Raw genomic sequence first — 57,671 nt, forward strand, 5'->3', positions numbered from 1 at the left:
CCTCCGGTGAGCCGGCGCCCCCGGCGACTTCATCGGCGACCTTCCCGTCAAAGCCGACATCCACCCGGCAGGCCTGCCCATCAGCACCTCCACGATCGAGGTGTTGCGACGACCCATTGAATCCACCTTGCGTTCCGCGGTCAGCGTGAAAGATGACTCCGCGCGGTGGCCGGCGACGGCGCAAGGCCATGTCCAGGGCCTCGGTCACGAGGCTGGTCCTCATGTGATCAGCGATGGCGTAGCCGACGACGGCGCGTGAGTACAGGTCGATGACCGTGGCCACGTAGGCCCAGCCGGCGCCGGTGCGCACGTAGGTGATATCGCCGCACCAGCGCCGGTTCGGTGCTGTCGCTGTGAAGTCCCGGCCGATCCGGTCCGGGGCGTTCACCGGCTTCTCGCCGTGGATCGTGGTCCGCTTCCAGGCCCGGGGATGTCGTCCCCGCAGGCCAGCGGCCCGCATGAGCCGCCAGACCCGCTTGTGCGAGACCCGGTGACCGGCCGCCGCCAGCATCGCGCGCATCCGCCGCACACCCGGATTGCCGCGGGCCAGGACGTGCAGGCGGCGCATCACCGACAGCAGGCTCAGCTCCTGCCGGGCGCGATCGGAGGTTCCTGCCGTGCGCCAGGCGTAATATCCCGACCGGGACACCCCGAACTCCCGGCACATGAAAGCGACCGAATAGTCGCCTGAATCAGCCCAGCCCGCGATCGCAGCAAAGATTACTGCTGGTCTTTCGCGAACCAGGTCGCAACTTTTTTTGCGAACTCGACCTGCATCTGAAGCTCGCTGATCTTGGCCTTGTCATCCTTGGCCTGCTGCCGCAGACGGATCAGCTCCAGCCGCTCGTCATCGTCCAGCGCCTCAGCAGCTGCTGGCTGTGACTCCCGTTCCTGCCGTTCCATCCTCACCCACTTGCCGAGCGTGATCTCATGCACGCCGATGTTCCGCGCGACCTCCGCGATCGAGCGTCCCTCGTCGATCACGTACGACGTCGATTGTGCCTTGTACTCGGCGGTGTAGGAACGCCTCGTTGAACCCATCCCGAAAACTCCCGACAGATCGGGCAGTCACACCGGGTGTCCACTCAAACGGGAACGGTCCAACCGCCCCAGCTGCCCGGTCGGCACGCGCAGGGCCACGGTGTACGACTCGGGGCAGTGGATTAGACGGTTGCTCCGGCTCAAGTCCAGCAGCGCGTTCTTCCATGCCTGAACCCGCGCCGGGGTTCTGGTGCCCGAAGATCCAATTGAGGACGAGGGTGCGCTGCGTTCTCGGGGCATCGGCGCCGAGGAGTGCTTCTGGGGTTCGTAGACGATCACCTGGACCTGACCGTCGTCGCGCACCTGGACCTGACCGTCGTCGCGACGCACCCTGGGAGGGCAGCGCGAGGATCCCTCCGCGGCGTGCGGCCCAGACGTCGGTCACCCCGTAGACCCTGGAATGGTCACCCTTCAGGTACTTCTCGTACGGGCCTTGCGAGCTGCGCTCGAAGGCCCTCCTGCCCGCGCAGGAACGCCGGAACCTGATCGCTGTCCGGTGGGGCATCGCGGTCATTCTCGATGCTGTTCTCGTCGTTCCCCGCCCGGCCGTCGGCCACCTGACCACCGCAAACCCCGAATCCTCCGCGGCACGGCAAGGCCACCTTTGCCATCCACGACAGTCCTGCCCGGGCCAAGCAAGCATGCCCAGTCACGAGCGTCCTGGAGGTCGGCCTGCACGAGGCCCTGAAGGCCCCCGAGCTCACCGGGTGCTCGAGACCCTCGACCAGCGCCTGGCCCAGGCCCGCACTGCGCGTCTGGCCCACACCCAATTCCTGCAACTGCTATGCGACGAAGAACTAGTCCGCCGCCTGACCTGGGCCCGGTTCGAGGCCGGCCAGGCCCCCTGGAAGCCTTCGACTTTGCCACCAACGCCAAACTTCTCACCGCCGCGATCCAGGACCTGGGCGCCCTGCGATGGCTGGACGCCGGAGAATCCGTCATTCTCTACCGGCCGGTCGGAGTCAAAAGGAGCCCTTCGCACAAGCACTGGGCCACAACGTTATTCGCCGCAGAAAGGACGCCAGGTTCGCCAGGACCGGACGCGTCCTGGCCGACCTCGCCAGCGGCCACGCCGACCGCACCTGGGCCAAACGCCTACGCGGGTACTCCCGCCCCGCCATGCTCATCCTCGATGACTTTGCCATGCGCGCCTTCACCGGACCACAAGCCGGCGACCTCGACGAACTCACCAGCTAACGCTCCGCCACCGGAAATCTTTTGATTACCATCAGCAACCGCGCACCCACCGAATGGTATCCGCTCTTCCCCAACCCCGTCGTCGCCCAATCACTCCTGGACCAGCTGATCAACACCAGCCATCAATTCCTGGTCGACGGACCCAGCTACCGGCCCCGCAAGCGACCCGGTTCCACCAAGCCTGTCGCCTCAACACTCGAACCCGACAACCAGTAGAACCAGTAGAACCAGCACCATAGACCACCTGAGGAATTACCTGAGCGACGACACTGCCCGGGCCATCGCCGCCGAGCTGGCCCGCGAGGGCGTCAGCATCAGCGTGAGCAGGGTCGGGCGGTGGCTGGTCCGCCTGGGCATCAGCCGCCGTCGGAGCATGGACCCGGCCGGCGCCTCGAACCGTCAGGCCGCGCGCAAGATCATTGCTCGCTATTCCGGGCATGAGATCCACGTCGCTGTGAAGAAGGTCAGGCGCATCTCGAACGGCGGTGGCTGGCGGGCTCATGGCAAGGCAGCAGCCCAGGCCGCGCCACCCGCCGCACCCACACCGCCTCGGCCAACGCGGGCGTCCGCACCGGTTACGTGTTCCTGTACTCAGCCGTGGACGGCTTCTCCCGGCTGGCCTACACCGAGCACCTGCCGGACGAGAAAGCCGTCCTTCGCCATCGCCCTATTCGCTTTCGTCGGCGGCGGCGTCGGCATCTGTCGGATAGACCATCCGCATGCGCCGCGACTGGTACAAGTACTGGCCGATGAGCCTGATAAATTCATCGGCCCGCTCATTCTCGCCGGTCAGCGCGCCGGTTAGCTTGCCGAACGCTCCCTCGTTGAGCACAGCGGCATCAGTCAGCGTCTCGCGCAGTTCAGGTGAAGCCACGAACTGGTCGACGGCGTTGTGGTCGATCTGAGCGGCGATGCGCTGGTCCTCCTCGGCCATTCCCGCTGCAGCGATCACAAAGCCCTCGATCTGCGGGTCGGCGAACTCCGCGCCAAAAAGCGAATTGATCCGGGCGACGACCTCGGAGAGCAGCTCCTGCTGCGGGTCGGGGCGGGAGGCGCCGGATCCGACGCCGGTGATGCCGGACAGGCCGGGCGTGTCCTGATCCCCAGAGAGGCCGATGCTGGCCTTGCCCTGGTCGATCTGGCGGACGCGGCGCAACTCGAGCCCGGAGACGTCCACGTCCGCGCCACGGTCGTCGGACGGGAGCAGCCGCGCGAGCTGCCTAAGGAATTCGGCCAGTTTCTCCAGATCGCTGGTGCCGTAGTCGACGACCTGCGACATGAAGTCGTGCAGCCTAACGTACGAGCCACAGTCCTTGCGGAAGGTCCGCAGCTCGTCGAGGGCGTGACTGTCCTGGGCTTCCGTGGCCTTGGCCCACCTACTCACGAATTCGTCGCGCGCCGGGGTCACCGCAGCAGCCAGTGCGGCGTGGGACTGCGCCGGCGTCCACCACGCCTTTGCGTAGCGCTCGACATCCTCGGACGTGTATATCCGCGGCTGGGCCAGCTTGGTAGCGAGCCGGTGGACCAGGTTCGGGTCGGTCTCGGTCTCGACGTGGGCCTCGAGGTAGTAGGTAAGGAACGCCTCACGGATCTCCGCCGGATCGTTGACGAAGTCGAGGACGAACGTGCGGTCCTTGAACTCGCCCGACGGAGCCCGGTACGTGCGGTTCAGCCGCGACAGCGTCTGCACCGCGTGCACGTCCGGAAGCTTCTTGTCCACGTACATCGCGCACAGTAGAGGCTGGTCGAAGCCGGTCTGGAACTTGTCGGCGACGAGCATCAACCGGTACTCGGACCGACGGAACTCCCGTGCGAGGTCAGAGCCAAGTCCGGGGTTCATCGACGCCTCGGTGATGTCAGACAGGCCGTACTCGTCGTCGCTGATCTTGCCAGAGAACGCGACGATCGACTGGTACCCGTAGCCCTTCTGCGCCAGATACCTATCTACCTCGACCTTGTACCGGACCGCGGCCTGCCGGGAGTTCGTAACGACCATCGCCTTGGCGTGGCCATCGAGGAGATGGGCGACGTTTGCGCGGAAGTGCTCGACGATAATCTCGACCTTTTGGCCGATATTCGTCGCGTGGAGGTTCGCGAACCGCATGATCCTACGGGTCGCGACCTTCGGGTCCACCAGCCTGTCACCGTCGTCGACTATGCCGGTGACCACGCCATCCTTGCCGCGCTGCTCGATCTCGAACGCAGTCTTATACGTCTGGTAGCCGCGCAGTACGTCGAGGATGAAGCCCTCCTCGATCGCCTGCCGCATCGGGTAGACGTCGAACGAGACCGGCTTCCCGTCGTCGGCCTCACGGCCGAACAGCAACTTCGTCTTAGTCTTCGGGGTTGCCGTAAACGCCAGCAGCGAAACGTTCCGAGCGCCAGCGCGGGCCGCCGTCTCGGCGGCGATCTGAGCCTCGCGCGCGTCGTAAGCCTCGACAATCTCATTTACGACGTCCTGGGAGTCGATCTCCTCGTCGGTGGCGATCTCGCCGCCCTCGGTGAGGACCTTCTTCAGATCCGCGGCGGTCTTGCCGGACTGGGACGTGTGCGCCTCGTCGACGATCACCGCGAAGTTCTTGTGGCCGAGCGTCGTCTCCAGCAGCCCCTTGACGTAGGGGAACGTTTGAATTGTCACGACGATGATCAGCGCTGGGCCGGTCAGCGCGTCCAGCAGCGCGCGGGACTTCGAGCCGCCGGAGCGGCGCACGGCCGCCGAGTCGATCACGGCGACGGTGCCGACGGTGTCGTCGACCTGCTCGACGGCCTGCTGCAACTGGGCGTCAAGGACGCGGCGGTCGGAAACGATCAGGACCTTGTCGAAGACCTTCTCGTTCGCCTCGTCGTGGAGCCGTGCGAGCCGGTGTGCCGTCCATGCGATCGTGTTGGTCTTGCCCGACCCTGCGGAGTGCTCTATCAGGTAGCGCTTCCCCGGCTTCTCCTCGGCAATCGTCTCGACGAGTTTTTTCACCGCGCGCCACTGGTGGTAACGCGGGAACACCAGCGTCGTCGACCGCTTGAGCCTGCCGGTGGCAGGGTCGTCGTCCACCTCGGTCTTCAGGAAGATCTGCGAGCCAAGGATGGCTAGCCAGTTGTCGCGCCGCAGGACCTCCTCCCACAGGTAGGACGTGGCGGCCCCATCCGGGTTCTGCGGGTTGCCAGCAGCACCGCTGTCATCGTGGCCCCGGTTGAACGGCAAGAAGTAGGTCTTCTCCCCCGCGAGCCTTGTGGTCATGTGGACCTGGTCGTCGTCGACGGCGAAGTGCACCAATGCGCGGGTGCCGAAGCCGAGCAGCGGCTGCCCCGCCGGGTGCCGATCGTTCCGGTACTGGCTGACAGCCGTGCGCCATTCCTGCTTAAAGAACGACTTGAGCTCGATCGTCGCCACCGGCAGGCCATTGACGAAGAGCACCAGATCGATCGAGCGAGAATCACCGCGCTTCGGAGAGAAGTGCACCTGCCGGACGACGCGAAGGCGGACCTTGCGGTAGTTCTCAGTGACGTCCTTATTGAGCGTGGTCGCCGGCCTGAACTGGCACATCCGCAGGTGCGCGGTCGCACCGCGGGTGTGCGAGAACCTCCGACGGAGCACATTCAGCGTGCCGCCCCCCGAGCTCATCGGCATGTCCAGCCGTGACACCAGCGATGCCAACAGCGCCTCGCGGTCGGCCTGCTCAGCGCCTGTGCCGACGCGCACAACCTTTGCGTACTCGTCGGGCTGCGTCTCGCTCAGCCACCAGTGCACGTCCTCGGGCCAGATCGCCCGTCCGGTGTCGTAGCCATCGTCCGTCTCGCTGTACTTCCAGCCGTACATGGCGAGGTATTTGGCAATCTCAATCTCGAACGCCGCCTCGTGGGTACCGTCGGGTGCCGCCATGATCAGCTCGCCTTCCGTGCTGTGCGTACGTTGACCTGTCCTGTCACCGCCGCCGTAATCAGCGCCGAGCGCCGCTCTTTGGCGAGGGCGATGTGCTCTTCGGCCTTCGCGATCAAGGCATCAATTCGCGAGGTCTGTACGTCGATGTGCTCGACGATCGCGCGCTGCTCGTCGATCGGCGGGATGGGAAGGGGCAGGTTGTCGAGGTCGTTCTGCTTGATCCGACGGTCAAACGTGGTATTGGAACGCGTATACAACCTGTACTGGTCAAAGTATGGTGCGGAACGGAGAACTGCGTGTAGGTACCAAGGGTCCAAGGCTCCGATGACCTCGAACACGCGATAATCGGGGCTGACGGCTCCTCGCTTGTCGGACACCCCAATCGCGCCGCCGATCAGCCACATCGGGTTGACGACGAGGTCGCCCGAACGCGCCACGAAATACCGAGGGATAGACGCGCCTGAGGCGTTCTGCTGGATCGCCATAGTCAAACGGTCAACCAGATGTCCCTTCACCGTCAGCGACAGCATCAGCTCGGTTCCCGCGACGTTGCGCTCCTCCCGGGCCAGGCAGACGGTCTTGAACCGCTCCATGCCCCAGGACCGCGGTGCTTTCGCGAGCCACGGTTCGACCGCGAGAGAGCTCCCCCACCGCGAGACGTCGTGTTCGCCCGCTTCTTGGCCCTCGAGGCCCGTCAGCGCGGTGTTCGTTATGACCGCGAGGCGGCGCTCCTCGAGATGACTGATCAGTTCCTCCTGCTTGGCCACGAGCGCGTCGATCTGGGCTGTCTCGTGGTCTAGGTAGTCGACTATGGCGCGCTGCTCGTCGGGAGGCGGTATAGGACAAATAATCGCGCCTAGGACGTCTCGTGAGAGCGATGGAAGAGTGGCGGTGCGATTGTTGGCCTCAATGTAGCCGCTCGCAAGGCAGGCTTTGAGGGTGTAGGCAAGGAATCCCGGGATGACGGAACCACTCCTCTGCCGGACGCGTGCGACGTGGTTCTGGAAACCCCACCCCATGAGGTCATCCTTGAGAAGGTGGCTTCTTCCGTACCCCGCACCACCTTCGACAACGACGATGTCATCCCGCTTCATCGCATACTTCCGCAGCTCGCCCGATGAGAAGTCCATGCGCTTTGAGTCATCGAGCACCAGACGGTCAGGCTGGATTGAACCAGCGGCCAGGTACGGTGCTGAGATTGCGTCAGCGACCTCATTCCTAGCGTTGATCATTTTGCCCAGCATGACCTCGAAGTGATAGCTCAGCGGCGCGTTCGACCACCCTTCGGGGAGACCACCAAACCACCTGCGGGCGTCTTCGCTCACGCTTCCACCTCGCGAAGCAGAGTCATGATCTCGCCGACGACCCTCTCGAGGTCGGCATCAATCTCGTCGAGCTGTCGGGGCGGCTTATAGACGTAGAAGTGCCGGGTGAACGGGATTTCGTAGCCCGTCTTGGTCTTCGACCAGTCGATCCAGGCGTTGTCGATGTGCGGCTTCACCTCGGCATCAAAGTAGGCCTGCACGGTCTCCTTTAGGGCTTCATGCGCTTTCGGGTACCCACCCCAACCGAACGGCACGTTCTCCGTGCCGCGTAGCGCCGCGTCCGGCTCGTGCTCGCCCTTGTTCGCACCCGAGACGACGACGCATATATCGGCGGCCTCGTCGTGCACGCCGATGGTCTGCCACAGCGTCTTGCGCTGCGCGGCGGTCAGGCGCAGGCCCAGGTTGCCAAGGTGCTTGCCGAGCGCTTTGTTGAACTTCTCGCGGTTTAGATATGAGTCGTCGCCGAACGCTTCGAGCGCCTCGGTTAGCCCAGCGATCTTGCCGAGCGTCTTGTGTTCGGCGACGGCGCTGATCGTCTCGGGAGTGCATTCGAAGCGCAACTGCAGCGGGCGCTCAACGGTGACAGACCAATAGGCGAAGTCCTGGTTGGCGAACACCTTCACCGGAACGTGAACGTCGCCGTGGTCGCTCTGCGTGCCGGTGAACGCTCGCACAACCGCCTCGCGGTTCTTCTTCGCAATCTCGACGCGTTTGGAGCCGATTGACTTTCGCAGCTTCGAGCCCAGCCCCGTGGCGTCGATCAGCTGTACGGTGCCCGCGCGATTGGGCGGCTTCGCATTCGACAATATCCACAGGTAGGTCGCAATGCCGGTATTATAAAACATGTCGTTCGGCAGGGCGACGATTGCCTCGACCAAGTCGTTCTCTAGCATGTGCCCCCGAATGTCCGACGGCCCGGAGCCCGCGCCGCCATTGAACAGCGGGGAGCCGTTGAGGACAATGCCGGCCTTACCGCCGCGACCGGTCTCGTCAACATCCCGCATCTTCGAGGCGACGTGCAGGAGGAACAACATTGCCGCGTCGCCGACCGCGGGTAGCCCTGGGGCGAACCGCCCCTGGCCACCGCGATCATGCTCGCTCTTCACATCCGACTCGACGGCCTTCCAGTCCGTCCCGAACGGCGGATTGGAGAGCACGTAGTCGAACCGCCGGTCCGCGAACCGGTCGACCACGAGAGTGTCGCCTTGCCGGACGTTCGAGGGGTCCTGACCTTTGATCAGCAGATCCGCTTTGCAGATGGCGTAGGTGCGCGGGTTGATCTCTTGCCCGAACAACGCTGTGGATGCATCCGGGTTAAGCCCGTGCAGGTGCTCGTCGGCGACGGTGAGCATGCCGCCTGTGCCAACAGTGGGGTCATAGATGGACCGCACTGTGCCGCGGCCGCGCAGTGCTTCAGTGTCATCAGCATACACGAGGTCGACCAAGAGCCGCACGACGTCACGGGGCGTGTAGAACTGACCCGCACCGTCGTTGGCGGACTCGGCGAATCGGTAAATGAGGTTCTCGAACAGGTCGCCCATGTCGGCGTTGGAGACATCGTCGGGAGACAGCGGAATCTTCGCGAAGTGGCGGGTCACCTGGGCAAGCCGGTCGCGCTCCGCCAGCGTGCGGATCACGTTCTCAAAGCCGAAGGACTTGAACACATCCAGGTTGGCGGAGAAGCCGCCGACGTAGTCGATGAGGTTCTCCGCCAGGTTGTCCGGGTCCTGCAACGCCTTCACCAGCGTGTAGGCGCTGGTCGTCCAGAAAGAAAGCCCTGGGCTGTCCTCGCTGCGGGTGGCAATCTTCAGATGCGTGCGCCGCTGCTGCTCGCCGGGGTACCTCTTGACGATCTCGACCATTGCCTCACGGTGCGGGTCCATCACACACTCGAGGCGACGCAGCACCGTGAACGGGAGGATCACCGAACCGTACTCGGCCTCGGCGTAGGGACCGCGCAGCGTGTCGGCGACGCTCCACACGAAACTTGAAAGGACTGACACCGCTAGTGATCCTCCGGATCTGGTTGGCGCTGAACGGGCCGGCGAGACCGGCGGCTTCTGCTCGTCCTCAGACTACCCACGGTGGCGCCGTCGAAGTTGGCGAGGGCGCGTGACTGGATCCACCAGACCAGAGTCAACAGCCGAAATCCGCTATCGAAGTTACATTTGGGCGAGCGTCGGAGTTGTAATCATTGTCAAATCCTCACGGCGCAGTCGGGTAAGGCGGAGCTTGCAATTGCAGTGCGGTCTCGGCGGCGTCTTGGACGGCCCAAACGGATCCGGTAGCCAGTAAAAAGCCGGTTCCCGGCGGCCCGACCCCCGGTAAGGGCACTGGAAGCGGCACAAATCAAGTCTGCGTGCGTAGAACGAGGCTGAGACCTACGGAGCTAAAATCGTGGCGTGGTCAACGCACAGCCGACAGCTTCCCAAGGCGCCCAACTCACGAAAGCACTATGCGATGAGCCCTTGTCAGTAGCGTCCAAGCTATCGACAAGGGCTCCCTGGTCGCTCGGCAACCCCTCTGGACCCCGAAACCGCTGTGCTGATGATCCTGAGTCTAAGGCCCTGTCCAAGGCCGACGAAGTTGATCCGCTACCCGCTCCTACGCACCGGCGCCCGCCTGCCCCGCACCGGCCGACGCACCTTCCCGCGCCCGGCCTAGGGCTCATCGTCCTGGCCAGGGCCTTCGCCACACTTCGCCAGTACCGCTGTCAGTCTGAGAAGCCGCAGCTTACAGGATTAGTCCGCGACCTCGCGAACAGCCCGCAACCGACCGCCCAGTAGACCTCGGGGCCCTCAGCCCAGCCCCTAAGCAAGCACTCACAGCCAAAGAACCCCGAACCCGAGTTGATCTTCGATCGGCCCGGTCACGTTCGTTGCAAGTGCGAGGCTACGTTGCCACAACCAACCGAATCTGATCGCGATAGTAACCTGCCCAGTCAGCAGAAAAATCCAGTGTAGTTAAAAGAATAGCCGAAAGGCCTGACTTTACCGATTTCGTACTGATTGGATCATTGGCAAATCGCATCTTAAGTTCATACAAGAGAAAGCCGCTGACTAGCTTCCCTTTGACTAGTCGCCCCAGCTCCCCACGAGAAGATAAATTATTTATCCTAGCTTCCATGCGTTTTAGTTTCAATTCCTCGCCAGTCTGACATTTACTGCGCAGTAATTGTTCGGCGGCCCGGGAAGCGTTGGGGTCAAGCTGACCGTATTTGTCACCGTTAATAGGAGAAGGATCGCTAGGCTTAAAGCCTGTTCTGATACCCAAAAGGTGGGAGGACTGTGAGATCTTTATCCATTCTTCCCAACGGGCACTTAGGCTGTTAAGCGCATCCGTCACATCCCTCGGAAGGGCCGCAGCCTCGGCCTTACTTAGGGAGCAAGCAATCCGAACCGCTTCAGCGATGTTGCCGTGACCAAACAGTTCCGATTCAACGTCGGCGTGGCAAGTGTAGATGACATGAGGTGACCGAAGCCGTTTATTAGCCACAAAATCGCCATCATCGTCGAGCATGAAGATGATAGATTTAATATTTCCCGAGCCAGTTACTTTTAACCTACCTTGCTGCTTCAGAAGTCTGAATAGCTCTATTGCGGCCGGCTTCCCACCAGCTTGGCTATTGGGCAACGCAATTTGCTCTCTGAGCCAAATTTGAAACCCACGTTTGGGTTCGCCCATGCTCTCAATTATGCCTTCGTAGAAGGGTACATCATGGTCCCGTCCTTCAACAATGACGAACAACTCATCTGTACTCATCTGCACCCGCCGCACGAACGCACCTGCCGAGTACGCAAGCCGCCTCATAGTTCGAAAATGGTGCTGTCGGAGACCTCAGCCATTACTTCCGGTGAATGCGTAGCCAGAATTAGTTGACAGTCCGCATTTACGGTAATCATTGAGTTCACAAGGCGTCGTTGCCAATCCACGTGCATTGAGAGCTCCGGTTCATCCACAATTACCGTTCCTTCACCGCTAGCGAGCGCTTCCAAAAGAATCTGCAGAAGTTGCCGCTCTCCGGATGACAGCGACTCCAGCGCGATCCTTTCGTCACCGGACTTAACATAGATCCCCGCGGCGCTCAGCGAGATACTCTTATCGCCCGAGTAGAGTTCACTGATGAGGGCCTGAAAATTCCTTTGCGGTAACATGGCTCTATCAACTTCGCTCATGACTTGGCGAATTCGCGCGACGACGTCTTGCATGTCTTGCTGACGCTTGTAACGACTTTCGAACGATTTCTCATCGAAGCGAATTTTCAGTCCTTGTCGTCGCAAGAAGGTAGTCACCAAGCCGTATGCATCGGCCACGTCTTCCGGTTCCGCAGACGCTGTGCCCCGCTTCGAGCTTCCGCTGAACAGTACGGACAGAATCTCAGCAAGGCCCTGCTGCTGAACTTCCTGAATTACCCCTAGGGCTTCGGTGTTATATGCGGTCCATCTTCTCTTGACTTGATCGGCAAACACCGCATCAAAGAGCGAGTCACTAATTCCTTCCCGAGTAGAGGTGCGTTGAAAGTCGCGGACTGACGGCCTCCATCTCGCGTCCCCACGCTCTGCGACTCTGGAAATTGGCAGATAGCTATGCGGAAAATATTCGGGCAGCCCTCTGCTTTTCACTGAAGTTCGGGCCGCCTCCGAAGAACGTTGCGCTAATCGAGTGCGCCAGACCCTCCGTGCAGACTTCGATGGAATGCGTATTTCATATCGTGAAGGATCTTCATCATCAAAGCTAAATATGGCCTCTTCTGGATACTCATCATCCGCCCGCGTCATGTCAATAGTTCGAATGAAAGTAGCCCCGTACCGTTCGTCGTAAATTGTGACGGTGGCCTTTTCGAAGGGCACTTTTGCAATCGTCTGACTATCGTTCTGCAGGGCACTGTGGAGTATCCGGAGCAAGGAAGTCTTGCCCGATCCATTCAGGCCCCAAAAAATGTTCACGTCTCGGTTTAGTCGGAAGTGAAGCTGACCTCTGCGGCCCGCTAGTCCATCGACCGTGAATTGCGTTATATACGACAAATTTTCCCCCCAGGTGAGCGCTAGGTACTTCCTGACGTGAGGGGGTCAGACTACGACGTGACGTGCCGCGCGCGATACATTTTCTGCGAATTGTTATGTAGATGCGGAAGAGGACTGCCCCAAGCCAGCTGACATACGGGCTGGGTAATCAGGCAGCAAGAGTATGCGCGGTGACGGCCTCACAGCGCACCCGAGACCAAAAGCGCTTCTGAGCAACCAAGTGGTCAGCAACGTTCCCGCCTCAGGCCTGCGCCGCTAGGACCGATGCCCGGACCTGAATTATTGCAGGACGGCTCCTGGAGCAGACCATGAACCCGGAAGTACAGCTGATCAGCGACGATGACGGCCTGGCGGTCATCGGACCGCAGCTGTCGAACATTCCTCGCCTCGCAGGGCCTGCCCTCGAAAGACCTTGGCCTGGCGCGCGTGAAGTCCGTACTGCAAAAAAGTTCGGTGGTCTCTGAGGCCGGGGCCCTCCCCGCCGTCAGTAGCGGACGCTGGGTCGAGCTCACCGCCGACTCCACCGAGCGGGCGGAAGGATGGGGGTTGCGCAACAGCGCCCAAGGTTTGGCCACCGGCGTCCTGAGAGGAGAGGGTGGCCAGATCAGCGGCTTCGTTGAGTTCGCCAACGGCCCCATCTCCTGCCCGCCAAACCAGCCGTCCTTACCAGGCCAGGGCGTGGACGGACGTGGCCACCGACGTGATATACCGGGCCTTCGATGCAGGCGCCCAGGGCGTCAACGCTGCCAAGAACCTCGGCAGTCAGGCCTTCACCATGGCCAGCTCAGTGACGGGCCTGATTCCCTGGAAGAGCCGCCGGGACGGCGATCAGGGCGAGTAGAACTCAGCTCCCCAGAAGCCGGTCGAACTCCCCGTCCTTCGCAGCGCTCAGCCACGCAGCAAAGCCTGCAGAACCAAGTTTGAGGACGCCGGTGCTCGCGTTTTTGGAGTCCCTCACCAGAACCGTGTGGTGGAGTCCGCACATCTCCACACAGTTACCGGTGGCGTCACTCTTCGAGGCCTTGATCCACACCGCTTTGTCGCCGTTCATCGTGCACACTCCCCGATCGGTATCGACATGCCCAGGATGATGTCGAGACGTTCCCTGAAGTCCTCGACAACGTCCGGGTCCTCACTGCACTCCGCTCCGCTGTAGCCCTCAGCGTACGAGAAGGCCGGCTCGTCCTCGTGGGCCGGAAAGGTCAGCACGGTGAACTCCCCTCGCCCGCCGGGATGCGCCCCGGCAGTGAACGGCAGCACGAAGATGTTCACGTCCGCCCGGGCATCCAGTTCGCTCAGGTACGCAACCTGCTCCCGCATCGTCGCTGGGCCACCGGCCTGACGGGTCAGCACCTCCTCACCGAGCACCACCCGGAACTGCGCTCCGTGCCCGATCACGCGTTCCTGGCGCTGCTTGCGGATGTCGGCCAGACGCTGGGCCGCCGACATGGTCAGGCCGGGCGCGGCGTCGAAGATCGCCCGCTGGTAGCCAGGTGACTGCAACAGCCCAGGGACCAGCAGCGGGCTGAAGATGTCGATGTGCGAGGCAATCTCCTCCAGCTCCAGCAGCGTGGTGAAGCCGGGCGTGGTCGGCAACGCCCGCCCCTGCTGCTCGTACCAGGTCGGTCTGCTGCTGACCCCCGCCAGCTCGACCATGCGCTCGCGCAGCTCGTCGTCGGCCCCGAGCTGCCGGCACACCCAGTCGACCGTGGCCTGGCTCGGCAGAGACTGCCGGTTCTTCCAGCGATTCCACGACGAGCGCCGGGGCAGACCCAGCCCCGTCAGCTGATCGTAAGTGAGCCCCGAATCGTCCTTCAGCTTCATCAGATGTCGCACCAGTGCGCGTCGCGCACTGCCCGTCCGTCCCATCGTGGCAGTCCCCGTCATGCCCCCTGATCGTAGAACGAACCAGGACATCCACCGCCGAAAGCGGTCTCACCAGTGTCCCGCGCCGACCAGGTTGCGACGGGACAGTGACCACGGCACGCAAGCCCCGCCACGGTCATGACCGGGAACACTCAGCGGGACGACCGAGACCACGGATGAGCTGCGAGAACGCAGTCTGGCAATTGGCGCACAGGTACCGCAGATGGTGTGCAAATTGTCTGGTAGAGGCTGGCTGAGATGTAGCGTAGCGGCGAGCGCCCAGGCGCCGACGCCAGCTTTGGACGCGCCACCGTGGGGGTCCCAGGACGTTCTTGGCCACTCTCAGCTGCTCGCGAGGTGAGACCTCAGAAGAGCGGCGCATTCTGCCCCAGCGCCTGCGTGTACTCCCGGATCATGGTCGAGTCGATCACGGTGTGCCCCAGGTGCAGCAGGGACCGATGACTGTCCGGCGCAGCCATGAGCCGGGTCACCAGGTCACGGTCGTCCTGCTCGGTCCGCGGCACCGTGACCACGGCGGAGCGCTTGTCCCGCAGTGCCTTACGGGCAGGAGCATGCGCTCGCTCCAGAACGGTGGCGCCGCCGGCGCCTTCCTGGACCGGCGCGTAGCCGGCCGACCGAAGAGCTTCGAGCAGACCATCTAAGGACGTCGTCGAGGCCAGGACCGTGGGTGCGAGCAGGGTGAGCTGGTGGGCACGCAGGCGCCGGTCTGCCGCTACCTCCGCGAGCAGAGACTCGTCCTCTGATCTGATGTAGGAAACCGCCGAACCAGCGCGCAGGGAGCCGTGTTTGCGGGCCACGTCGCGGACCAAATAGTTCAGGGGCTGAGGCACGCCGGCCGTGCTGATCGCGTCCAGGTCGGCCAGGATCTGCTCGGCGACGGCGCCGGTGTCCAGGGCCCGGCGGATCGATGCCGGGGTGAACCGCCAGACCGCGGCCACGGAACGGGACTCGCGGTCGGCCAGCCGGTCGAGGGTGGTGGTCAGCGCGCCGCCGGCCTGGCCGAGCACGGTGGCGGTCAGATCGGCCTGGAGCACGACCTCGCGCTGCACCTCGCCCATCAGCGTCTGCAGGACGGCTTCCACGGATGCGCCATCTTCCTCAGCGCCGCTCACCATGGCTTGTCCCAGGGAGCTGAGGGCTCCTTCTGCGACGATGCCGAGGAACGCGGCTTCGGTGAGCATTGCCTCCAGGGCACCGGACGGCGACTCGTCCTGCACATCCATGTCGTAGCCATCCGTGTCGTAGCCGTCCCATCCCACCTGGATGGTGACCCCGGTCGGCGCCCCGTCGATCGGCCCGTACAGCGAGCGCCCCAGGAGCACGGGGCGCTCCCAGGTCAGGAGATCGTGGAGCGTGGTTGCCTGTGCAGCCGCGCAGGGGTGCTCCGCCAGCACGTGAAGCATCGTGCGGCGCAGATCCGGGACGCCGGGCCGGTCCGACGGCAGCCAGGTCAGGTCTTCCTGGTCGGCGGGGATGTCCGGCAGGGTCATCCAGGCCGACAGGACGGCGGTCAGGGCTTGAGCTGGTTCCAGTTCGGCCCATTCCAGGCCTTCGGCCGTCACGACCAGGTCATCGTGCAGTTCGACGAGGCGCGCGGCATAGGCCAGGCCCAACAGCATCGGAATCCGCTCGGGCGCTCCACCGACTGCCTTGGCCAGCCGCCGCAGCTCACGCGCCCCCACCGCACCGTCCTTGCGTCGCTTGAGCGGTATGCCGTGCAGGAAACGCAGCACGTCGCTGAGCGCCTGGTGCGCCGCTCCGACGGCGACCGAAGCGCTGGAGTCGATCTGGCGGGGTTGCAGCTGCTGCCATTCTCCGTCGGGCCGTTTCGGGGTGAAGGGCGCATGCCAGCCGACCCCACGCAGGGCCAGCGCCACCGGGTCGGGCATCTGCACGGAGAAGGCGTCACGGCGGACCAGGATCATCCGCTCCAGCGCCCAGGTCAGCGCCTGTTCCCTGTCGTTACCGCCGCGCGCCGTGACCCCGTAGAACGATCCGTAGCCGGTGGGGACACGCAGGCCGAAGGCCGCCTGCTCCAGGGTCTCCAGAAGTGCGCGGGGAGCCTTGGCCACCTCGGTCCGGATACGGGCCGGATCCGCGAACAGCTGCTGCAGGGCGTCCACCAGAGTCATCCGCCGGGGCTGCTTGCCGCCGGTGACGCCCCATGCCGCCGCGACCTTCTGCAGCTCCGGCACCGTCCGGTGCTCCAGCTGCGCCTTCAGCGGGACCCCCAGCTGCAGCGGCGTCGCGTACTGCTCGGCCAGCAGAGGTTCGAGCGCCAGGCTGTCCGGCGGGAGCAGGCCGAAACGACGCAGCCGGTCCAGTTCCTGGTCCAGCGCCTCTCGGCGCGCGGGCGTGCCGGCTCCCAGGAGTTCGGCCAGCGCCGTTTCGTCGGTGTGAGGGCCGAGGGCGGCCAGCGCCTCGAGCACTTCAAGCGCCGGCTGGGGCAGCCTCGACAGCGCCCGGCTCAGTGACACCGGATGCCCCAGCCGTGCGGCCAGCTCGACCAGGGTTAGCGGCAGCACCGGCTCGAGGACATCGGGGCGCTGACGCAGCACCTCGGTCACGTAGTCCGGGCCTGCGATCCGCAACATGCTGGGAGACGGCACCAGCTCAGACTAGAGCCCGCCGACCTGCGCCATTCCCGAGCTACATTCGGCGGAAGCTGCATGCAGGGCATACCTACCGGATGCGTGACCCCTCCCCCTGCAACCGGGTTGCGATCGTAAATGAGTTGCTGCGCGGTTCGCCTCGCCAGTCTGAACCCATGAGCAACGAATGGCACAACAACCCCGTCCCCCGCCACGCCAACCCCGGCCAGTACGAGGCCGGACCGGCCCCGCAGTACTACGGCGGCCCGCACTACCAGCCGCAGCCTCCGAAGAAGTCCCACACGCTGCGTAACACTCTCCTGGTCCTGACCGGGCTGTTCGTCGTGGGCGGCCTGGGTTCCTGCGCGGCCATGGTCCTGGTCGCCGGCAACGCCGTCGACGAGGCCGTGACGGCCGTCGAAGAGGAGGACGCGCAGCCCGGCGGCCCCGACAACCCGCTCGAGATCGCGATCGGGAAGGCCTTCGAGGTGAACGGGTTCGAGTACCACAAGGGCTGGAAGGCGAGCCCTAACGCGTTGGGGAGCGTGGACGTCCGCAAATTAAGGGTGACCAACAACCGCGGCGACAAGGACTCCGCGCTCGTCGACATCAAGTTCTGGAAGGGCACCGAGGTCGTCGCGACGAGCAGCTGCACGTCCGACCCGATCGACGTCTGCACCACCGTGTCGCTGTCCTGCTTCTCGGCGGACGACTGGGCGAAGGGCTACGACCGGATCACCATCAACGACACCTTCTGAGCGGCGGAGGAGTTCCCTGATGAATCGCCGCCGTCAGGCCAGCAAGGCTGCCCGCCCGCCGATCCCGGCTCAGCCGCGCCGGCGGGCGTGCGGGAAGAGGTACTTCGACGACCGGATCGCCGCGGACTTCTCACTGGCCACGATCCGCGCCAAGGGTGCCGCGCTGCAGAAGGACCCGGTGCGCTCCTATGCCTGCCCCCGCTGCCACGGCTGGCACCTCACGTCCGTGCGGGACGAGCGGGTCCGCACCTTCTGGAAGTAGCAGCAGTTCCGGCGAAGAGCTGCTGATGAGTCGAGGGCCTGAGGCGGCGCGCCGCAGGCCATCGCAAGGGTCGAGAGCATCGAACAGGGGAAAGCAATGTCGAATGCACCGTCCAAGGATCTGATCTCCACCGTGGCGCAGGCTCTGAGCGCCACCGGCGTCAGCGACGACGTGGGACTGCTGGTGCTGGCCGCGTTGCAGGGCGAGCAGGAACTGCACGAACTGCTCGAGGGAACCGCGAGCGAGACAACAACAGGGAGCGCGGGACAGCCGCATTCGGTTCCTGAGCCGGCCCGGGCGTATCTGTCGGCGATCGAGGTCGAAGGATTTCGGGGCATCGGTCCGCTCGCCCGGCTGGACCTGCCGGTGGGTCCGGGCCTGACCGTGATCTCGGGCCGTAACGGCTGCGGTAAGTCCAGTTTCGCCGAGGCGCTCGAGGTCGCGCTGACCAGCAACAGCTACCGCTGGAAGAACCGCACCGCAGCTGTCTGGAAGGAAGCCTGGCGCAACGTCCACCAGCCCGAAACGGCGCGCATCACGGTGGAACTGGCGGTTCAGGACCAGCCGCTGACCACCGTCGGCGCCGAGTGGGACAAGGACGCGACGCTGCAGGACGTGCGCACGTGGACCCAGGTGCACGGGCAGAAGCGCCAGGCCGGGCTGTCCGGGCTGGGCTGGGCCGGCGCGCTGGAGGCCCACCGGCCCCTGCTGTCCTACGACGAGCTCAGCTCGCTGGTCGCCGAGCCGAGCAAGCTGTACAAGGCGCTGGCGCCCATCCTGGGTCTGGAGCAGATCACCGACGCCCAGGCACGGCTGAAGCAGGCGCTGGGCAAGCTGCGGGTGCACCGGGAGGCGGCGAACGACCAGCGCGCGGCGCTGGCACCGTTGCTGCGTGCGGCGAAGGACGAGCGGGGCCAGCAGGCCTTCGAGCTCATCCACCAGCGCCGGCCCGACCTCGATGCGGTCGCCGCGCTCGTCACCGGCAGCCAGGACCACGGCTACGTCGAGACGATCTCGGTGCTGGCCCAGCTGAACACGATCAGCCGCCCGAACGCTGGCCTGCTGCACGGCATGATCGACCTGTACCGGGAGTCGCGGCAGGAACTGGTCGATGCCCAGGGCTTCTTCGAGGCGTCGGCGGCGCGACGGTCCCAGCTGCTCAGCCTTGCGCTGGAGCACCACGACCAGGGCGGTGACACCGTGTGCCCGGTCTGCGAGGGCGCGGTCCTGGACTCCGCCTGGGCCGAGCGTACCCGGGCCGAACTGGACCAGGAACGGGCACTGGGCAAGCGGCTGAGCCGGGCCCGCGCCGCCGCCGCCCACGCCGAGCAGGCCCTCCTCGCGCTCATCACTCCCCTGCCTCGGGTGCTCCTCGAGCTGCCCGGTCTCGGCGCCGACGTCGCTGCCGCCTGCCAGGCGGTGCGCGAGGCCTGGCAGGACTGGGCGGGCCTAACTGAGGTGGACCAGATCGCCGAGCACGGGCCGGCTGCCTGCGAGCGCCTGGACGCGGCCGTCAGCGAGCTCGGCGCGGTCGCGAACGCCGCACTCGAGGCCCGGCACGATGCCTGGCAGACGCTGGCGTTGCGCCTGGGCCGGTGGCACGCCGACATGAGCGCGGCCGTGGCGCTCGAGGAGCAGGCACGCCTGGTCGACGTCGCGCACACCTGGGTCAAGGAGCAGGCGCAGACGTTGCGGGCGCAGCGGATGAAACCGCTGTCCGAGCGCACCCGGGCCATCCGGTCCGCGCTGCGGCACGAGAGCAACGTCGACATCACCGAGGTCGTGCTGCAGCCGTGGGGTTCCTCGGGACGGGTGCACTTTCCCGCCGCCGTCGACGGTGAGGAAGCCGCCGCCCTCGCCGTGATGAGCCAGGGTGAGGCCAACGCCCTTGCCCTGTCGGTGTTCCTGCCCAAGGCCACCCTGGCCGACAGCCCGTTCGGGTTCCTGATGATCGACGATCCGGTGCAGGCCATGGACCCGGCGAAGGTCGACGGCCTGGCCCGGGTGCTGCACGAGGCCGCGCGGGAGCGTCAGGTCATCGTGCTTACCCACGACGACCGGCTGGCCGAGGCGGTGGGGCGGCTGGGACTGCCCGCCACCATGCTCCAGGTCACCCGCGACCTGCGCTCGGTGGTGAGCGTGCGGGAGACGGCTGACGAGGCACGGAACCTGCTGGCGGATGCGCTGACGGTGGCCAGGGACCCGGGGATGGACGACACCGTGCGCCGCCACGTTCTGCCGACCCTGGTGCGGGGCAGCATCGAGTCGCGCTGCCACAGCATGTACTTCAACCGCATGCTCCGGGCCGGGGTTCCTCGTGTCGAGGTCGACGCCGGCTGGTCAAGGGCGCAGACCACCAAGAGCAAGGTCGCTCTGGCCCTCTCCAGCGGGGACGCCGGCATTTGGAAGCGGGCGCGCCCTCACCGCAACCGGGCCCTGGACATCTGTGCCCGGGGCCACCACCAGGGTCTGAGCGGCGACCCGCTGACGGCCGTCGACGACCTGCGGGACACACTGGCCGATCTGGAGGCGCACCGTGGCTGAGCAGCAGGATGCAGCCCTCGCTCTGCTGGGCGCGGCCCGCACTGCCCTGGGTGCCCAGTCACCGTTTCCGCCCGACCGCCGGGCCCGGGCCGCGGCAGCGATGGCCAGAACGGTGCTGGAGGGCGAGATCGACCGCTGGCTGGCGGCTCTGGGGCGGCCCTACGGAGCCGGGCCCCACGGGCCTGGCTTTCGCGGAGCGAGCAAACTCATCGCGTTGCGGGCCCTGGACGGGACGCCGGCCTCACGCCAGGTCACCTACGCCTGGAACGCCCTGTCGAGGGCCTGCCATCACCACGCCTACGACCTGCCCGCCTCGGCGGCCGAGGTACACCACCTCGTTCTGATCGTCGAGGCCCGGGTCCGGGCCGGCCTCGCGCCCGGGCCGGCGATCGCTGAGCCGCCGACAGCCACCGCCGTCGCCGTCGCCGCCGGGCATGCTGCCGGCCGGTGAACTCATCGAGCTCGTGGTCGGCCGCCGGCAGTGCCGCCCCGGGTTTACGGATAGTCACTTCCACACCACCAGAACCGGATAAAGTGCGGGTGATTTGCCGGTATGGCCGGGCTCTCACCCTGATCAGTGAGCTGGGCAGCCGGGCATTGCGCCATGCCCGCTCCTCAAGCAGACCGTTCGCCGCTCGTCACGAATGTGAAGGATCCCCAGGTGCCCGACCGGAACCACAGCGCTGATCAGGACGTCGTGCTCGACCGCACCCGCCGCTTCCTCGACTACCTGGGCTCGGTGGCCCGCGAGCTCAAGAAGAAGGCCGAGCGCGACCTGCGTCAGGCCGCCGCCGGCACCCCGCTGTGGCCGGACGCCGTCCCGGCCCATCACGCCGTCGCGCTGGGACCCGCGCAGGGGCGCGACGCCTGGCTGACCGTCAAGAAGGTCAACGAGCCGGCCCGGCCCGCGCTGCCCAAGCGCCTGGCCGACCATGTCGAGGCCGCTTCCCTCAACGACCTGGAAAACGGGCCTGTTCTGCGCACGCCGGAACCGCCGCACGAGCCTGCACCGGCCGACGACTGCACGGCCGAAGAGCTCGAGGCCTGGCTGGCCCAGCAGCAACTGCACGAGGAATGGCTCGAGCTCGGCGCACACCTGCAGACCTGGACCCACCAGGTATGGAAGCCGTGGGCGCTCAGCATCCCGCCGGCCCGCGCCGCCCGCGCGCTGTACTCGCACCTGTTCGACCTCAGCCTGCTGCTGAAGGAGAACCAGGCCACCCACGAGCTGACCTGGGGTCACAGCGTCCTGGGCTGGCAGGTCGGGCAGCAGACGATCTTCTCCCCGGTGCTCACCACGCGGATGACGATCGAGAGCGACAGCGGCGACGGCACCCTGCGGGTGCTGCCCGAGCGTTCCACCGAGCTCGAACTCGACGCCCTCGAAGGCCTCGGGATCCCCGCGGTCGCCGAGCTGGCCAAGCTGCGTGAACGGCTGCGCTCCAGCCCGCTCGACCCCTGGCTGGAGGACTCCCTCCAGAGCGTCAACCTCAGCGTCCTGGCCCCGCTGGGCCTGGACGCCAAGCTGAACGAGGCGGGCGAGGCGGCACAGCCCGACCGGCAGCCGGCGCTCAACCCGACCTGGGTGCTCTACCCGCGCAAGCGCGCCCTGCGGCAGGAACGCTTCTACCAGGAGCTCGCCGACGTCATCGACGAAAAGGGTTTCATCCCCGAGGGCGTGGCTGCGATCGTCGCCGACGAGGAGACGATCACCGCCGACCGGGAAGCCGGGTCGCTGGGCTACGGCAGCCGCAACACCTCCGAGTGGACGGCCGTGGCGGACTTCCCCCTGCTGCCCCTGCCCTCGAACGACGACCAGGACCGCATCATCCGCCAGCTGGGCCGCAGTCGCGGGGTCACCGTTCAGGGACCTCCCGGCACCGGCAAGACCCACACCATCGCGAACCTCGTCAGCCACCTGGTCGCGCACGGCAAGCGGGTCCTGGTCACGGCCCAGAAGGAGCAGGCCCTCGAGGTCCTGCGGGACAAGATCCCCGAGGAACTGCGCGATCTCAGCGTCGCCGCCCTGGGATCCTCCCCCGAGGCGATCGACCAGGTGCACTCGGCAGTCCAGGCGATGAGCAACATCGTGAGCAGGCTGGACGTGGAGCGCGAGACCCGGAAGGTCGCCGAACTGAAGGCCCAGGTCGAGGACCTGCGCATCCAGATCCGCCAGAGCGACCTGAAGTCCGTTGAGGCCCTGCGCACCGAGCAGAGCGAGTTCCCCCTGCCCACCGGCCCGGCCAAGGCCGGCGACGTGGCCCGCTGGGTGCACGATCACGCCGAGACCATCGGCGTCATCGCCGACCGCATCCCGGCCGGAACAGCACTTCCCCTGAACCAGGCCGAACGTCTCACGCTGCACCGCCTCTGCCGGGACCTGCCCGCCGCCGACATCCGCGCGCTGCGCCTGGACCGGCCCGCTCCCGGAGATCTTCCCGTCGGCTCGCAACTGCGCCAGGACCACGAAAAGCTCTACCGGATGCGCGATGCACTCGCCGACCTGGAAGCCGAGGGAATCGACTTCGAGGGTGTCGACAGCCTCGGCGAGGACGAGCTGAGCGAGCTGGCCGACCTCGCAGCCACCGCCGCCGAACGAGTCGGGCGGCTGCAGGAGCCCTGGCTCCTGGGCATCCGCACCGCCGTGCGTGACTCCCCTGACCTGGCCACGTACTGGGACGAGCAGGCCAGGCAGCTCCAGCACCGCAGCGCCCAGTTGATCGCTCTGCGAAAGAGCACCGTCGGGCACACCTTCGACGTGCCAACGGGGGACGTCCGTACGCACCACGGCTTGCTGGATCAGCTCGAACAGCGGATCGCCAAGGGCAAGGGCGTACCCAAGCTGTTCAACGGGCCACTGCGTGAGTTCCACCAGAAGGCCACCGTCGACGACGGCGACATCCGCACCATCGAGGAGCTGAACCTCGTCCGTACCTGGATCGACCTGCGCGCGCAGACCTCAGCGGCGCTGCGGTACGTGCAGCAGCTGGCCGACGAGTGCGGGATGCCGGTACCTGCCGCCGGGGGCACGTTCACCTCGGCCGTCAGCCAGCTGGCCCAGCAGCTCCAGGACGCTCTCGTCTGGGAGAACACCGAACAACGGACGACGGTGGCCCGCTTGCGCACGGCCCTGTCGTCCCTCAGCGGCCTTCCAGACCCCGAAGACCTCTCCAACGCGGCACGACTTCTCCACGCGGCCGCCGAACGTCGCCAGGAACGCGCCCTGACCGCCTCCCTGGAATCTCACCGCGAGCACCTGGAGCTCCAGCGGCAGACAAGCACCGCGTCCCCCCTCTGGGACCTGCTGTACACCGCCTACATCAACCGCTCCTGGCACGACTGGGACGCAGCCCTGGAGGAGAACGCTCGCCTGAGCGGGCTCCTGCCAGACCTGGAACAGTACGACCGGCTGCTCGGGCGTCTGACACCGATCACCTCCCGTTGGGCTGAACGCCTGGCCGCTAATACCCACGTCCTGGACCCCGAACAGTGGCAGGACGCCTGGGTGTGGGCGCAGGCCGACACTTGGCTCCAGGAACTGCGCTCGAACGGCGCGCTGGAGCACTGGCAGCAGCGCAGCGAGGCACTGCGCGACGAGCTGTCCCGCACGGTCGTCGACATGGCCCGGCGCTCGGCCGAGATCGGGCTGAAGCACAACCTGCGCGACGGCCAGCGCCGGGCCCTGAAGGCGTGGCTGGGCGCTCTGGGCAAGGTCGGCAAGGGCACCGGGAAAATGGCGCCGCACTGGCAGGAGACCGCGCGCCAGCAGATGCCCGAGGCGATGGGCGCAGTGCCGGTCTGGATCATGCCGATCCACCGGGTGCTCGACAACTTCGACCCCCGCCGCAGCGACCTTTTCGATGTGGTGATCGTCGACGAGTCCAGCCAGTGCGACCTGCTGTCGGTCGGGGTCCTCGCCCTGGGCCAGAAGGTCGTCGTCGTGGGCGACGACAAGCAGACCAGCCCGCCGGGAGTGGGTGTTCTGCGGGAGCGGATCGTCGGCCTGCAGCAGGCTCACCTGGACGGCGTTCCCCAGAAGGAACTGCTGACGGTCGACGAGAGCCTGTACGGGATCGCCGAGCGGGCCTACGGCGACGTGGTGATGCTGCGGGAACACTTCCGCTGCGTTCCCGAGATCATCGACTTCAGCAACCGCTTCTACGACAACCGGATCCTGCCGCTGCGGGAGAAGACCCGCGAAGGTATCGGGCCGGCCCTGCGTGCGGTCCACGTCCCTGACGGTGCGCTCGTCGGAGCCGACTCCACGCGAGCCAACCGCCCGGAGGCCGCCGCACTCGTCCAGCAGGTCGTCGAGTGCGCCAGCGATCCGGCCTACGAAGGACTCAGTTTCGGTGTGGTCGTCCTGCTGTCCGGCGGCCAGCAGAAGGAGATCGAACGTCAGCTCAAGTCCCGTCTGGGGCTCGAGCTGTTCCAGAAGCTGAACCTGCGGGTGGGCGACGCCGCTGCCTTCCAGGGCGACGAGCGAGACGTCATCTTCGTCAGCGTCGTCACCGACCACCACCGCTACGCGGCCGTCCAGAAACGCGACAAGCAAGCCATCAATGTCGCCGCCTCCCGCGCCCGCGACCAGCTCTGGGTCTTCCACACGGTCGACCCGGCCACCCTCAACGCCGAAGACCAGCGGCGCGCCCTGATCGACTACGCCCGCAGCTACGGTGACCGCCGCAAGGAGGCGCAGGACCTTCGTGAGCGGTGCGACTCCGGCTTCGAGCGCGACGTCCTCGACCAGCTGCTGGCCCACGACTACAAGGTCAGTGTGCAGCACCGCGTCGGCGGGTACCGCATCGACATGGTCGTGCACGGCGAGAAGGACCGGCTCGCCGTCGAGTGCGACGGTGACCGCTTCCACGGCCTCGAGCAGTGGGACGACGACCTGCGGCGTCAGCGGGTGCTGGAACGGCTCGGCTGGAAGTTCTGGCGGGTGCTGGCCTCCACGTACTACCGCTCTCCCGGCGAGGCGTTCGCCGCCCTGGTCACCCGCCTCGACCAGCTGGGTATCACCCCGATCGCCGGCACTGCACCCGAAGTCTCCCCGCCGCCGGTACTGCCCACCGCCGACCTCGAGCAGAAGGTGATCATCGAGACGCCGGCTGAGCCCGTCGCCTCGGTGAACGTCGTGGCCCAGACCGCAGGGCAAGAGGCCCTCATCACGATCCGGCCGAAAAACGACGCCCCCGACGTGACACCCACACGTACACCAGCACCGGAGGCGGCACCCAAACGCGTCTCGGCACTGACCAGCGTCTCCGCCACGACGTCGGTATCCGTCCCATCACTTATGAAGCCCGCCTCGGTAGAGGTACCCGTTCCAACCGGCTACCGTCTGGTCGGCTGGATCCGGCCCCATGAGGCCGCAGCCGCGCTCTCGGCCCACCGGCACCGCACCGACACCCCGATCCTCGACGAGAACGGCAGGGAATGCGGCATCGCCCGCTTCCACCCCGACGACTCCCCCGAGGCCCAGCGCTACCGCTCGAACGTCGAGGTCCGCCGGCGCAACGGCGTCCGCGAGCGCATCGTGGCCTGGCTCAAGGAAGCCGAGGCCACCGCGATCGTCCAGGCCGCCGATGCCCAGCAGGACGTCCACGTCCATCCTGACCAGCAAGGCCAGAGCGGTTTCCTGGTGCAGTACTTCGCCCCTGAGTCCACCGAAGCAAAGACGTACCGCAGCACCACGCGGCTGCTGCGCACGTCCATCTGAAAGGAACAATCAGGCCATGGACCACGAAGTACAGCTGATCAGTGACGGTGAAGGGCTGGCAGTCATCGGCCAGCCGGCCGACGTCGAGCGCTTCCTGACCTCAGAGGGGCTCACGTCGAAGGATCTCGGGCTACCCCGCCTCAAGTCCGTACTCCACAGCGGATCCGTTGTCGCGCAAGCCGGTTCGCAGATCGTCGCCAACACCGGCCGATGGGTCCAGCTGACTCCTCAGTCCGCCGCGAAAGTAGCAGAGTACGGACTGCGCCAGACCCCCAAGGGGCTCAGCACCGGAGTGGTCAGGGGTCCGCACGGCCAGATCCGGAACATCGTCCAGTTCTCCAAAGGCCCCGTGTCCCCACAGGCTCTGGTCGCCAACCCGGCGGTTCTCGCCGGGGCCGCCGGGATCATGGCCCAACTGGCGATGAAACAGACCATGGACGAGATCACCGACTATCTCGCCGCCATCGACGCCAAGGTCGACGCTGTTCTGCGCGCCCAGAACGACGCCGTCCTGGCCCGCATGATCGGCGCCGGCCTCGTCATCGACGAGACCATGACCATCCGCGAACAGCGGGGCCGCGTCGACGACATCATGTGGTCCAAGGTGCAGACCGCGCCCACCACGATCGCCGACACCCAGGCCTACGCCCTGCTGCAGCTCGACGCCCTCGCCGACAGGCTCGAGTCCAAGACCTACATCAACGAACTCGCCGCCACCGCCAAGGAAGCCGAGACCGTGGTCAGGGAATGGCTGGCGGTTCTGGCCCGCACCTTTCAGCTGCAGGACGCTATCGCGGTGCTGGAACTCGACCGGGTCCTGGACGAGTCCCCCGATGAACTGGACGGTCACCGGCTGGGGCTGAAAATAGCCCGGCAGAAACGGCTCACCCACATCTCGGACAGTACCGAGCGCCTGCTGAGCAGGATCAACGCGGCCGTCGAGACCGCCAATGCGAACGTGCTCATGAACCCCTTCGACACCCCGGCCGTGGTGCGCTCCAGCAACCACGTCCTGGCCGGCGTACACGACTTCCGTCGCGCCCTCAGCATCGAATCGAGCCACGAGGCGTCCGAAGCCAGGGCGTGGACCGATGCCGCCACGGACGTAAAGGACAAGGCCCTCGGCGCAGGAGCGCACGGCGTGAGCGCCGCCAGGAACCTCGGCAGCGAAGCTATCAGCCGGGCCGGTTCAGTGACGGGCCGAATCTCCAGCGGCATCCCCTGGAAGGGGCGCCGCCGCAACGACGGCTGACCACATTCAATCCTTGCACTGGATGACGCATCTCACCTACGTAGCACCACTGGCCTGACATCATGTGCTGTCGAGGCCGGCGGAGCAATTGAGGGGCACGAGTTGGACACACACGTTCGGACGCCACTGACGATCTTCAGCATGCCGCAGCAGCTGGTCGTGCCTCTGTTCCAGCGCCCCTACGTCTGGGACGAGGAGGGGCAGTGGGCCCCGCTCTGGCAGGACGTGCGCCGCCTGGTCGAACACCACCTCGACCACCTCGGATCGTCGGCCACCCACTTCCTGGGGGCGGTCGTCATCCAGTCGATCGGCACCACCCACGGGACACTTCAAGGCTGGTCGATCATCGACGGCCAACAGCGGCTTACCACCCTGCAAATCCTCTTCGACGCTGTTGGGGTGGCCTGTGAAGAACACGGGCAGGACCAGCTCAGCGGACAGCTCGAGGCCCTCACCCACAACCAGGCTCACTTCCTGGGCCCGAGCGACGTGCCCCTGAAGCTGCGACACAGCAACCGGGACCAGGCCGTCTTCGACGAGGTCATGTTGGCCGACCCGCCGATCCCCTACGAAACCCTCACCGGGCACTCGTCCCTCATCGCCCAGGCACACCGATTCTTCACTGCCCAGGTCGAGAAATGGCTGATTGCAGGTTATTCCACCTTCAGCCTCGAGCAGCGAGCTCAGACACTGACCACCGTCCTGACCCAGTCGTTGCAGCTGGTGGTGATCGACCTCAAGGCCGACGAGAACTCCCAGGAGATCTTCGAGACCCTCAACGCTCGCGGCACTCCCCTGACCTCGGCCGACCTGATCAAGAACTTCGTGTTCCAGCGGCTGGCCGCCGAGGGCGTGGACATCCGGCACGCCTACAACGAGCTGTGGCCCTTCGAGTCCGCGTTCTGGGAGAAGGAGGTCAGCGTCGGGCGGACCCTGGTCAGCCGCAGCTCGCTGTTCTTCAACCAGTGGCTGATCTCGCGCATCGGCGAGGAGCTCAGCCCCAAGTCGACATTCGCCCGGTTCAAGCACCACCTCGAGTACGAGGCCAAGGCCTCCATGTTCGACCTGCTCACCGTGATCCGTACGCAGGCGAACCAGTACGAGACCTGGACCAAGAACGCCACTGACCCCGACCGCGACCTCGACCCGCTGGAGATGGCCTTCTACCGCATGCAGGCCGCCCAGACCGAGGCGCTCAAGCCAGCTCTGCTCTGGCTCACCGAGCCGGCCGGCGCCTACCCGGAGCCGGTCGTTCGCCGCGTGGTGCGCAGTCTGGAGAGCTGGCTCATGCGCCGGCTGATGCTGCGCCTGACCTCCGCCGACCACGGCCGCGTCGTCGCCGACCTGATCCAGTCGAGCCAGGGCCTCAGCGCTGACAAACTCCCCCAACGTGTGGAAGCCTTCCTCGCTCGCCAGAATGCCGAAAGCACCTACTGGCCGGGCGATGCCGAACTGGAGAAGGTGCTGGCTGAGGAACCGGTGTACCAGCGGCTCAAGCGCAGCCGGCTCCGCATGCTTCTCGAGGCAGCAGAGGACGCTCTACGCGGCTACGCGGGAACCGCAACCTCCAAGACGGGATCGCGAGTGCGTCGGACCGGGCTCCCCATCGAGCACCTGCTGCCCCGTTCCTGGAAGAAAAACTGGCCCGTCCCGGATCTGGCCGCCGAGATCGACCGTGCCGCACACGTCCACCGGCTCGGGAACCTGACCTTGCTCACCACCGGGCTGAACTCATCCGTCTCCAACTCTCCCTGGCTCGGTGACGGCGGCAAGCGCATCGAACTCGACAAGCACGACGTCCTGCTGATGAACCGTGAGATCTACAAGTCCTCGATCAACGGGTGGGACGAGAGCCTCATCGACGAGCGCACCCACCGGCTGGTCGAGCTGCTGGCCCTCACCTGGCCGGTGCCGGACGGGCACGCTGGTGCGGTAGTCGATCGGGACGTCTCTGAGGAGAGCAAGGCAAGCCTGAAGGAATTGGTTGCCTCTGGAGCGCTGCCCGCGGGGACGACTTTGACCGCGCGCCACGGAAGCTGGGGAGCCGTGACGTGCACCGTCACGGCAGAGGGCCGGATCTTGCTTGACGGGCAGACCTTCTCGACTCCGTCGGGCGCAGGTAAGCATGTGCGCAAGAGCCCCACCAACGGATGGTGGTTCTGGTCGTTGCCGGATGGGCGGCGGTTGAAGGACCTGCGCAGCACTCCAGCGTGATCCGCTGAGCCCTCGCACCGCCCGGGCGCAAAACCACGGACAGGAAGCAGGTCATGGTCGACCAATTGAACACGCTCACTACAGTGCTGAGTGAGAAGTTGCTCCAGATCGCCGACTACCAGCGCCCGTACGCCTGGGAAGACAAGCAGCTAGGCGATCTTTGGGACGACCTCGACCTCCTGGGCACCGAAAGCCACTACGCCGGAACCCTGGTGCTGCAGCGCACCACGGAACCGACCCGGCAATCGTCCTCCGGCGAAGACCTGGGAACGTACGAAGTGGTGGACGGGCAGCAACGCCTGACCACTTGCCTGCTTCTCCTCGACCGGGTGCGTCGAGCACTCAAAGCCTACGTCGACACGGACGAGGGGGCCGACGACGCCGTCCGCGACATCAGGAAGCTTCTGACCGTGCAGATCGGCGGCGTCCGGACCAGACGGCTGCAGCTGGCCGGCGACCTGGGTTCGTTCTGGGACAACATCATCCTGGGCGAGGACCCGATGGACGGAGTGTCGCTGTCCGAGGGCCAAAGACGCCTCGATCGGGCGCGCCGCTTCTTCGACACGCGGATCGCCGACCTGACCATCGACGTCGACGACTCGGTCAAGGTCAAGCGCCTGATTGATCTGCGCACCCGGGTGAACTCCCGCCTGCGGTTCCTGGTCTACGAGGTCAGGTCGAACGCCGAGGTCGGAGTGCTTTTCGAGACGCTGAACGAGCGCGGGCAACCACTGTCCGAACTGGAGAAGGTCAAGAACTACCTGCTGTACCTGGCCCGGCAGATTTCCCCGCAGCAGAGCGACGACCTGGCCAAGAAGATCAACCAGGCCTGGTCCGTCATCTTCGGCAATCTGGCCGGCCTGCCGGTCGACGACGACGCTCTGCTGAACGCGCACTGGCTGGCCACCAAGGACCACCGGCCCAACGAGTGGAAGCGGACCGCCTCGATCAAAGCCCGGTTTCCGCGACACAAGTACGTGCCCAGCGCCGATCGCCTCACGTCGACCGGTGCGCAATCCAGCGAGGCCGACTACGGCAAGGCCTGGCAGGAGCTGTACGACGACGTCAGCGACTACGTGAGGTCGCTGCAGCTGTGCTCAGCCTTCCTGCGGGACATGCACACCGACGGCGCCAAGTACCACGACTTCACCGAGCACGATGCGGCCCGCGCCCGTCGCGCCAATGCCGCCTTGGTCCGCGGCGACGTCTGGTTCCCTTTCCGGCCCCTGATGTTCGCCGCGCGGCTGCGCTACCCGCAGGACGGTGCTTTCTACGCCGAACTCGTCGAGCTCTGCGAGACCTACTCCGCGCGGCTGTTCGCCATCTGTCAGTTCCGCACCAACGCCGGCCGGACCACCCTGGCCAAGGCTGCGTTCGACCTGCACTCAGGCCTCGACCGCCAGGAGATCCTCGAGACCATCCGCTCGTGCATCTGGAACTGGGCACCGGACGAGGCCGTCAGCTCCGAGTTCGTGCCCGAGAAGAACTGGTACCACCGGCGCAGCCACAAGTACGTTCTCTACGAATACGAGCTGGAGATCAACAAGGAGATCGCCCCGTTCCGCGACTTCATCCAGACCGGACGACGTAAGACGACCGAGCACGTCCTGCCCCAGACCCCGGAAGAGGGCAGCCAGTGGCTGGTCGACTTCGGCGAGAACCACTCACGTCTTGTCCACGGCATCGGCAACCTCGTTCTCACCTACGACAATTCGTCGTACGGGCGCAAGGAGTACTCCCAGAAACGTGGATCCCTTGGCACCGCCGAGCCTTGCTACCTGGGCACGTCAGCCCTGAACCGTGCACGGGAACTTGGGAGCCTGTACGAGACCTGGACCCCGGCCACTGTCGAACAGCGGCTGCAGCAGATCCGGGCCTGGGCGCTGCAGCGATGGGCCGTCGTGCCACCCAACGACATCGATGCAGAGGAGCTAGACGCCGACAGCGAGATGGATGACGCTGCTGACGAAGCCACCGTGCTCAGCGGGCAGACTGCGTGATCGCCGCGCGCCTACGCGGCTAGCGTCAGGTGCCTGACAGCAGCCTTCCGCCGGGTCACCTGCAGGGCAAGGCCTTGCTGTGCACCAGTCAGCTCGCGCGCTTCGCGCGGGGTATGGCTTGTGCACAGCCCGCCCGGCGGCCCGCCTTATCCGGGAAGGTGGCCGGCTCGACAACCACCACGACATCAGCCCCAGGGCCACACGCCATGATCGGGGGTATGCACCCAGAGACGCACACTTTGCGTCCTTCCACAGACCTGGGCGTAATGGCATCAGATGCGAACTCGACACCCACGGATAATCGGGACCGGCAGCGGGCCTCCACGCCCACGGTCTGCGCCGCTGCTGCGCTTCATGCGGGATGGACTCTCGCCGGGGCCATAAGTGGTACCTCGAAAAGTTCAACCCCGCCCGCAGGACACAGCGAGCGATCATGGCCTATCTTCCCGACAACTTACCGCGCGCTGCTTAACACTCCACCGCGGCTTCTTCCGTCGGGAGCGAGGTCGCGGCTGAGCGTCCGGCGCGATGTGTGAACTGAGCCACCCCTGGAGCGCTGCCGGGTCACGCACCCGCGCCTCCCCCTGCCACCGTGCCCATCCGATACTGCCTGGGTGGTCGACCCGCACCACAGTGAGGTGCTCGCCCCCTGCGTCGAGGAACTCCAGAGCCAGGTCGCCGGCGCACATGCAGGCGAAGTCACTCAAACTACTTACGGCGAGGGCGCGGCGCAGTCCTTGCGCCGCCTCGTCGTCGTGAACCTCGACGAGCACATCGTCGCTGAAAACCACCGTCTTCGAACCCGTCGGTCCCGGAACCCGTTCGGGATCCCGGTCGTAGACCAGGAACCCGCGGGGGATGACACGCACGCTCCGGGCCCCGGCCAGCACCCCATCCAGCGCGAGGGGATCGGCGGTTGGCTCTCCAACGATCGGAACCTTCATCACCGCACTTTAAGGGAGCCGTCCAGGCGTACCGAGGACGCCGCCCCGCACACCTGACCGAGAGGGTCAGCGATAGGCGTCAGGTGGAATACGCGCCTGCACCAGTAGTCCGCCCGGCACGGGTCTGGTCCCCGGCCCGGCACCTTGCTGTCGGGATCGGCCGGAATCCGAGCCTGAGGACGAAGGCTACGTTCGCTGTAAATCATCCCCATCTCGGAAAGTGCTGCCGCAGCGATCCCAGAAGATATATTTTTCACCAAGATTCACAGGAGCGTAGGCATCAGCTGATCCGGGGCACGGACCTGAACGACGGGCAGTCAATTGCGACCTGCCGCAAGTTGCGGATCTAGCAGACTGCGACCGGTCGGCATGACACGCCTCGGACTGCCCCCCGCGTTCCAGTCTGCACGTCGTGCGCGCAACTTTGACCAAGGCTTAACCGATGAGAGAACGGTTTATCCGAACCAACACTGTCTGGCCAGATTACCTTTGCGCAGGTCTCCGTGCTGCAACAGCACGCCGTCTCAACATTTCGGCCGTGTCCAGCGATGGAGCCAGAAGCGCAAACCAACGGCGGGCCGGCAGGGGAAAACGATGAGCTATCGGACGCGCAAGGCGCTGGGTCGTCAACTGCGCTCCCTACGTGAGCAGAACGGACTGCGTCACCTGGACCTGGAACTGATCGGGTCCAGAGCTAAGTCGTCTCGCATCGAGAACGGCGAGCAATCAATCCGCAAGTCACCCAAAGTGGACGATTGCGACGACCGGGCGTGGCGGGCGGATCGGTGGCCGCGTTCGCGGTGAGCTTGTGAACCCCCGAGACCGTTGCGGCAATCATGGCCGCGATCGGGATCGAGGGCATCAGCCCCGCACGTTCGCAGTTCGCACCACCGTGCAGGATCCCGACGCCTCGTTCCCGCCCGACTTGATCCTGCGGCAGTTCCACCAGGGACGATTGAAGGCCGCATGGCTCACCGACATCACGTATCTGACGTGCGGTGAAGGCGACACGTTCCTGTGCGCGATCCGGGACGACACTTCCGACGCGTCCTGGGCTACGCCATCAAACGACCACTTTGACGCACCCACGGCCGCCCGGGCCATCGACGCCGCGGTGGCCACCCGCACCGCCGAGGCCACACCGTGGTCAAGACCACCTGCAGTCCGAGCGCGGCGGCGAGTTCACCGGCGCCGTGACCGCGGATCCTTGTCAATGATCTTATGCAAAAGGCGAATTCGCGGTTGAGCGCGGGGAACTGAGGGACAGGGCTTGGGCCGTCATCGAGCCTCTGCTGCTTCCGGGACGTAACCGCGAGGAGATCGCACCGGCGGGTGCTCAACGCAACCCTGTGGAACGAACGCCCCGGTGCGCCTTTGGCGTCACCTGCCCGAACACCACGGCCCTGCAGGACCACCCACGAACGACTGCCGTCACAGGGCGCCGACGGAATGTGGGAGCGGCCCCGGCAACACGTCCTCCTCAATCAGGACTCCATCCGAACCGTCGAGAACAACGAAAAGATCATTGAGCGCACGCTCACTGCACTGGACTTCGGATATCACCTCATCAGAACGGAGAATCCGTACGGTAGTCGTCGTGAGATTCACAGCCATGACCCCTCGATGTCTCCACGACGTGAGCACTAATTCACGGCCCCTTGATCAGGACCCGGCGGTACCCATCCCTCGTCGACCAGTTTTCGGTCCGGAGTGCATCGTCTCCAGGCCTGGCCTGCCAGCGGCCGGCGCCGCTCAGCGTTGTCATCGTCCCCGCAATGCCGAGGCCGCCTGATGACCCAGAACCCTGAGCGCGGAGGCCCGCGTTACGACCGGATGATGCGCAGGATCGTCGAAGAGGGCAACTTTCCCGGCTTCTGCGACTGGTTGGGAGTCACGCTGGAGGGCAAGCCGCAGTTCGTTGCCGGCAACTTCCCCAGCGAAACCCTTTACACCGACCTTCTGGCCCGGATCAGCCCTGGCCGTCTACTCCACATGGAGTACATGGTCCGCCCAGCAGCAGACGTCCCCGTCCGGATGCTGGGCTACCGAGCACAGATCATGCGCCGCTATGCCGGCGATCAGGTCACGCAGATCGCGATCGTCCTTGGCGAGGGTTCCCTGCGAGATCTCGACGACCCGGAGTCAGGCTTTCGACTCGGCCTGCGCACCGTCCACGTCCGCGACGCCGACCCACAGGTTCTCCTGGCGGACTCGGCCCTGGCACCCATGGCCGTCCTCACCAGGGGCAGTACCTCCGCGCGCCAGCACCGCCTCGCTCAGGCCCTGCTCCAAATCCGGAAAGAACCACCAAATAGCCGCTCAGCCCTGGTCGAGGCCACCCTCGAACTTGCCCGCATCGTGCTCGACCGCCCTACCATTGACCAGATCCGAAAGGAGACCAAGATGACCGTCGAGGAGACCGCGGACTTCTACAGCGAGTCCGACTGGGCCCAGGTCCTCAGGAACCGCGGCCGCCAAGAAGGCCGCCAGGAGGGCCGCCAAGAAGGCCGACGAGAGGGCCAGGCCCGAACCCTGCTCGCTCTGATGCGCACCCGGTTCGGTGACCACCCGGGCCTGGCTGCGCTGGCTGACGCGTTGAGCCAGGCCGACGATGTGGCGGCGATCGAGGCCATCACGCGCGCGGAGCGGTTCGAGGACATCAAGGTTCCCTGATCGCGCGTCCCGAACATCGGACGGGACCCGGCCGGACGACGATGAACGTCCTGCGCAGAACGTGATCGTCTGCCGGGTCCCGAACGTAAGTGTGCGGTAACCCCGTTGTTACTCGACCAGCTCGGCGTTCTTGGCCTCCAGCTGCTCGATCCGGGTGGTGGTTCCCGCCGGTCGTCCCCACCGCAGAGATGGCCGGCCGCCGACTGCGTCACCGTCCTGCTGCGCTGAGCCCTGGCCGTCGGTCGGTGCCGACTTCCGCCGCGCCCTCAGCATCGCATCGAGCCACGAGGCACCCGAAGCCAGGGCATGGACCGATGCCGCCACGGACGTGAAAGACAAGGCCCAAGGCCCTCGGCGCAGGAGCGCAGAGCGTGGCGAGCGCCCCTGCCAGGCACAAGGGGCCCTTGAGCATCGCTGTCGATGCCTGATCGACCGTCGTGGCTCATGGGAGCGTTCTCCTGTCGCAGCGGCAAGGGCTCGTTGGCTACCTGATCGGTGTTCAGGTTCGGTGAGCCGACCGCGATGAGTCGGGGGCCGTCCGCCAGCCGTACAGGCGGAAGAAAGTCGGACTCGGCACAAGGCGACGTGACGCTGTTCGGATCCCCGGATCACATTGCGGAAGATGAACCCTCGTGGTCTGACCATCCATGGATGGTGAGGCCGGGGCCGCTGTCAAGGTATCCCCTCAGGCCGGCTGCCGGGTAAGGAATCAGTTCCTGGGGGAGGTCGTGGATCGTGAACCACTGTAGTTGTAGGCATTTTTCGGGTTCGCGGTTCACCGGGTCGTTCTGCCATTCGGTGGCCTCGAAGAAGAACCCGATGCGGTCGCGGGCGCCGCTGCCTTGATGGTGGTGCACGGTGTGGACGAGGCGGATGTGCTCGGGGTCGACGATGACGCCGGTTTCCTCGTAGGCCTCTCGTGCGGCGGCCACGGTGAGTGGCTCGCTTGGGTCGAGTTTGCCGGAGGGGGCGTGCCACTGGCCGTATCCGTAGGGGCCGCCGCGCTGAGACAGCAGGATCTTGTCGCCGTCGCGCAGAATCAGGTGCACATCGATGACCGGCCCGGCCGCGTCGCTGGTGCGGGTGCTAGTGGGCTGTGTGCTGTCGGTCATGGGGTGTGTCCAGGATCGGGGGCAGAGCGGGCCGGAGCGACCGTAGCGGAGAGCAGGCCGCTGTTGTGGACGATCGCGGCCGTGACTTCGTCGGGGCCTGACGCACCGGCATCGACGTGGGCCACGGTGAGAGGCAGGCCGGCCAGGATACGGGCGGCCTCCTGATAGAGGTCCAGTTCGCGCTGGACGTTGCCGGGGTCGCGTTCGAAGCGGTGGTGGGCGGTGAGCCGGGCCGTGATGAGGTCGGCGTCGGCGGTGAGGATGACGGCCAGGTCGGGCAGGTCGATGTCTGCGTTGGCGGTCTGGATGAGGCATAGGTCGACGCCGTCCAGCGCTGCAGGACCAGGCTGGAGGCCAGGTACCGGTCGCACACCACGGTGTGCCCCTGCTGCAGATGAGGGCGGATCTCGGTGCTCAGGTGGTGTCGGCGGTCGGCGGCGACCAGCAGGGCCAGGGCGTGGCCGTGCACCTCGTCGGCCAGGCTGCGGGTGACCTTTCCGAGCGGACTGTGGGGAGGGTTCGGCGGCCGTGTGCCCGGCCGCCCGCAGGCGCCGGGCGACGGCGGCCACGGTGGTGGGTTTACCGATGCCACCAGGGCCATCGACGGTGAGGAAGAACCCAGGCCGGCTCACTGGGCACCGCCCGTGTTCCCGCTCTCGCGCGCAGAATCTGTTGCAGTGTTCTGCTGGGCGTGGTGGTTGCGGGCGTGCTGCAGGCGGGAGAGGTCGCCCCGGTGCTGGTGGATTACCGGCAGCGTGGTTTCGGACAAGGCGATACCGACGGGCCTCCCTCGTCAACTGGACTGCCGCGATCAACGCCTACCCGAACCGCATCACACCGACCTACTGACCCGAACCTCAGCCAAAACCACTGACTGACAAGCAGAAAGCTTGACAAGCTCACGTAGTGCACGACTTGCTCGGTGGCCAGCCAATCCAGGTCCGCCCGGACGGTATGCAACGCGTCGAAGGTCACCACCGTGACCTGCTCACCACCGCCCGGCCCGGCCGCCGGCTTCAGGTCCAGGTCGCTCAGGGCTTCTTGGAAATGGCTGGTCTCGTTGTGCTTGGCATCGATCTGGACCTGCCCCAGCGAGCGACCGCTGCTGTGCTTAACCACGCCCAGATAACGGATATGGCGGCCCCCCAGGCGGCCCGGGCACTCCTGCCGTCCAGGCTGATCCCACGAATTCTTGCCATCAACAACGCCTTACGCGCAACCTCGGCACGCCGCGCCTGGTACTCCTGCACCTGCTGCGTCCGCCGCCCATCTCATTCGAGGGCCACCGTGCGCCGCCGTGGCCCCACGGCCCAGACCGGACCTACCGGCTTCACACCGGAGGCCTGCTAGCGGACACGCCGGGGTCGATCACGAGAATCTTCGATCTTCGACCCCGGCACGCCATGGAATTGAGCCGCTATCAACGGGCCTCGATAGCGATACCGCCATCGGCTTGGGCCACGATCTCGCCCCGAGCACCTTCGAACATGCTGAGTTCCCCAACAAGCAGCGTGATCAAAGTAGCCATACCGCCGCTGCTCGAGCCGTAAGCGGCCTTTTCGTCCTTGGCGAAGGACGAAGCAAGCGTGGAAAGTTCCGCGTCGGAAATATTCCACCACACCTGCGTATCGGAGGCATCTGCATTGGCAACGTGGAAATGTATCGACCGACCGCCAACGTTGACGCGGAACCGGGCGTCGCCCTCGAATGCCTGAACAATTTCAGCTCTTGCTGCCATCACTCCATCCTAGCAGCCCTTTTTTGGCGGGTACGCCGTGATGATATTCTGCGTCTTGCGCGCGACCGAAACAAAGGAACCGAAAGAATCGATCACCTTCCCCTTGTTACTCTTGATCTCGACATTGGCGAGATACTGAAGGGTGTCGTTCGAGCTACGGTAGTCCCTGGCGCAGGGGTGACTCAGCGACTGCGTCATCGACCAGTGAGCAAAATCCTGCCATGTTGTTCCGATCATGACAGCCTTCTTTTCCCAGTCGCCCAAATGACGCTTCTTGATGTGCTTGTAACTCCAGTTCTCAGTGCCGCACCGCAAATGTGCAGATGCGCCCGTGTACCCGGCCATCTTCTGACGCTTGTACTCGCGCGCCAGCTTATGCTTTGAGTCCTTCACGCCACATTTCTTCCACGGCGGCGTTGCAGCCGCCGCCTGGACCTCAGCAGAGTCCGCGACCCGGAGCCTTGCCTCCGGTGCAACCGTCACCGACCTATCGGACTCAAGATCTTCAGCCGTCTCAGGCAGTACGTAGAACTCATCCCCGGAAACGGCATAGAACTGCCCCGGCTCGAGCGCTGCCTGAATCTGATCCTCGATGGGATCTCCGGAGGCTTCCTCCGAGACAGAGACTTCCTCTTGACTCGCTCCAGCCGGAGACTTCCCGACTAGAAACTCCTCGCCCGCGACTGCATAGTTCTGCCCTGCGGAAAGACTCTCCTGAAGAGCAGCCTCCTCCGGGCCTACTTCGCGCTCGTTTCCCTGTCTCCCTACCACGGAAATCTGAGGGTACCCATTGGGCGCCGCCATCGCAGCCCCGCCCACGAATACCGGGGCGATGGCCATCCCTAGCACGGCCAACCCCAGTGCAAGAATTCGTCCGTGGCCTTGCATTGAAACACTTCCCATCACGGTGGTGAACGGCGTGGAAGACAGAGTTCTAGCCGCTCCCCCGCCGCCGCTGGCCCCTCGCCAGGAAGATCACTCTAGGCATATTCATGGCCGAGCTACAGGGATAAACGACAACTGTTGCCCTGATCACGGGGGTCAGTTCTCATCGCGCAAAGGGCGCCGAAGACCAGTGCACCCCTGCACGGACAGCCGATTCCCTCCTTAGCAAAGGCGTCTGTCGCTTCATCCCCGGCGACGCAGGCTTACCGCTACTTGCGCGAGGCTCTGAAAGTGTTGGTAGCGCCGGCTCCGACGCCGAAGCAGCGGTTCAGACGGCGGTCAAGAAGACCTGTGTGATCCTCGTCGGCACGCTGCTCGCGTCGGGGCCAGCCCTCACGACCAGGCCGAAACCGACGACACCTGCATCTCTGGTTCTTGTGCGGGCCATCACGTTGGAGGGTCAGCGGCCGAAACTGAGTGACCTGGCGGTCCGGGCCCAAGGCCACTGCACCTGACCTTAGGGTGCGGCCACTCAGGACATCATCTGGTCGGAAGCTACTCCTCTACCGGTGAGCAGACCGTTGCTACCCGAGGTGGCGTCCTGCTTCTCCAGCCACGTCAGGATCGCCCCGCCTGTCTCCTGCGGATTCTCCTGCTGGATCGAGTGACCGCAGTCGAGCCCGACGACCTCTACGCGGGGTACGAACTCGCTCAGTCTCGGGGCCCGCGGGATGACATCCCGATCCCCGTAGATCATGAGTGCGGGCTGCCGGACGATCGGGACCACATCCGCCAGCAGGTGCCAGTTGCGGTCGAGGTTGCGGTACCAATGGATGCTGCCCGTGAACCCCGTGGACTCGAAGGCACAGACGAGGCCGGCAAGCTCCTCATCACTCAGGACAGGCTCGCCGAGCGCCGTCTCCGCGCTGGCCAGATCGACCATCAGCATCCCGCGACGAGGCTCGTGAGGCGGCTCGTTCCTCCGGTACAGGTTGCGCAGGAACCGGGCCATGTTCTCATCCAGCACGGCGCCATAACCCCCCGCTGCCGGTTGAAGTCGGCGACAACCGCTCGCAGACGCTCCAGGTCCTTTCGGCGCTGTCGGCTCGACTGCGCTGATCTTCGAGCTTGCCCACCTGCACCGAGCCCGTCGCCCTTCTCATGCTGGGCGCCGCTGACACTTGCTCCAGGAAGCTGGACGAGATGAGACACACGCCGACAGGCACACGTGCACCTCCGTTGACTCGGCAAATCACTGACAGAACCCCCAAAACGCAAAAAGGCCGGGCACTGGGTGACTGGGTGACTGGGCGCAGGAATCATGTTTGCGGCGACCCTGACGAGGTGGTGCCCGGAGCAGAGGGCTTCCATTGCCGCTCCGGGTCACTTCCTGCCTACCTACCTTCCTTGTCTCTCCTCACATCAGCAACGGTGAGGCGTCAACCGAGTGGCCGTCGGAGGCGTCCGACGGCCAGGCCCAAGGCCTGCCGGAGTCCTTCGACCTCGTCGTCCTCAAGCATCACGTCGGTGATGGCGTCGAAAACCACGGCATGGGGGCCCGTCTGAACCGTCTGCTCAAGGACGGTCACCGCAACCCGGTACCTGCGGGGCGCTGAGGTCACGGCCGTCGAAGCGACTGGCGGAGTCGTGCCGTGGCTGCTGCCGGCAGTGCGCTGGTGCTGAGCCTGCACGTACAGGGGCACCACCGTCAACGGCAGCCGGCTCTCTTGCTCACACAGGGCCTGGGCGTAGGCGTGGGCCTGCGGGGAGAAGGCGAACAGGTGGACGGCGTCGATGCCGGCTTCGTGTTCAGCCGCCGTGGCGAGGATGTCGGCCTCGGCCTGAGCCCAGGTGTTCCGCGCCTGATCCTGGCTGTCCTGGCTGGTTGGGGTGCCGCCGGGGGTAGATGTGGCTGCTTGCTGCGGTAGGCGGATCGGCAGCACATAGTGGCTCCCCTGCATGACGGCGACGGCGAACACCTCACCGGCGCGGGCCTCGGCGCGGTGGGTGGCGGTGAGCATGTCCTTCAGCCGGGAGATCTCGTCGTGCTCGGCGGCCGGTGGACGGGTGGGTGCTGTGTCTGCGGTGCCGTGGTGCTGCTCGGCCGGCGGATCGTGGCGTTCGTCCTGCCCGTTGCTGTCGTACGGATTGCTGTTCGTGTTCTGCTGCATGGCTTCTCCTGGTCAGGAACGCCGAAGGGCCTGCGATCGGCAGTGATCGCAGGCCCTTCGGCTGTGGGGTGGGGCTGGGGCTCAGCCGCGTTCGAAGTCGCGGCGCAGGTTGGCTTCCATGTCGGCGAGCTGTTGCAGGCTCGGGCGGACGATGGCGTCGACGCCGAACGGGCCGATGTTCTCGGCGATGAACATCTGCACGGTTCGGACGACCCGCTGCAGCGGGGTGGCGGAGTCGCTGTGCCGGCTCTCCTGCGGTCCGTTCTGCTGGTGCCCCGGTGTCGTTTCGCCCTGGACGGTTTCGGGCGCGTTCTGCTGGGCGATCGCGTCGGCCTGTTGCAGGGCGGTGGCGGCGCCGTCGCGGTCACCGCTCTGGTGCAGGGCGCACGCCAGGACGGCGCCGGCCATGCCGTTCAGCGGCGCGGGGGCGGTGGCGGCCAGGTGCTGCCACAGCCGGACCGAGGCCGGGTCCCTCCAGGTGAGGCAGCCGATCGGGACGACGGGGTCGCTCAGGGCGTCCTCGCAGTCCCACTGCCAGGCCTCGGGCAACCGGCCGTCAGGGGCGTCGGCGAGAACCCTCCGGGCCTCCTGCAGGTCGCCGTAGCGCTGCTCGCGGATGGCGGTGCCCAGACGGGCGGCGATCCGTTGCCTGCGGGCGGTGTCGTCGCCGGGCCTGGCGGGGATGCTCAGGCGGGCCCCGGTGATGTCGGCGTGGACGATGTGCCAGCCCATCTCCTCGGCCTGGGGCCGGATCGTCTCGGCGTACTGGCGCGCTTCGGTGGAGTAGGCGAACAGGTACGTGTGCCGCACAGGGTGCCCGACGGTCCGGGCGCTGGCCTGGACCTTGTGGTCCACCAGGGGCCAGGAGCGGCGGGGGCGCACGGTGATCGGCACCGTCTCGATGTGGGCCATCGTGGCGAACACTCCGGCCACGTACAGCTGTGCGGGCCGGGCCAGGGCCTGGTGCCACTGCATCAGGCCGTGGTGGACGTACACGATCCCGGCCTCGGCGTGCTTCAGGTGTTCGTTGCCGTCCTGCTGGAACTGGTTCACAGCGCATTCCTTTCGTGGGTGGGCATGAAGAAGGGCAGACCGTGATCGGTCTGCCCTGGCATGTGTGGCGATGGCTGACTGCGGCCGGCGACGACTGGCGACGGTGCTGAGCGGTCGCAGCCTGGCGACGCTGTGCGGCCCTGCTCAGTCGAGGGGGTGCTCCTTCACGACGTCGTCGATCAGGGCCGGGATCCCGTCCTTGCCGACGAGTTCCAGGACCATGCGGGACACCAGGAACAGCAGGCGCTGCTGCTGGAAGCGCAGCTGCCGCTGCCCCAAGGTGGCGGCAGGCAGGAGAAGCCCTGCGAAGCTGGTGACCGCCAACTCGGGGACCAGGGCCTCGCGCGCCCGGAGGAAGGCCGCCTCCGCCTCCCGCAGTTGACCTCGCAGGTATCGCGCCCCGGCCAGGAGCGTGTCGGCGGTGGGCCGCACCGGCGCGGGCCCGGAGGCCGCGACCGACGTCCACAGGGCCACAGCCGCGTCGTCGTCCCAGTTCAGGCACCCGAACTGGATCCACGTGTCGGTGAGTGCCTCACTGACCGCGGCGAGCACCTCGCGGGGCAGCTCCTGCTCACCGGGGTTGGCCGCCAGAAGCGCCCGGGCGTGCTCGACGGCAGCCAGGCGCCGGTCCAGAACGCTGCGACCGGCACGTTCGACCTTGTCCCCCGGTGTGGGTCCGTCGACGGCCGGCGTGGCGGTGGTGTCGATGCAGCCGGTCTCGTCGCCGTAGACGATGTGCCAGCCCCGGGCCTCGGTCTGCTCACGCACGCGCTCCACGAACTCCTGCCCTGCGGCGGAGTAGGCGAACACGTACAGCTGCTCCACAGCGCCGCCGCTGGCCTGTGAACCGTTCGTGTCCTCCTCCAGCACGCGGCTCCAGCGCGTGGCCTGCTCACTGTCCGGGCCGGCCGTCAGATCCTGCAGGGGGATCGACATGACGGCGGCGACGCGCCCTCCGTCAGCGACGACGAACAGGTCTCCCGAGCGCTGGATCGCTTCGAAGGCGCCCACGAGCGCCTGGTGGATCTCCAGCAGGTCGGAGGGCCGTGGGCCGGCCGGGCCCGGGCTTGGTTGTTGCGGGACAGAGTTGTTCATGCCGTCCTTGTCATTCATGTCGTTCTCCTTCTCGTGTGGTCGAGGCGATGGGCCGAAAGACCCGCCCGGCAGGGCCTGCGATGAGGCCGGGACGCCGGCCGGGCTCTCTGTCCGGGTGGTCGGGGTGGTCGAGGCATTGCCCTGGCTCGTCCCGAACCAGTCGAACGGGTCGTGCTCGGGGCGCCCGCAGGGGCATGACGGCGAGGACATCTCTCTCCTGTGGTCGGTTTGGCGCTCAGGGGGTGAGGGCGGTGCAGGGACCAGGTCGGTGGTGTCCGCTGCAGATAAGGCAGTCCCCGCAGGCGGAACAGCCCCGTTCGTCGGCGGGCACGGCGGACAGGCACACACCGCACTCGCGCACCCGGTCACCGGCTATGGCGTACCGGCCGTCGAGGCCGTCGTGCTCGCCGCCGCCGAACCCGTTGCTGCCGAGACGGTTCTGTGCCGACGTCGTGTCCAGGTCGTGCCAGGCAACCTCGAGCAGCGGGGAGGGCTCGAAGGTGTCGTTGGAGTACCAGGTCCCCCGATGCCAGATCCCTGCCTCCTCGTTGAGGATGTAGGCCCGGGCGGCATACCGAGGGTCGACGGTGAGGATCACGATCTTGTTGAGCCGGCCCATCCAGGTGCTCAGCCGCCGTCTGCTCCTGGCGGTGTGCAGGGACCCCAGGCGCCGGGGAATGAAGTTCTCGGCGCAGATCCTGGTGTCGGAGCGGATGTCGTCCCTGGCCGGGACGACGTCGTTGGGCAGCATCCCGTTGTGTGCGATGACCGTGCGCGGGTCCTGCCCCACCGGGAAGGGATGGCAGTTCGCGAGGTGCACGTCGCCGTCGGTGGCCAGCCGGGAGTGGAACAGCGCCGGGCCGTCCGGGTGCTCGGCCCGGTCCCTCTCGAACCCTTCCAGCACCGCCTCGGCGCCCATGCCCCGGTGCACGAGAATGCGCTCGCCGGCGACGATGGCGTAGCCGTGACCGTCCCGGTTCCAGAAGGTCCCGTTGTACAGGGCCTGCATATCCGGCTGGGTCCGGGGCGGTAGGTAGCTCAGGAGGCACATGTCAGCCTCCGCATCCGCTCGTCCAGGGCGGTGTACTGCGGGCGCTGGGCCGTCCAGGTCCGGAAGGCATTCCAGGACCAGCCGCCGTGATGGCGGATGTCGGCCACGGTGAGGTCCTGGGTGTAACGGACCGAGGCGTCCGCGAAGGCCAGGAATGCCTGGACCGTGGCAACGTCAAGGCTGGAGGCGAACACCCTGAGCTCGAAGGTGTCCTCGTTGCAGAGGTTCACCGCCCGGTACCTGTAGTCGGAGGGCGTCTTTCCCTTGAGTTCGGCGTTGACCAGGGCCCGCTCGTCCGGGGTGAAGCGGGCGTAGGTCTCGCTGACCCGTCCGGCGAACGTGGTGACATCTGCCTGGTTGCGGTAGATGAACTTCAGCCACCGGTAGCGATGCAGGTCGTCGGCGAAACCGGCCCGCGACAGGTGGATGTGGATCCCGGTGTTGTCGGGTGTCCAGCAGCCACAGTCGCGAAGGTCCCGAAGCATCCGCCAGGGGAAGTTCTCCATCGCCCAGGTGAAACTCATCGGCTGGGTGACGATCTCGAAACCGTCGTCGAGGGACCCGTCCTCCTTGAGGTAGCCGAGGTCGGCCAGCCACCCGTCGGCCAGGTAGGCGCAATCACCTCGGCCGCCCTCGCCGACCTCGAGCTCCAGCTCCATGCCCAGGTAGAGCGGGCCCTCACCGTGCATCATCGGAACAGGCTTGAAGGATGGGTCTTTGATGTAGCTCTCGGCGTCGTGTACCTCGGCGTAGTCACTGTCGTCGCAATCGTCGCAGTCGTCGTCGCAACCGTCCTGGCCGGTTGCGGCGCGGTTGTACGCGGCCATGCAGGAGCTGCAATCGCACGGTGGCGAGTACACGTACTGCCAGCTCCCGGGCGGCTCCTGGGCCTCCTGCTCGCTCGCGGTCGTCTTGCTTTGGTTAGGGGACATTGCCTCTCCTGACTCGTGCCGTCGCCGTGCGGCGGTCACGTGGTGGTGGTTGCTGGGCTGAGCCGGTCCGGTCGCCGGCAGCACCGAGGTGCGTGGTGCGGCGGACGTGGCCGGACCCGGCCGGGCCGAATGCGCGCACTCCCTGCCGGGGGTGTGAGACATCCGGTCCGGCCGGCGCCGGCCGCGGTGTGGTGGCGGTTGCGGGCACAGCGAAAAGCCCGTGCACGGATGTGCACGGGCTCGATGGGGTGCTGGGTGGGTGCTAGATCAGCCGGGGCTGACCGGTTTCAGGTCAGCCGCGGCGCGCCGGCACGGGGCGTGGCGCTGGTACGGCGGTCAGGCTACGTGGCCGACTGCGGGCCGGCGACGGCCGGGCGTACGCGTCAGCGGCGGTTACGCTGCCGGGGTACCGAGAAGCGCCGCCCGGGGCGTGCTCTCCTCACCGGCGCCATCTGCGGGCGCACCGGTTCCTGGGGTTCGGGTTCCTGCGCGCCGCGGGATCCGCGCCGCCGTTCGGGACCGTGTGCGCTCTTGACGGTCTCGACGTGGACCGGCGTGTGTCCCTCGCGCCCGTGCTGTTTGGCCGCGTACATGGCCACGTCGGCGGCGTGCAGGAACCGGTGCCGGTGCTGCTCGTCGCCCGGTTCGATGATGGCTACGCCGATGCTGGCCTCAGGCCGCAGATGCGCACCGTCGATGGTGACCGGCTGGGCGCTGAGCAGCATCAGGATCCGCTGGGCCTCGGCGGCGGCCTGCTCGTGCGTGACCTGGCCGGGGCTCATGGCGCCGGTGACGCCGGGGACGTGGTGCCAGACCAGGACGAACTCGTCGCCGCCGAGGCGGGCGGCGATGCCGCAGCCGTGCATGGCCTGGGCCAGGCGGTGGGCCACCGACACCAGAAGGGCGTCGCCGCAGGCGTGCCCGTAGGTGTCGTTGACGTCCTTGAACTTGTCCAGGTCCACCAGCCCCACCATGAGCGGGCGGCCCGACCTGGGGTCCGACAGTTCCTGGTGCAGGGCCCGGCGGTTGGGCAGGCCGGTCAGCGGGTCGCTCTGGCACGCTGCTTCAGCCTGTCGCAGCGACTGACGCAGCCGGGTGCCGACGAGTGCCTGCCACGCCGTTGCGGCGCCCAGCAACAACCACAGCAGGGTGCCCAGGCGCGGGGCGTGCACGCGCTGACGACCGGTACCCGGCACGGGCGCGACGCTGCCGGCATGGGACGGGCGCAGCTGCTGGGCTGCAGTAGTGCGCGGGCGGTTCGCTTTCATGAGTGTCCTTTCTGAACAGGCGTATCGGACCGGTGCGGTGCTGTCCCCTTCCTCGGTGGGTTGTATGGACGGGACGGGAGGGCTGTGCCGGGGCCGCACATCGCGGGCCCGATTTCAGGCGTGGGCCGCGACGACGCGCATGTGCCGGGCCGGCCCGGACAGGCCGCTGAGGCGAAGGCCGTGCTGGTAGGCGTCGAACCAGTCGCCGTGTTCGGGCACGACCAGCCGGAACGGGCCCTCCAGGGTGGGGGCGACCTCGACCTGGAACCGCCGGGCGTTCAGCAGCAGGTCGATCAGTTCGGCCGGGGCGGAGGTGGACTCGCCGTCGGGGCCGACCGGCCCGTGCAGGACGGCGGGCCCGGCGATGACGTCCTGGCCGCGCATGAGCTCGTTGTGGGCCCACGCCAGGGTCGTGGCCCGCTCGTTGAGCTCCATACCGCGCAGCTTGGCCTCCTCGTTGACGAAGAAGCTGGCGGGCGGGTTCCGCAGGTCCAGGGCCTCGATCGGCCCTTGCACCAGTTCCTGGTACACGCCCAGCCGGTCGTCCTCGAGCGTGAGCGCCCGCAGCGGTTCCTGCAGGCGGGCGGGAATGACGATCACGGTGATCATCGACTCTCCTTCTGTTGCGTTGCTGGAACGAGGAAAGACGCCCCGGTCGGGGCGTCTCAGGTGAGGGACGGTCAGGTCCGCCGGCGCAGACGCCGGTTCAGCAACTGCGCCATGCGCACGCGGCGGGGCGCCGGCTGGAGCGCAGCGGGCGTCGTCGGCACGTGCTGGTCTGTCCGGGTGGGAGGACGCTCAGGCCAGCCGTCGATGCTCTGGTGCATGTCGATACGCGTCAGGTCCACCGCGGGCAGGGGCCGGGGGCCGACTTCAGCGGCCACGCTGACCTCGACGCCTGCGATCCCGCGGTCCAGGATCACGTTGCGCCAGCGGTCCCGGGCGCCTATGGCCGTGCTGCGGCTGTCATAGACCGGACCGACCTGTTCGCCGGGGCCCTGCGGCCAGCGGCGAACCTCGACCCAGAACCTGTTGGCCCGTACCAGCTCCGTGACCAACTCCGGTGACACCGACGTCCACAGACCCCGCCCGTCCCGGAACCCGACGATGACGGCATTGCCGAAGATCAGGGTCTGCCCGCTGGGAGCGATGAAGGAGTCGGGCAGCAACTCCAGGACAGTGCCGTTGAGCAGCTCGCCACGGTTGGCCGCGTCGTCGTCGTACAGCAGGACCGCCATCTGGCGGTCGAGGCCGAACGCGCTGAGGCCGACCGTCGCAGCGGCGGCCCTGTCGTTAATGAACGCGGCCAGGCCGCGGCGGGAGCCAGGTTCGAAGTCCACGACGGCCGCTGGCTGGCGACCGGCCGGGATGACGATGGCTTTGGTCATGCTTCTCCTTGTGTCGTGAGGCAGGGGTGGTGCGGCAGGAACAGCCGAAGACGCCGAGCCGGAGATGTTTTCCGTGTTGTCGGTGTTGCCGGCGTCGTCGGTGTCCTGGATGTGGGCGAGTACCTCACCGGCTGGCCGGCCGGTTGAGCAGCCGCGGCCACGGGCCGGGCCCACTGGGCGGACACTGGCCAGGAACGGACTCGGCCGGCACCTGAAGGGCGCTTCTGGCGCTGAATCGTTCGTGCCAGCCGTCGACGGCCCGCTCGACATCGGCCACCAGCTGGTCCCTGGCCGGTGGCGGCGGGCACGCCCCGACCTCGGCGGCCACGCTGACCTCGGCGCCCAGGATCCCGCGGTTGCGGATGAGGGCGCGCCAGTGCTCCGCGTAGGCCAGGGCGAGCGCACGCTCGCCGAAGACGGGTCCCACCTGTTCGTAGGGATCCTGCGGCGAGGGCCGTACCTCGATCCAGAACCTTTCGTGCTGGACCAGCTGGGTGATCAGGTCCAGCGGGGCTGACGCCCAGTGGCCCTGTGCGTCGCAGAACCCGACGATGACGGCCCCGCCGTGGATCGACCTTTTGCCGCTGGCAGAGATGAACGAGTCCGGCAGCAGCTGCATGACGGTGTGGTTGCGCGGCTCGCCCCGCTCGGCGGCCCTGTCGTCGTACAGCAGCACCGCCATCTGGCGCTCCAGACCGAACGTGCTGCCCAGGTAGTGGTTGACGACGTTCCTGGCATCGTGATCGGGCAGGCGCGGGTGGGCTGCGCCGTCGAAGGACAAGGCGCTGGCGGGGCTGCGATCAGCCGGGATGTGAATGGCTGTGCTCATAGTTCTCCTTCAGTTGGATGGTTTTCAACCGCCGGCGGTGCCGGGACGTGAGCGGGGCACGAGCAACGGGCTGCGAGGACAGTCCTCGGGCTGGTGGCTCGTGAGGTGGGCCGGGCTGCCGTCGGTGTCCCCGCTTGGGGGACCGCAGAGGCAGGACGGACAGGGTGGGCCAGAACAGTCAGGCGCGCCGAGCAGAAAGTGCCGGCAAGAGTGGCGCCCGTGTGTGGATGCCGTGGCGGCGACTGAACTGCGCCGGTGCGGACGTCGGTGAGAGGTTCACCGTGCCTGGCTGAGGCCACGAGCGGAAGCACTGCCGTGTAGCCAATCCGTGCACGGGTGCTGCATCGCGGCGTCCGGTTCGCAACGCCTTGGGCGTCGTGAACAGTGGCCACGTCTGGCGTGTGGACGATCGCCCGGAGCCCGTGACTGCGGGCGGCCTGGGGCACTGGCCTGTTGGTCAGCCGGCGAAACAGCCGTATGTGGTGGGCCGTTGGGGTCGGCAAACAGATGAGCTGGGCCCGGAGGCTGCAGATGCTGGCATCCGGTGCGTGCGACGTGCGCTCGGTTCTGCCGTGCAGGTGGGGCGAGTTGACGTGCGAAGGGAGCTGGTGGCGCAGAGCGCCGGTTCGTGAGCGGATGTTCCGGTGCCGACCGCGGGGGTGGGCGGGCCGGACGTCCGCTGGGTGAACCGGGGAGCCGGTCGTGCGTGGGTGGTGCTGTGCTAAATGAGATTTCAGGATCGGTCGCCCCCGCAGGGCGGACAACTCACCGGTGGCGCCCGTTGGTGCTGTTGGTCCTGCTCAGGGCAACAAGAACCCACCATCGGCCCCCCACGTAGGCAGGCATCGCTACGGTGCCCGGTGTGAGCGTGCCGGTGGTAGCCGCAGTGAACGGTGCAGCCGCTGCTGACGACCGCCCCGTGTCTGCCCGTGTCTATTGATGCAGGGACGGGTTCAGGCGCCGGTCTCGGGGGTGAGCCCGAAGTCGGGGTGCGGTGGCCGGGGCTCGACGCCCCCATCGACCCGGTAGGGCGAGTCGAAGCCCAGGGGCCGGTCCGGGCCGCGCCAGGGTTCGCCGTCGAGGCGCACGTCGATGGTGCGCACCCAGTCCTTGCGCGGCTCGAGGTCCTGCGGGGCCCAGTAGATGAGGGTGGAGGGCCGGCCGTCCTCGGTGAGGGCCCAGGCCTGGAAGTCTCGGGCCACGCCCAGGTGACGCCACCACAGGCGCACGGTCACCGGGGCAGGGTCACAGAACTGGGGGTCGGGGTCGGCGTTGGCGCGCAGGATGCGCGGGACACTGGGCATGGCGCTGCTCCGGGAATGCTCTCCGGCGGCGCCGTGCCGGGTGGTGCTGCGACCCGCCGCGACTTTATCGGTGCCCGCCCACGTGTTGGATCGGCCGGGCGGGTGACGTCGCCGGGCGGCCCCACGGCGACGGCGCCACCACCTGGCCCGCCCCACCCCGGGCGTCGAACTGGCGGGAACTCCTCATGCCCGTTGTGGGTCACGGGGCCGGCGGCCACCCGGCCGCAACGCTCAGCCGACGCCCATACCAGCGGGCCGGGTGGCACCGAGGAGGTTGTCCCACCGGTGGTCCTCGATCCGGACGACCGCGCCGGTGTGCGGGGCGTCGATCATCTGGTTCTCCCCCAGGTACAGGCCGACGTGGTCGACGTCGGCGGTGCTGGAGCCGAAGAAGACCAGGTCACCGGGCTGCAGGCTGTCCAGGGGTACGTGCGGTCCGTGTTCGTACTGCAGCTGGGCGGTGCGCGGCAGGGCGATCCCGGCGGCCCGGTAGGCGGCTGCGGTCAGGCCGGAGCAGTCGAATCCGCGGTCCCCGCGGTCGGGGCCGTTACCGCCCCACTGGTAGGGAAGCCCGAGCTGCTCGCGTGCGAAGTCCAGCGCCCGGCGCACCTCGGTGCTGTCGGTGCTGTTGGTGGCCTGCTGCCGGCAGGAGCCGCTGGTCCACGGACGGGCCGCGGCCCCGGCGAAGGTGGCGGTCACGAGCCGGTCGTGTGGAGCCTTCGACAGGTCGGTGTCGGCCACGTATCCCATGACGAACACCAGCGCGGTCTCCATGTGCTGGGCGTAGGCGCCGGGATGGGCCGAGCGCTGGACGGCCTGGGCGGCGCGGCCGGCCTGCGCCGGGGTGATGAGGGCCGAGTCCCGCCAGCCGGGCACGTCCAGCAGACCGGGCTGACCGCCCTGCCCGCCGGTGAGGAACAGGGCGGTGGCCGCGGCCGGGTCCATCCGCAGCCCTTCGGGCGCCCACGCGGCGCGCTGCTGGAACAGCCCCCGCGAGTCCGGGCCGGCCGTGTCGCCGTGGCCGACGTTGCGCAGGCTCGATTCCTGGATCGCGGTGGCCACGGCGATCACCCAGGCGCGAGGTGGAGCGCCCACCTGACGGGCGGCGGTGATGACGGTGACGGCGTTGGCCCGCTGTTCCTCGTCGAACACCTCGACCAGGGCGGCCAGCTCGTCCAGGTCCTTGGCCCCGTCCCAGATCCCGGCCACGTCGAGGCAGCCGGTGTCGGTCGAGGATTCGCTGAACACGGAGCCGAGAAGCCTGGCCGGCCCGGACAGCAGCGAACTGAGGGCGCTCTGGGCGAGCGCTGCCATCAGGAACAGCGACACCACCATGAGCGCGGCCGCCGCCGCGAGAGCCGGCACCAGCGGGCGATCGTCCATCTGAGGCCTTCCATCGAAAAGACACCCGTCCGCCCCGCGTCACATGGCCCCAGGCGCCGCGGTGCCCTCACGACGGGTGGCGGAAGGAGTGCTGACGCCGGCTGGTGGTCGCCGCGCGAGCGCGTCGACAGGGCTGCGGCGCGGTTGCCTGCCCTGGATCGCCTGCAGGCAACCGCGCCGTGAGCCCAGTCCGTCAGGTCAGTCAGTCGTCGCCGGGGTCACCGGGGTCACCGGGCGCGGGAGCGGTGCACGGGAGCTCCACCGGCGGCAGGTCGGCGTCGGCGGGAATGGCATCCACGCGGTAGTACCGGACGCTGGAGGTCAGCAGCGCCTGGTCCCACTCGGGTGTGCCGTAGTGGATGAAAGCAGCGCGTGCGCGCCGCCAGGCGTTCGGCCCGGCCGGGCGACTGCGTTCGCGGTCTGCGGTGGGAGCGGCGTGGACACCGAACACGCCCAGGCCCCCATCCAGGCGGGCGCAACTGCGCGAGTACGCCGCCTCCAGGGCGGTGGCCGGGCGCATGAACTGGCCCTGCCGGGCGTCGGGAGTGAACACGTAGGTGTCGTAGCGGAACAGGTCGCCGTAGGTGCTGCGGCCGGCTGCTGCGCCGGCCTGGGCAGCGATCAGCTCAGAGACGTCTTGGCGCAGGATCTGCGCCCGCACCCCGTGTTCGCTCAGGACGTGCACCAGGTCGTCGTCGGACACCGACGCCGACGTCTGGGGAAAGCGCTCGCGCAGGGTGGCGAACGCCTGGGGCTCGTCGGCCACCAGGTAGGTGGCGAGCATCTGCCCGGGGGCATCGAGCGTCAGACTGGTCAGGTGCACGGTGGTTCCTCTCGGTTCGGTAAGGGGATCAGTGGGCAGCTGTCGCGACGGGCCGGGCGGCGTGGGGCCAGAAACTGCGAAAGACAGCGAATGGACGTCCGTCAGTCCGCCAGCGCCTGCTCGGCCCGTTGCCGGACCTGGCCAGGATGCTTGGTTGAGGCTCCTGACAGGAGGTTTCGTTGACTCGGTGGGATTCCACAGACCAACGAACCCCTCCTGTTGGAAAGTCTGTTGGTCTGGTTGACGCCGACGATCTGCCTCGGCGGGGTGAAAGTGCTACCGCAAGCGCGGATCCCATGCCAACTACCGGGAAGCCAGAGGCTTTTCGGAGGCAAGGAGCATCAGCCGGCCCGGACCGGTCGGATGGTCCATCTGCTTGGCCTGTCAGGGCGGGAGAAAGAGCCGTTTCCGTTGGTCTGGCTAGTAGTCCATGATGTGGCGCTGCAGGTACCGGCTCGATGTGTCATGTTTTCTGCTGAAGGAGATCCTGGTGGACCGCCCCGCCATCGATGTGACTGACCACAGCGAGTTCGACGCCTTCGTCGTGGTGCGCACCGACTACGACCGTCCGCAGGCATGGGCCGCGATCCAGCAGGAGCTGGTCCCGGCGGATGCTGCCGAAGGCCATATGCCCATCCCGTTGCTGGTCGACGATCCGGTCTGGGCTGGCGCGGGGTTGCAGGCCGTGATCGAGGCCCTGGCCATCCCTGCCGGCGAGGAAGGACCCAGCGTCGTGCTGCTGGCCGACTCCATCGCGATGACGTCCGACACGCATCAACTTCTGGCCGTGGACATCCGCCGGCTGCTCGATCCGCACGAGGACGAGGAACCTGAGGATGACGAGCTCGAGGAGGACGAGGACTGGGAGGAAGTTCCGTACTTCGGAAGGATTTCGGCGGCCCGGGCCGCATCCATGGCTGTCAATATTGCCTTGGCCAACATGGACTTCTTTGAACTGATCGAGGCCGAGGCCTGAGCACCCACTACCTCTGAGGGCGGGGCGGTCCTGGGTCGAGGTACCAGCGCAGCGCGCGGGTGGCCGGTAGCTGGGCCAGCGTCAGCCGGGGCCCGCTGCCGGGCCCGGCGGGCTCGCCGGTGCCCGGGGTGTTTCCGGGCCAGGGTGGGGGCACTCGCCACCAGACGGCTCCTGCCGGTCCCAGCGGCTCCTGGTCGGCTATCTGGTGCTCATAGGTGGTGAACACCTGCAGGTCGCTCCAGGTGAAGGACAGGTTAAGCGCACTGGGCAACCGCCGCGTCGGCATCCTGCACGGCTGCCTAAGCCACCACACCAGCTACGAGGAGACGGTCGCCTGGGCCAATCAGACCGCTCAGGACCAGGCTGCTTGACACGTTAGAACCGTGGGATGTCTAGAGCCTTCGAAGGGCAGCAAATGGACGTCGCCCAGCCCGGCAGTGCCCAGCTCGGCTTGGGCGCCGGTCCTGCCCAGGATTTTTGGTCCTGGCTGCTGACGGGAGGTTTGGTTGGCGCGGTGGGCGTCTCCGAACCAACGATGTTCTCGTTGGTGGGTTTCTGTTGGCCCGGTTGACGCCAACAATCCGCTACGGGGGATCACAAGGGGCATCTCGAGGGCAGATCCCGCGCACCGAAAGGTTTTTCTCGCGCAACGCTGCTGCATCGTGCAGGAGAGGGCGGTGCTGGGCCCGGATGGGCACCGGGTCACCGGTCAGCTGTGCCGCGCAGTAGTCCAAGATGTGGCGATGTAAGAATTGGCCCGAATGGGAGCGTTCGCTGCTGAAGGAGATTCTGTTGGACCGCCCCGCCATTGACGTGCGTGACCACAGCGAGTTCGACGCCCTCGTGGTGCGCACCGATTACGACCATCCGGACGCCTGGGCCGCGATCCGGCAAGAACTGGCCCGGCCGATGGATATCCCCGAAGCCGACCCGCCCAACCCTCTGGTGGTCGACGATCCGGCCTGGGCCGGGGCGAGCTGGGAGGAAGTGATCGCGGCCCTGTCCGTCCCCTCCGGCGAGGAAAGGCCCAGCGTCGTGCTGCTGGCCGACTCCATCGCGATGACGTCCGAGACTCATCAGCTTCTGGCCGTAGACGTCGACCGACTGCTCGATCCGGAGGAGGACGACGACGAACCTGACGGCGAGGAACTCGAGGATGACGAGGCCTGGGACGGGCGGGAAGCGCCACTTGTGGGCAGGGTTTCAGCGAGCCAAGCCGAATCGATGGCCGTCAATCTTGCTCTGGCCAACATGGACTTCGACGAATTCATCGAGGCTGAGGCCTGAGCAGGCCCTATCTCTGAGGGCGCGGTGGCCCGCCGGTGCGGCGGGCCTGTTCCCGTAAGGGGTGCAGGGGGTCGTCGGTAGGGCGGGGCGGTCCTGGGTCGAGGTACCAGCGCAGGGCCCGGGTGGCCGGTAGCTGGGCCAGCGTCAGCCGGGGCCCGCTGCCGGGCCCGGCGGGCTCGCCGGTGCCCGGGGTGTTTCCGGGCCAGGGTGGGGGCACTCGCCACCAGACGGCTCCTGCCGGTCCCAGCGGCTCCTGGTCGGCTATCTGGTGCTGGTTGGTGGTGAACACCTGTAGGTCGCTCCAGGTGAAGGACAGGTTCAGCACGTGTCCGCTGCCGGAGAGCGGGAACCCGTTCAGAGCCCGGTGCACGTTCAGCTCCCGCCCCGGCGTGGGCAGCACGAACAGCAGCAGCCAGTCCGGGCCGACCCGCTCGTCCCGAAGCCGCTGGTAGACGCCCACCTTGCCCACCACGCGCTCGAGAGTCTCGGTCCCCCGGTCGTACTCCAGGTAGAAGCCCACCCGGTACGGCCGCGGCGAGCCGGGCAGTTCAGCGGCCGGCGGCCCGGCTGGATCCGGGGAGTCATCGTCGCCGTCCGACCCACCGGCGGAACCAGGCCCGGCATCCGGCGCCAACTCCTCGTCAGGGGCTGCAGTGGACTGGCCCGCTGGCGCGGGCTCCGAAGCGGAGCCGAGACTGAGCTGGGCGGCCACGGTGCTGGGCGGCTCAAGGCTAAGCGGTTTCGTGAGAGACGGTTTCGTAGCTGACGGACCCGTGCCGGGCGAGTCCGTGCCAGGCAAGTCCGTGCCAGGCAAGTCCGTGCCCGTCGAGTCCGCGCCGGCCGGGACCGTGCCAGGCAAGTCCGTGCCCGTCGAGTCCGCGCCGGCCGGGACCGTGCCAGGCAAGTCCGTGCCCGTCGAGTCCGCGCCGGCCGGGACCGTGCCAGGCGAGTTCGTGATAGGTGGATCCGTGGCGGGGGCATGGCTGCTGGGCGCCCTGGGTACGGGGCCGGTGCGGTGGTACTCCCAGACGCCGTGTCCGTCGGGGCGCACCTGCAGGTCAAGGGTGTTGGCCGTGTGGGCCGGTGACCACCAGCGGGCCAGCCGGTAGCAGCCCGGCGGATGCTGCCCCTCCCCCGGCTCCTGCGCCGATTTCATCCAGGAAACCGGTTCCGCCTGCTGCGGGGGCACCGCGCGGCCGAACCGCCCACGGGCCGGGTGATTGCCGGTTCCGGGCGGCGAATCGGTGGTCTCGTCGTCGGGGCCGCTGAGGATGCGCCCGGCCCGGATCAGCTCGACGAAGAAGTCGTGGATGCCGTCGGTGTGGGCCAGCTGCGAGCTTCCGGCCACGGCTTCGTTGCGGGCCTGCAACTGCCGGGCCGTCATGGGTTTGTCGTGCTCGTAGGAGGCCGCCCAGCGGTTGCCGAAGTCGGCTAGGACCCAGTGCACGGGCAGCAGCAGACCGGCCCGCCGGACCTGGAAACGGTCGATCCATCCCTGGCGCTGCAGCAGGCCCAGCCGGCGGCGGGTGGCGTGGGGCGAGGCAGCGACAAGGTCACCGATCTGGGCGGTGGTCAGGGTGGCGTGGCGGTACAGGTGCAGCAGGATGACCTCGTCGCGGGCCTGGAGATGCCAGGCCTGTTTCAGCCACTGCCCCACTGCCTCCCGGCCCGGCCGTGCCCGGCGGGCCGCAGACTCGCGTTTGCGCGGCGCCCTGGGGGCCGGCGGGCCTGTTCTGCCCGACTGTCCCGCCTCTGCTCCGTCCGTTGCCGGGGTTGCCGGGGTTGGGCCTGCGCTGGCGGCCCGGTCTGGTGCCGGGGTCAGCGGCTCAGGCAGTTCGTCCTTCACCAGGGCCTCCCACCAATGGGATCGGCAACGCACGCACCGGCCGCCCCGAAACCGCCCCCGGCCACTCAGGCAGTCTCACCGGCCCGGCCGCAGGGCACGAGCCAGGCCGGTGGGGCTGGTTCATGCGCGTGAGCAACCAGCCGATCCGGCGTGCGTGCAGTGCGGTGTGCTGGGCCGTGTACGGCACTCCCTCCCGGGGTATCTCCCTCAGAGATAGTCGGACCTGCCCGCACCGCGGTCGGCGCCACACAACCGGCCCGTGACCTGCCCTGTTGGCGCTGTTGGTGGGACGGCTCACGGACCGGGGGCGTTCACCCCGGTGCGAAGGGATCTGAGAAGGGGTGAACGCAGGGGCCTGAGAAGGGGTGCGCAGGCGGCAGTGGGCGCCCTCTCTCGCTCGTTTCATCACCACGGCTGCCCGTCGTGCGATGCCTGCGGCGACCTTATGGAGGGGCCGGGCGAGGACTGGGGCGCCGGCGCGGTGGCGGCGACGTGCTGGCGCCATCTCATCCGGGCGCCGGGGGCGATCTGGCCCAGCGGGACGGTGCTCATGGTGAACGGTTGCGCCACCCGGTTGCCGGCCAGGACCCGCACGGCCGCGGTGTAGGCCGACAGCCGGGACAGGTCCCGTTCGCTCAGGTAGGGCTCGGTGTGCTGGGCCATCTGGCGGGCGTCACGGGGCGAGGCGGTGAAGAAGACCTTGGTGCGGGCGTTCGCGGCCAGGGCCTGCTGGCCGGCGGTGTCGAACTGGTCGAGGTTCTGGTGGGCCAGGACCATCGACAGGTGGAAGGCCCGCGCCTGGGGCAGCATGTCCTCGAGGCTGGTGTCCAGGTTCAGCATGGTGTGGGCCTCGTCGACGTACAGGGCCGCGTCGCGGCGCTGCGACTCCGGCAGGGCGGCACGGGCCGTGGCCGCCTGCCAGACCAGCGACACGATCAGGGATCCCACCAGGCGTGCGGTCTCCGAGCCCATCTCTCCCGAGGGCAGGCGGCAGATGAGGATGCCGCCGTCCAGGACCTGGCCCATGTCGAAGGTCGAGGTGTCCCCGGCGAAGGTGTGGGTGGCAAAGGGGCGCATCAACACCTGCCGCAGCCGGGCCCGCGCCGAGCCGGTGTGCTGCTCCACCGCCCCGGACAGCATCCACGTCTCGAAGCGGTTCCAGAAATCCTGCAGGCCGGGGTTGTCGGCGACGTTGGCCGTCAGTTCCCGGCGCAGCGCG

General features: G+C 66.9%; 44 protein-coding genes and 4 pseudogenes (1 of these 48 running past the window's edge). 14 read left to right on the top strand and 34 right to left on the bottom strand.

What is annotated here, in order from left to right:
• Positions 1 to 187: 187 nt before the first annotated feature.
• The 3 genes and pseudogenes from QSK18_RS33125 to QSK18_RS33135 all read right to left on the bottom strand — a co-directional run.
• Positions 188 to 745, bottom strand: a pseudogene (locus QSK18_RS33125) (IS3 family transposase); the annotation flags it as partial.
• Positions 721 to 1,041 (bottom strand): transposase, encoded by a 321-nt coding sequence (locus QSK18_RS33130; protein WP_285627577.1) that lies wholly within the window; start codon positions 1,039 to 1,041, stop codon positions 721 to 723. The pseudogene QSK18_RS33125 and the gene QSK18_RS33130, both read right to left, overlap by 25 nt.
• Before the next feature lie 27 nt (positions 1,042 to 1,068).
• Positions 1,069 to 1,371, bottom strand: coding sequence for a hypothetical protein (locus QSK18_RS33135; RefSeq protein WP_285627588.1), 303 nt, complete (start codon positions 1,369 to 1,371; stop codon positions 1,069 to 1,071).
• Positions 1,372 to 1,701: 330 nt separating this feature from the next.
• Between QSK18_RS33135 and QSK18_RS36130 the strand changes: the two are divergent.
• Positions 1,702 to 2,454: pseudogene (locus QSK18_RS36130) on the top strand (ATP-binding protein).
• 451 nt (positions 2,455 to 2,905) lie between these two features.
• Here QSK18_RS36130 and QSK18_RS33145 read toward each other — a convergent pair.
• The 5 genes from QSK18_RS33145 to QSK18_RS33165 all read right to left on the bottom strand — a co-directional run bounded on the left by QSK18_RS33145 (position 2,906) and on the right by QSK18_RS33165 (position 12,464).
• Positions 2,906 to 6,115: a type I restriction endonuclease subunit R gene (locus tag QSK18_RS33145; RefSeq protein WP_285627591.1), complete on the bottom strand. Its 3,210-nt coding sequence runs from the start codon at positions 6,113 to 6,115 to the stop codon at positions 2,906 to 2,908.
• 2 nt (positions 6,116 to 6,117) lie between these two features.
• Positions 6,118 to 7,440 (bottom strand): restriction endonuclease subunit S, encoded by a 1,323-nt coding sequence (locus QSK18_RS33150; RefSeq protein WP_285627593.1) that lies wholly within the window; start codon positions 7,438 to 7,440, stop codon positions 6,118 to 6,120.
• The gene (locus QSK18_RS33155; RefSeq protein ID WP_285627595.1) at positions 7,437 to 9,443 is read right to left on the bottom strand and encodes a type I restriction-modification system subunit M; all 2,007 of its coding nucleotides are present in this window, start codon (positions 9,441 to 9,443) and stop codon (positions 7,437 to 7,439) included. The genes QSK18_RS33150 and QSK18_RS33155 overlap by 4 nt, the downstream gene beginning before the upstream one ends.
• A gap of 889 nt (positions 9,444 to 10,332) precedes the next feature.
• Positions 10,333 to 11,217: a hypothetical protein gene (locus QSK18_RS33160; protein WP_285627597.1), complete on the bottom strand. Its 885-nt coding sequence runs from the start codon at positions 11,215 to 11,217 to the stop codon at positions 10,333 to 10,335.
• 29 nt (positions 11,218 to 11,246) lie between these two features.
• On the bottom strand, positions 11,247 to 12,464 hold the full coding sequence (locus tag QSK18_RS33165; protein WP_285627599.1) for an AAA family ATPase: 1,218 nt from the start codon (positions 12,462 to 12,464) through the stop codon (positions 11,247 to 11,249).
• Between the two features lie 688 nt (positions 12,465 to 13,152).
• Between QSK18_RS33165 and QSK18_RS33170 the strand changes: the two genes are divergently transcribed.
• The gene (locus QSK18_RS33170; RefSeq protein WP_285627601.1) at positions 13,153 to 13,305 is read left to right on the top strand and encodes a hypothetical protein; all 153 of its coding nucleotides are present in this window, start codon (positions 13,153 to 13,155) and stop codon (positions 13,303 to 13,305) included.
• Positions 13,306 to 13,308: 3 nt separating this feature from the next.
• Here the strand turns inward: QSK18_RS33170 and QSK18_RS33175 are convergent, their stop codons facing one another.
• The 3 genes from QSK18_RS33175 to QSK18_RS33185 form a co-directional block, all read right to left on the bottom strand.
• Complete coding sequence (locus QSK18_RS33175) at positions 13,309 to 13,515, bottom strand: DUF397 domain-containing protein (protein WP_285627603.1); 207 nt, start codon at positions 13,513 to 13,515, stop codon at positions 13,309 to 13,311.
• Entirely contained in the window at positions 13,512 to 14,351 is an 840-nt protein-coding gene (locus QSK18_RS33180; RefSeq protein ID WP_285627605.1) for a DUF5753 domain-containing protein, read from the bottom strand. The genes QSK18_RS33175 and QSK18_RS33180 overlap by 4 nt, the downstream gene beginning before the upstream one ends.
• Before the next feature lie 344 nt (positions 14,352 to 14,695).
• Positions 14,696 to 16,960, bottom strand: coding sequence for a helicase-associated domain-containing protein (locus tag QSK18_RS33185; protein ID WP_285627607.1), 2,265 nt, complete (start codon positions 16,958 to 16,960; stop codon positions 14,696 to 14,698).
• A gap of 158 nt (positions 16,961 to 17,118) precedes the next feature.
• Between QSK18_RS33185 and QSK18_RS33190 the strand changes: the two genes are divergently transcribed.
• The 8 genes from QSK18_RS33190 to QSK18_RS33225 all read left to right on the top strand — a co-directional run bounded on the left by QSK18_RS33190 (position 17,119) and on the right by QSK18_RS33225 (position 31,694).
• Positions 17,119 to 17,700 carry a hypothetical protein gene (locus QSK18_RS33190; RefSeq protein WP_285627612.1) on the top strand — a complete coding sequence of 194 codons (582 nt, stop codon included), beginning with the start codon at positions 17,119 to 17,121 and terminating at the stop codon, positions 17,698 to 17,700.
• Positions 17,701 to 17,719: 19 nt separating this feature from the next.
• Positions 17,720 to 17,962, top strand: coding sequence for a hypothetical protein (locus tag QSK18_RS33195; RefSeq protein ID WP_285627622.1), 243 nt, complete (start codon positions 17,720 to 17,722; stop codon positions 17,960 to 17,962).
• Between the two features lie 96 nt (positions 17,963 to 18,058).
• Positions 18,059 to 20,506 carry an AAA family ATPase gene (locus QSK18_RS33200; RefSeq protein WP_285627625.1) on the top strand — a complete coding sequence of 816 codons (2,448 nt, stop codon included), beginning with the start codon at positions 18,059 to 18,061 and terminating at the stop codon, positions 20,504 to 20,506.
• Positions 20,499 to 20,957: a hypothetical protein gene (locus QSK18_RS33205; RefSeq protein ID WP_285627628.1), complete on the top strand. Its 459-nt coding sequence runs from the start codon at positions 20,499 to 20,501 to the stop codon at positions 20,955 to 20,957. Before QSK18_RS33200 ends, QSK18_RS33205 begins: the two co-directional genes overlap by 8 nt.
• A gap of 210 nt (positions 20,958 to 21,167) precedes the next feature.
• Positions 21,168 to 26,228 (top strand): PDDEXK-like endonuclease domain-containing protein, encoded by a 5,061-nt coding sequence (locus tag QSK18_RS33210; RefSeq protein ID WP_285627631.1) that lies wholly within the window; start codon positions 21,168 to 21,170, stop codon positions 26,226 to 26,228.
• A 16-nt stretch (positions 26,229 to 26,244) separates the two neighbouring features.
• Positions 26,245 to 27,480 carry a hypothetical protein gene (locus QSK18_RS33215; protein ID WP_285627634.1) on the top strand — a complete coding sequence of 412 codons (1,236 nt, stop codon included), beginning with the start codon at positions 26,245 to 26,247 and terminating at the stop codon, positions 27,478 to 27,480.
• Positions 27,481 to 27,621: 141 nt separating this feature from the next.
• A complete protein-coding gene (locus tag QSK18_RS33220) occupies positions 27,622 to 29,694 on the top strand; it encodes a GmrSD restriction endonuclease domain-containing protein (RefSeq protein ID WP_285627637.1) in 2,073 nt (690 codons plus the stop codon).
• Between the two features lie 53 nt (positions 29,695 to 29,747).
• On the top strand, positions 29,748 to 31,694 hold the full coding sequence (locus QSK18_RS33225; RefSeq protein ID WP_285627640.1) for a DUF262 domain-containing protein: 1,947 nt from the start codon (positions 29,748 to 29,750) through the stop codon (positions 31,692 to 31,694).
• Between the two features lie 431 nt (positions 31,695 to 32,125).
• Here the strand turns inward: QSK18_RS33225 and QSK18_RS33230 are convergent, their stop codons facing one another.
• Positions 32,126 to 32,638 (bottom strand): hypothetical protein, encoded by a 513-nt coding sequence (locus QSK18_RS33230; RefSeq protein WP_232814477.1) that lies wholly within the window; start codon positions 32,636 to 32,638, stop codon positions 32,126 to 32,128.
• A gap of 594 nt (positions 32,639 to 33,232) precedes the next feature.
• Between QSK18_RS33230 and QSK18_RS36335 the strand changes: the two genes are divergently transcribed.
• Positions 33,233 to 33,442, top strand: coding sequence for a helix-turn-helix domain-containing protein (locus QSK18_RS36335; protein WP_502894312.1), 210 nt, complete (start codon positions 33,233 to 33,235; stop codon positions 33,440 to 33,442).
• 1,032 nt (positions 33,443 to 34,474) lie between these two features.
• On the top strand, positions 34,475 to 35,311 hold the full coding sequence (locus QSK18_RS33235; RefSeq protein ID WP_285627644.1) for an RpnC/YadD family protein: 837 nt from the start codon (positions 34,475 to 34,477) through the stop codon (positions 35,309 to 35,311).
• 108 nt (positions 35,312 to 35,419) lie between these two features.
• Here QSK18_RS33235 and QSK18_RS33240 read toward each other — a convergent pair whose 3' ends face one another.
• The 19 genes and pseudogenes from QSK18_RS33240 to QSK18_RS33325 all read right to left on the bottom strand — a co-directional run bounded on the left by QSK18_RS33240 (position 35,420) and on the right by QSK18_RS33325 (position 52,343).
• Positions 35,420 to 35,650, bottom strand: a complete 231-nt coding sequence (locus tag QSK18_RS33240; protein ID WP_232814475.1) for a hypothetical protein — start codon at positions 35,648 to 35,650, stop codon at positions 35,420 to 35,422.
• A 269-nt stretch (positions 35,651 to 35,919) separates the two neighbouring features.
• Positions 35,920 to 36,423, bottom strand: a complete 504-nt coding sequence (locus QSK18_RS33245) for an NUDIX hydrolase (protein WP_285627648.1) — start codon at positions 36,421 to 36,423, stop codon at positions 35,920 to 35,922.
• Positions 36,420 to 36,794 (bottom strand): hypothetical protein, encoded by a 375-nt coding sequence (locus tag QSK18_RS33250; protein WP_285627651.1) that lies wholly within the window; start codon positions 36,792 to 36,794, stop codon positions 36,420 to 36,422. Before QSK18_RS33250 ends, QSK18_RS33245 begins: the two co-directional genes overlap by 4 nt.
• A gap of 17 nt (positions 36,795 to 36,811) precedes the next feature.
• Positions 36,812 to 37,024 (bottom strand): annotated as a pseudogene (locus QSK18_RS36135) (hypothetical protein); the annotation flags it as partial.
• An 819-nt stretch (positions 37,025 to 37,843) separates the two neighbouring features.
• On the bottom strand, positions 37,844 to 38,161 hold the full coding sequence (locus QSK18_RS33255) for a hypothetical protein (RefSeq protein WP_232814472.1): 318 nt from the start codon (positions 38,159 to 38,161) through the stop codon (positions 37,844 to 37,846).
• 9 nt (positions 38,162 to 38,170) lie between these two features.
• The gene (locus tag QSK18_RS33260) at positions 38,171 to 39,001 is read right to left on the bottom strand and encodes a hypothetical protein (protein WP_285627655.1); all 831 of its coding nucleotides are present in this window, start codon (positions 38,999 to 39,001) and stop codon (positions 38,171 to 38,173) included.
• 577 nt (positions 39,002 to 39,578) lie between these two features.
• Positions 39,579 to 40,102 (bottom strand): annotated as a pseudogene (locus tag QSK18_RS33265) (alpha/beta fold hydrolase); the annotation flags it as partial.
• 383 nt (positions 40,103 to 40,485) lie between these two features.
• Positions 40,486 to 41,217 carry a hypothetical protein gene (locus QSK18_RS33270; RefSeq protein ID WP_285627659.1) on the bottom strand — a complete coding sequence of 244 codons (732 nt, stop codon included), beginning with the start codon at positions 41,215 to 41,217 and terminating at the stop codon, positions 40,486 to 40,488.
• Positions 41,218 to 41,298: 81 nt separating this feature from the next.
• Positions 41,299 to 42,270, bottom strand: a complete 972-nt coding sequence (locus QSK18_RS33275; RefSeq protein WP_232814468.1) for a hypothetical protein — start codon at positions 42,268 to 42,270, stop codon at positions 41,299 to 41,301.
• 144 nt (positions 42,271 to 42,414) lie between these two features.
• Positions 42,415 to 43,383, bottom strand: a complete 969-nt coding sequence (locus QSK18_RS33280; RefSeq protein ID WP_232814467.1) for a DUF4192 family protein — start codon at positions 43,381 to 43,383, stop codon at positions 42,415 to 42,417.
• A gap of 217 nt (positions 43,384 to 43,600) precedes the next feature.
• On the bottom strand, positions 43,601 to 44,416 hold the full coding sequence (locus tag QSK18_RS33285) for a class II glutamine amidotransferase domain-containing protein (RefSeq protein WP_285627664.1): 816 nt from the start codon (positions 44,414 to 44,416) through the stop codon (positions 43,601 to 43,603).
• Entirely contained in the window at positions 44,404 to 45,348 is a 945-nt protein-coding gene (locus QSK18_RS33290; protein WP_232814465.1) for a hypothetical protein, read from the bottom strand. The genes QSK18_RS33285 and QSK18_RS33290 overlap by 13 nt, the downstream gene beginning before the upstream one ends.
• Before the next feature lie 383 nt (positions 45,349 to 45,731).
• Complete coding sequence (locus tag QSK18_RS33295; protein WP_232814464.1) at positions 45,732 to 46,616, bottom strand: GGDEF domain-containing protein; 885 nt, start codon at positions 46,614 to 46,616, stop codon at positions 45,732 to 45,734.
• 114 nt (positions 46,617 to 46,730) lie between these two features.
• Positions 46,731 to 47,225 carry a DUF3846 domain-containing protein gene (locus QSK18_RS33300; protein WP_232814463.1) on the bottom strand — a complete coding sequence of 165 codons (495 nt, stop codon included), beginning with the start codon at positions 47,223 to 47,225 and terminating at the stop codon, positions 46,731 to 46,733.
• Between the two features lie 71 nt (positions 47,226 to 47,296).
• Entirely contained in the window at positions 47,297 to 48,004 is a 708-nt protein-coding gene (locus QSK18_RS33305; protein WP_232814462.1) for a hypothetical protein, read from the bottom strand.
• 124 nt (positions 48,005 to 48,128) lie between these two features.
• Positions 48,129 to 48,833, bottom strand: coding sequence for a hypothetical protein (locus QSK18_RS33310; protein WP_285627678.1), 705 nt, complete (start codon positions 48,831 to 48,833; stop codon positions 48,129 to 48,131).
• 953 nt (positions 48,834 to 49,786) lie between these two features.
• Positions 49,787 to 50,137: a hypothetical protein gene (locus QSK18_RS33315; RefSeq protein ID WP_232814460.1), complete on the bottom strand. Its 351-nt coding sequence runs from the start codon at positions 50,135 to 50,137 to the stop codon at positions 49,787 to 49,789.
• A 231-nt stretch (positions 50,138 to 50,368) separates the two neighbouring features.
• Positions 50,369 to 51,520: an NlpC/P60 family protein gene (locus QSK18_RS33320; RefSeq protein WP_232814459.1), complete on the bottom strand. Its 1,152-nt coding sequence runs from the start codon at positions 51,518 to 51,520 to the stop codon at positions 50,369 to 50,371.
• 202 nt (positions 51,521 to 51,722) lie between these two features.
• A complete protein-coding gene (locus tag QSK18_RS33325) occupies positions 51,723 to 52,343 on the bottom strand; it encodes a hypothetical protein (RefSeq protein WP_285627683.1) in 621 nt (206 codons plus the stop codon).
• A 490-nt stretch (positions 52,344 to 52,833) separates the two neighbouring features.
• On the opposite strand from QSK18_RS33325, the gene QSK18_RS33330 reads away from it, so the two are divergent.
• Positions 52,834 to 53,319, top strand: coding sequence for a DUF6924 domain-containing protein (locus tag QSK18_RS33330; RefSeq protein ID WP_232814457.1), 486 nt, complete (start codon positions 52,834 to 52,836; stop codon positions 53,317 to 53,319).
• A 7-nt stretch (positions 53,320 to 53,326) separates the two neighbouring features.
• On the opposite strand, the gene QSK18_RS33335 is transcribed toward QSK18_RS33330, so the two are convergent.
• A complete protein-coding gene (locus QSK18_RS33335) occupies positions 53,327 to 53,590 on the bottom strand; it encodes a hypothetical protein (RefSeq protein ID WP_232814490.1) in 264 nt (87 codons plus the stop codon).
• Positions 53,591 to 54,111: 521 nt separating this feature from the next.
• On the opposite strand from QSK18_RS33335, the gene QSK18_RS33340 reads away from it, so the two are divergent.
• Positions 54,112 to 54,606 carry a DUF6924 domain-containing protein gene (locus QSK18_RS33340; protein WP_232814456.1) on the top strand — a complete coding sequence of 165 codons (495 nt, stop codon included), beginning with the start codon at positions 54,112 to 54,114 and terminating at the stop codon, positions 54,604 to 54,606.
• A 7-nt stretch (positions 54,607 to 54,613) separates the two neighbouring features.
• Here QSK18_RS33340 and QSK18_RS33345 read toward each other — a convergent pair whose 3' ends face one another.
• Entirely contained in the window at positions 54,614 to 56,263 is a 1,650-nt protein-coding gene (locus QSK18_RS33345; RefSeq protein ID WP_285627690.1) for a replication-relaxation family protein, read from the bottom strand.
• Positions 56,264 to 56,857: 594 nt separating this feature from the next.
• On the bottom strand, positions 56,858 to 57,671 hold the 3' portion of the coding sequence (locus tag QSK18_RS33350; protein WP_285627693.1) for a type IV secretory system conjugative DNA transfer family protein. Its footprint extends 2,018 nt past the window's final position; 814 of the gene's 2,832 nt are visible here — the last part of the coding sequence; its start codon lies off the right edge, out of view — the gene reads right to left on this strand; it ends in the stop codon at positions 56,858 to 56,860.

This window comes from Kineosporia sp. NBRC 101677, from assembly GCF_030269265.1.
In the GTDB taxonomy this organism is placed as follows: Bacteria; Actinomycetota; Actinomycetes; order Actinomycetales; family Kineosporiaceae; genus Kineosporia; species Kineosporia rhizophila.

Coding starts and splice junctions, on each gene's coding strand:
- QSK18_RS33130 (WP_285627577.1), bottom strand. CDS start 1,041: ATGGGTTCAACGAGGCGTTCCTACACCGCCGAGTACAAGGCACAATCG.
- QSK18_RS33145 (WP_285627591.1), bottom strand. CDS start 6,115: ATGGCGGCACCCGACGGTACCCACGAGGCGGCGTTCGAGATTGAGATT.
- QSK18_RS33175 (WP_285627603.1), bottom strand. CDS start 13,515: ATGAACGGCGACAAAGCGGTGTGGATCAAGGCCTCGAAGAGTGACGCC.
- QSK18_RS33180 (WP_285627605.1), bottom strand. CDS start 14,351: ATGACGGGGACTGCCACGATGGGACGGACGGGCAGTGCGCGACGCGCA.
- QSK18_RS33190 (WP_285627612.1), top strand. CDS start 17,119: ATGAGCAACGAATGGCACAACAACCCCGTCCCCCGCCACGCCAACCCC.
- QSK18_RS33195 (WP_285627622.1), top strand. CDS start 17,720: ATGAATCGCCGCCGTCAGGCCAGCAAGGCTGCCCGCCCGCCGATCCCG.
- QSK18_RS33200 (WP_285627625.1), top strand. CDS start 18,059: ATGTCGAATGCACCGTCCAAGGATCTGATCTCCACCGTGGCGCAGGCT.
- QSK18_RS33215 (WP_285627634.1), top strand. CDS start 26,245: ATGGACCACGAAGTACAGCTGATCAGTGACGGTGAAGGGCTGGCAGTC.
- QSK18_RS33220 (WP_285627637.1), top strand. CDS start 27,622: ATGCCGCAGCAGCTGGTCGTGCCTCTGTTCCAGCGCCCCTACGTCTGG.
- QSK18_RS33225 (WP_285627640.1), top strand. CDS start 29,748: ATGGTCGACCAATTGAACACGCTCACTACAGTGCTGAGTGAGAAGTTG.
- QSK18_RS33230 (WP_232814477.1), bottom strand. CDS start 32,638: ATGAAGGTTCCGATCGTTGGAGAGCCAACCGCCGATCCCCTCGCGCTG.
- QSK18_RS36335 (WP_502894312.1), top strand. CDS start 33,233: ATGAGCTATCGGACGCGCAAGGCGCTGGGTCGTCAACTGCGCTCCCTA.
- QSK18_RS33235 (WP_285627644.1), top strand. CDS start 34,475: ATGCGCAGGATCGTCGAAGAGGGCAACTTTCCCGGCTTCTGCGACTGG.
- QSK18_RS33245 (WP_285627648.1), bottom strand. CDS start 36,423: ATGACCGACAGCACACAGCCCACTAGCACCCGCACCAGCGACGCGGCC.
- QSK18_RS33255 (WP_232814472.1), bottom strand. CDS start 38,161: ATGGCAGCAAGAGCTGAAATTGTTCAGGCATTCGAGGGCGACGCCCGG.
- QSK18_RS33260 (WP_285627655.1), bottom strand. CDS start 39,001: ATGGCCATCGCCCCGGTATTCGTGGGCGGGGCTGCGATGGCGGCGCCC.
- QSK18_RS33270 (WP_285627659.1), bottom strand. CDS start 41,217: ATGCAGCAGAACACGAACAGCAATCCGTACGACAGCAACGGGCAGGAC.
- QSK18_RS33280 (WP_232814467.1), bottom strand. CDS start 43,383: ATGAATGACAAGGACGGCATGAACAACTCTGTCCCGCAACAACCAAGC.
- QSK18_RS33285 (WP_285627664.1), bottom strand. CDS start 44,416: ATGTGCCTCCTGAGCTACCTACCGCCCCGGACCCAGCCGGATATGCAG.
- QSK18_RS33290 (WP_232814465.1), bottom strand. CDS start 45,348: ATGTCCCCTAACCAAAGCAAGACGACCGCGAGCGAGCAGGAGGCCCAG.
- QSK18_RS33295 (WP_232814464.1), bottom strand. CDS start 46,616: ATGAAAGCGAACCGCCCGCGCACTACTGCAGCCCAGCAGCTGCGCCCG.
- QSK18_RS33300 (WP_232814463.1), bottom strand. CDS start 47,225: ATGATCACCGTGATCGTCATTCCCGCCCGCCTGCAGGAACCGCTGCGG.
- QSK18_RS33305 (WP_232814462.1), bottom strand. CDS start 48,004: ATGACCAAAGCCATCGTCATCCCGGCCGGTCGCCAGCCAGCGGCCGTC.
- QSK18_RS33310 (WP_285627678.1), bottom strand. CDS start 48,833: ATGAGCACAGCCATTCACATCCCGGCTGATCGCAGCCCCGCCAGCGCC.
- QSK18_RS33315 (WP_232814460.1), bottom strand. CDS start 50,137: ATGCCCAGTGTCCCGCGCATCCTGCGCGCCAACGCCGACCCCGACCCC.
- QSK18_RS33320 (WP_232814459.1), bottom strand. CDS start 51,520: ATGGACGATCGCCCGCTGGTGCCGGCTCTCGCGGCGGCGGCCGCGCTC.